Origin of the sequence: Chachezhania antarctica (assembly GCF_003646465.1) — a bacterium.
GTDB lineage: Bacteria > Pseudomonadota > Alphaproteobacteria > Rhodobacterales > Rhodobacteraceae > Chachezhania > Chachezhania antarctica.
This window is the reverse complement of record NZ_QZEX01000003.1, coordinates 285084-341041: the sequence shown is the minus strand read 5'-3', so window position 1 is coordinate 341041 and position 55958 is coordinate 285084. Positions and strand designations below refer to the sequence as shown.

General features: G+C 65.7%; 55 protein-coding genes (2 of these 55 cut by a window edge). 20 read left to right on the top strand and 35 right to left on the bottom strand.

Annotated features, from left to right (window positions below):
• On the top strand, positions 1-920 hold the final stretch of the coding sequence (locus D4754_RS08755; RefSeq protein ID WP_121062633.1) for a right-handed parallel beta-helix repeat-containing protein. The gene continues 2761 nt to the left of window position 1, outside the view; 920 of the gene's 3681 nt are visible here — the last part of the coding sequence; its start codon lies beyond the left edge, outside the window; it ends in the stop codon at positions 918-920.
• Positions 917-1681: a carboxypeptidase-like regulatory domain-containing protein gene (locus tag D4754_RS08750; RefSeq protein WP_121062632.1), complete on the top strand. Its 765-nt coding sequence runs from the start codon at positions 917-919 to the stop codon at positions 1679-1681. The genes D4754_RS08755 and D4754_RS08750 overlap by 4 nt, the downstream gene beginning before the upstream one ends.
• A 4-nt stretch (positions 1682-1685) precedes the next feature.
• Here the strand turns inward: D4754_RS08750 and D4754_RS08745 are convergent, their stop codons facing one another.
• Positions 1686-3302, bottom strand: coding sequence for a GMC family oxidoreductase (locus D4754_RS08745; RefSeq protein WP_121062631.1), 1617 nt, complete (start codon positions 3300-3302; stop codon positions 1686-1688).
• A gap of 199 nt (positions 3303-3501) precedes the next feature.
• Between D4754_RS08745 and D4754_RS08740 the strand changes: the two genes are divergently transcribed.
• Entirely contained in the window at positions 3502-4746 is a 1245-nt protein-coding gene (locus D4754_RS08740; protein WP_163025848.1) for an NAD(P)/FAD-dependent oxidoreductase, read from the top strand.
• Between the two features lie 4 nt (positions 4747-4750).
• Here D4754_RS08740 and D4754_RS08735 read toward each other — a convergent pair whose 3' ends face one another.
• The 7 genes from D4754_RS08735 to pdxR form a co-directional block, all read right to left on the bottom strand.
• Positions 4751-5107: a cupin domain-containing protein gene (locus D4754_RS08735; protein WP_121062629.1), complete on the bottom strand. Its 357-nt coding sequence runs from the start codon at positions 5105-5107 to the stop codon at positions 4751-4753.
• An 18-nt stretch (positions 5108-5125) separates the two neighbouring features.
• On the bottom strand, positions 5126-5950 hold the full coding sequence (locus tag D4754_RS08730) for an ABC transporter permease (RefSeq protein WP_121062717.1): 825 nt from the start codon (positions 5948-5950) through the stop codon (positions 5126-5128).
• Positions 5947-6837 (bottom strand): ABC transporter permease, encoded by an 891-nt coding sequence (locus D4754_RS08725; RefSeq protein WP_121062628.1) that lies wholly within the window; start codon positions 6835-6837, stop codon positions 5947-5949. Before D4754_RS08725 ends, D4754_RS08730 begins: the two co-directional genes overlap by 4 nt.
• Positions 6821-7903, bottom strand: coding sequence for an ABC transporter ATP-binding protein (locus tag D4754_RS08720; protein ID WP_121062627.1), 1083 nt, complete (start codon positions 7901-7903; stop codon positions 6821-6823). The genes D4754_RS08725 and D4754_RS08720 overlap by 17 nt, the downstream gene beginning before the upstream one ends.
• Positions 7904-7977: 74 nt before the next feature.
• The gene (locus D4754_RS08715) at positions 7978-9015 is read right to left on the bottom strand and encodes an ABC transporter substrate-binding protein (protein ID WP_121062626.1); all 1038 of its coding nucleotides are present in this window, start codon (positions 9013-9015) and stop codon (positions 7978-7980) included.
• Positions 9016-9114: 99 nt separating this feature from the next.
• Complete coding sequence (locus D4754_RS08710) at positions 9115-10431, bottom strand: NAD(P)/FAD-dependent oxidoreductase (RefSeq protein ID WP_121062625.1); 1317 nt, start codon at positions 10429-10431, stop codon at positions 9115-9117.
• A 130-nt stretch (positions 10432-10561) separates the two neighbouring features.
• A complete protein-coding gene (gene pdxR / locus D4754_RS08705) occupies positions 10562-12052 on the bottom strand; it encodes a MocR-like pyridoxine biosynthesis transcription factor PdxR (RefSeq protein ID WP_121062624.1) in 1491 nt (496 codons plus the stop codon).
• Between the two features lie 138 nt (positions 12053-12190).
• Between pdxR and D4754_RS08700 the strand changes: the two genes are divergently transcribed.
• The gene (locus tag D4754_RS08700; RefSeq protein WP_121062623.1) at positions 12191-13291 is read left to right on the top strand and encodes a mandelate racemase/muconate lactonizing enzyme family protein; all 1101 of its coding nucleotides are present in this window, start codon (positions 12191-12193) and stop codon (positions 13289-13291) included.
• Position 13292: 1 nt separating this feature from the next.
• On the opposite strand, the gene D4754_RS08695 is transcribed toward D4754_RS08700, so the two are convergent.
• Positions 13293-13865: a hypothetical protein gene (locus tag D4754_RS08695; protein ID WP_121062622.1), complete on the bottom strand. Its 573-nt coding sequence runs from the start codon at positions 13863-13865 to the stop codon at positions 13293-13295.
• Positions 13866-14050: 185 nt separating this feature from the next.
• On the opposite strand from D4754_RS08695, the gene D4754_RS08690 reads away from it, so the two are divergent.
• Positions 14051-14923, top strand: coding sequence for a formate/nitrite transporter family protein (locus D4754_RS08690; protein WP_121062621.1), 873 nt, complete (start codon positions 14051-14053; stop codon positions 14921-14923).
• A 2-nt stretch (positions 14924-14925) separates the two neighbouring features.
• Here D4754_RS08690 and D4754_RS08685 read toward each other — a convergent pair whose 3' ends face one another.
• The 8 genes from D4754_RS08685 to D4754_RS08650 all read right to left on the bottom strand — a co-directional run bounded on the left by D4754_RS08685 (position 14926) and on the right by D4754_RS08650 (position 20647).
• A complete protein-coding gene (locus tag D4754_RS08685; protein WP_163025847.1) occupies positions 14926-15141 on the bottom strand; it encodes a hypothetical protein in 216 nt (71 codons plus the stop codon).
• Positions 15142-15182: 41 nt separating this feature from the next.
• Positions 15183-15380 carry a hypothetical protein gene (locus D4754_RS08680; protein ID WP_121062619.1) on the bottom strand — a complete coding sequence of 66 codons (198 nt, stop codon included), beginning with the start codon at positions 15378-15380 and terminating at the stop codon, positions 15183-15185.
• A 324-nt stretch (positions 15381-15704) separates the two neighbouring features.
• The gene (locus D4754_RS08675; protein ID WP_121062618.1) at positions 15705-16301 is read right to left on the bottom strand and encodes a BON domain-containing protein; all 597 of its coding nucleotides are present in this window, start codon (positions 16299-16301) and stop codon (positions 15705-15707) included.
• Between the two features lie 319 nt (positions 16302-16620).
• Positions 16621-17112, bottom strand: a complete 492-nt coding sequence (locus D4754_RS08670; RefSeq protein WP_163025846.1) for a YciE/YciF ferroxidase family protein — start codon at positions 17110-17112, stop codon at positions 16621-16623.
• A gap of 232 nt (positions 17113-17344) precedes the next feature.
• Positions 17345-18307, bottom strand: coding sequence for a YihY/virulence factor BrkB family protein (locus D4754_RS08665; protein ID WP_240453807.1), 963 nt, complete (start codon positions 18305-18307; stop codon positions 17345-17347).
• Positions 18304-19620, bottom strand: a complete 1317-nt coding sequence (locus tag D4754_RS08660; RefSeq protein ID WP_121062616.1) for a DUF3618 domain-containing protein — start codon at positions 19618-19620, stop codon at positions 18304-18306. Before D4754_RS08660 ends, D4754_RS08665 begins: the two co-directional genes overlap by 4 nt.
• Positions 19617-20021 carry a phage holin family protein gene (locus tag D4754_RS08655; RefSeq protein ID WP_121062615.1) on the bottom strand — a complete coding sequence of 135 codons (405 nt, stop codon included), beginning with the start codon at positions 20019-20021 and terminating at the stop codon, positions 19617-19619. Before D4754_RS08655 ends, D4754_RS08660 begins: the two co-directional genes overlap by 4 nt.
• A complete protein-coding gene (locus D4754_RS08650; protein WP_121062614.1) occupies positions 20018-20647 on the bottom strand; it encodes a hypothetical protein in 630 nt (209 codons plus the stop codon). Before D4754_RS08650 ends, D4754_RS08655 begins: the two co-directional genes overlap by 4 nt.
• Positions 20648-21045: 398 nt before the next feature.
• Here D4754_RS08650 and D4754_RS08645 point away from each other — a divergent pair, with 398 nt between their 5' ends.
• Positions 21046-21669 carry an exopolysaccharide biosynthesis protein gene (locus D4754_RS08645; RefSeq protein WP_240453806.1) on the top strand — a complete coding sequence of 208 codons (624 nt, stop codon included), beginning with the start codon at positions 21046-21048 and terminating at the stop codon, positions 21667-21669.
• 14 nt (positions 21670-21683) lie between these two features.
• Here the strand turns inward: D4754_RS08645 and D4754_RS08640 are convergent, their stop codons facing one another.
• The 6 genes from D4754_RS08640 to D4754_RS08615 form a co-directional block, all read right to left on the bottom strand.
• Complete coding sequence (locus D4754_RS08640; RefSeq protein ID WP_121062612.1) at positions 21684-22568, bottom strand: aldose 1-epimerase family protein; 885 nt, start codon at positions 22566-22568, stop codon at positions 21684-21686.
• Between the two features lie 354 nt (positions 22569-22922).
• Positions 22923-23654 carry a helix-turn-helix transcriptional regulator gene (locus D4754_RS08635; RefSeq protein ID WP_121062611.1) on the bottom strand — a complete coding sequence of 244 codons (732 nt, stop codon included), beginning with the start codon at positions 23652-23654 and terminating at the stop codon, positions 22923-22925.
• Between the two features lie 171 nt (positions 23655-23825).
• Positions 23826-24599 carry an MOSC domain-containing protein gene (locus D4754_RS08630; RefSeq protein WP_121062610.1) on the bottom strand — a complete coding sequence of 258 codons (774 nt, stop codon included), beginning with the start codon at positions 24597-24599 and terminating at the stop codon, positions 23826-23828.
• Positions 24596-25969 (bottom strand): amidase family protein, encoded by a 1374-nt coding sequence (locus tag D4754_RS08625; RefSeq protein ID WP_121062609.1) that lies wholly within the window; start codon positions 25967-25969, stop codon positions 24596-24598. The genes D4754_RS08630 and D4754_RS08625 overlap by 4 nt, the downstream gene beginning before the upstream one ends.
• A gap of 26 nt (positions 25970-25995) precedes the next feature.
• Complete coding sequence (locus D4754_RS08620) at positions 25996-26865, bottom strand: NmrA family NAD(P)-binding protein (RefSeq protein ID WP_163025845.1); 870 nt, start codon at positions 26863-26865, stop codon at positions 25996-25998.
• A complete protein-coding gene (locus D4754_RS08615) occupies positions 26862-27914 on the bottom strand; it encodes an NAD(P)H-dependent flavin oxidoreductase (RefSeq protein ID WP_205589604.1) in 1053 nt (350 codons plus the stop codon). Before D4754_RS08615 ends, D4754_RS08620 begins: the two co-directional genes overlap by 4 nt.
• Positions 27915-28086: 172 nt before the next feature.
• Here D4754_RS08615 and D4754_RS08610 point away from each other — a divergent pair, with 172 nt between their 5' ends.
• From D4754_RS08610 to D4754_RS08580, 7 genes are read left to right on the top strand one after another with little or no spacing between them, the layout of a single operon-like run.
• Positions 28087-28914: an FAD binding domain-containing protein gene (locus tag D4754_RS08610; protein WP_121062606.1), complete on the top strand. Its 828-nt coding sequence runs from the start codon at positions 28087-28089 to the stop codon at positions 28912-28914.
• A complete protein-coding gene (locus D4754_RS08605) occupies positions 28911-31643 on the top strand; it encodes a molybdopterin-dependent oxidoreductase (RefSeq protein WP_121062715.1) in 2733 nt (910 codons plus the stop codon). Before D4754_RS08610 ends, D4754_RS08605 begins: the two co-directional genes overlap by 4 nt.
• A complete protein-coding gene (locus D4754_RS08600; protein WP_121062605.1) occupies positions 31640-33124 on the top strand; it encodes a 6-hydroxynicotinate reductase in 1485 nt (494 codons plus the stop codon). Before D4754_RS08605 ends, D4754_RS08600 begins: the two co-directional genes overlap by 4 nt.
• Positions 33124-33984 carry a UPF0280 family protein gene (locus D4754_RS08595; RefSeq protein ID WP_121062604.1) on the top strand — a complete coding sequence of 287 codons (861 nt, stop codon included), beginning with the start codon at positions 33124-33126 and terminating at the stop codon, positions 33982-33984. The genes D4754_RS08600 and D4754_RS08595 overlap by 1 nt, the downstream gene beginning before the upstream one ends.
• Entirely contained in the window at positions 33977-34558 is a 582-nt protein-coding gene (locus D4754_RS08590; RefSeq protein WP_121062603.1) for an amino acid synthesis family protein, read from the top strand. Before D4754_RS08595 ends, D4754_RS08590 begins: the two co-directional genes overlap by 8 nt.
• A complete protein-coding gene (locus D4754_RS08585) occupies positions 34555-35139 on the top strand; it encodes an amino acid synthesis family protein (protein ID WP_121062602.1) in 585 nt (194 codons plus the stop codon). The genes D4754_RS08590 and D4754_RS08585 overlap by 4 nt, the downstream gene beginning before the upstream one ends.
• A 53-nt stretch (positions 35140-35192) precedes the next feature.
• Positions 35193-35633: a MarR family winged helix-turn-helix transcriptional regulator gene (locus tag D4754_RS08580; RefSeq protein ID WP_121062714.1), complete on the top strand. Its 441-nt coding sequence runs from the start codon at positions 35193-35195 to the stop codon at positions 35631-35633.
• A 53-nt stretch (positions 35634-35686) separates the two neighbouring features.
• Here D4754_RS08580 and D4754_RS08575 read toward each other — a convergent pair whose 3' ends face one another.
• The 5 genes from D4754_RS08575 to ku all read right to left on the bottom strand — a co-directional run bounded on the left by D4754_RS08575 (position 35687) and on the right by ku (position 41647).
• The gene (locus D4754_RS08575) at positions 35687-36343 is read right to left on the bottom strand and encodes a hypothetical protein (protein WP_121062601.1); all 657 of its coding nucleotides are present in this window, start codon (positions 36341-36343) and stop codon (positions 35687-35689) included.
• Between the two features lie 82 nt (positions 36344-36425).
• Positions 36426-37379: a sensor histidine kinase gene (locus D4754_RS08570; protein WP_121062600.1), complete on the bottom strand. Its 954-nt coding sequence runs from the start codon at positions 37377-37379 to the stop codon at positions 36426-36428.
• A 125-nt stretch (positions 37380-37504) separates the two neighbouring features.
• Complete coding sequence (locus tag D4754_RS08565; RefSeq protein ID WP_121062599.1) at positions 37505-38245, bottom strand: Crp/Fnr family transcriptional regulator; 741 nt, start codon at positions 38243-38245, stop codon at positions 37505-37507.
• Between the two features lie 139 nt (positions 38246-38384).
• Positions 38385-40823 (bottom strand): DNA ligase D, encoded by a 2439-nt coding sequence (ligD, locus tag D4754_RS08560; protein WP_121062598.1) that lies wholly within the window; start codon positions 40821-40823, stop codon positions 38385-38387.
• Positions 40820-41647 (bottom strand): non-homologous end joining protein Ku, encoded by an 828-nt coding sequence (ku, locus tag D4754_RS08555; protein ID WP_121062597.1) that lies wholly within the window; start codon positions 41645-41647, stop codon positions 40820-40822. The genes ligD and ku overlap by 4 nt, the downstream gene beginning before the upstream one ends.
• A 163-nt stretch (positions 41648-41810) precedes the next feature.
• On the opposite strand from ku, the gene D4754_RS08550 reads away from it, so the two are divergent.
• The 4 genes from D4754_RS08550 to D4754_RS08535 all read left to right on the top strand — a co-directional run bounded on the left by D4754_RS08550 (position 41811) and on the right by D4754_RS08535 (position 44542).
• Positions 41811-42506 carry a CDP-alcohol phosphatidyltransferase family protein gene (locus D4754_RS08550; protein WP_121062596.1) on the top strand — a complete coding sequence of 232 codons (696 nt, stop codon included), beginning with the start codon at positions 41811-41813 and terminating at the stop codon, positions 42504-42506.
• Positions 42507-42645: 139 nt separating this feature from the next.
• Positions 42646-43392: an energy-coupling factor ABC transporter ATP-binding protein gene (locus D4754_RS08545; RefSeq protein ID WP_121062595.1), complete on the top strand. Its 747-nt coding sequence runs from the start codon at positions 42646-42648 to the stop codon at positions 43390-43392.
• The gene (locus D4754_RS08540) at positions 43389-43988 is read left to right on the top strand and encodes a CbiQ family ECF transporter T component (protein ID WP_163025844.1); all 600 of its coding nucleotides are present in this window, start codon (positions 43389-43391) and stop codon (positions 43986-43988) included. Before D4754_RS08545 ends, D4754_RS08540 begins: the two co-directional genes overlap by 4 nt.
• Positions 43989-44008: 20 nt before the next feature.
• Positions 44009-44542 carry a biotin transporter BioY gene (locus tag D4754_RS08535; RefSeq protein ID WP_121062593.1) on the top strand — a complete coding sequence of 178 codons (534 nt, stop codon included), beginning with the start codon at positions 44009-44011 and terminating at the stop codon, positions 44540-44542.
• Between the two features lie 45 nt (positions 44543-44587).
• Here the strand turns inward: D4754_RS08535 and D4754_RS08530 are convergent, their stop codons facing one another.
• The 6 genes from D4754_RS08530 to D4754_RS08505 are packed head-to-tail and all read right to left on the bottom strand — an operon-like array spanning position 44588 to position 51327.
• Complete coding sequence (locus D4754_RS08530) at positions 44588-45595, bottom strand: ABC transporter ATP-binding protein (protein ID WP_121062592.1); 1008 nt, start codon at positions 45593-45595, stop codon at positions 44588-44590.
• Positions 45592-46578: an ABC transporter ATP-binding protein gene (locus D4754_RS08525; protein ID WP_121062591.1), complete on the bottom strand. Its 987-nt coding sequence runs from the start codon at positions 46576-46578 to the stop codon at positions 45592-45594. Before D4754_RS08525 ends, D4754_RS08530 begins: the two co-directional genes overlap by 4 nt.
• Positions 46575-47441, bottom strand: a complete 867-nt coding sequence (locus D4754_RS08520) for an ABC transporter permease (protein ID WP_163025843.1) — start codon at positions 47439-47441, stop codon at positions 46575-46577. The genes D4754_RS08525 and D4754_RS08520 overlap by 4 nt, the downstream gene beginning before the upstream one ends.
• Positions 47441-48454 carry an ABC transporter permease gene (locus tag D4754_RS08515; protein ID WP_121062590.1) on the bottom strand — a complete coding sequence of 338 codons (1014 nt, stop codon included), beginning with the start codon at positions 48452-48454 and terminating at the stop codon, positions 47441-47443. The genes D4754_RS08520 and D4754_RS08515 overlap by 1 nt, the downstream gene beginning before the upstream one ends.
• A gap of 5 nt (positions 48455-48459) precedes the next feature.
• Entirely contained in the window at positions 48460-50025 is a 1566-nt protein-coding gene (locus tag D4754_RS08510) for an ABC transporter substrate-binding protein (RefSeq protein WP_121062589.1), read from the bottom strand.
• Positions 50026-50058: 33 nt separating this feature from the next.
• Positions 50059-51327: an aminotransferase class III-fold pyridoxal phosphate-dependent enzyme gene (locus D4754_RS08505; protein WP_121062588.1), complete on the bottom strand. Its 1269-nt coding sequence runs from the start codon at positions 51325-51327 to the stop codon at positions 50059-50061.
• 360 nt (positions 51328-51687) lie between these two features.
• On the opposite strand from D4754_RS08505, the gene D4754_RS08500 reads away from it, so the two are divergent.
• Positions 51688-52350 (top strand): TetR/AcrR family transcriptional regulator, encoded by a 663-nt coding sequence (locus D4754_RS08500; protein WP_121062587.1) that lies wholly within the window; start codon positions 51688-51690, stop codon positions 52348-52350.
• Between the two features lie 138 nt (positions 52351-52488).
• Positions 52489-54216: an NAD(P)/FAD-dependent oxidoreductase gene (locus tag D4754_RS08495; RefSeq protein WP_121062586.1), complete on the top strand. Its 1728-nt coding sequence runs from the start codon at positions 52489-52491 to the stop codon at positions 54214-54216.
• Here D4754_RS08495 and D4754_RS08490 read toward each other — a convergent pair.
• Positions 54213-54800, bottom strand: coding sequence for a helix-turn-helix domain-containing protein (locus tag D4754_RS08490; RefSeq protein WP_121062585.1), 588 nt, complete (start codon positions 54798-54800; stop codon positions 54213-54215). The two genes, D4754_RS08495 and D4754_RS08490, sit on opposite strands and share 4 nt — an antisense overlap.
• Positions 54801-54964: 164 nt before the next feature.
• Between D4754_RS08490 and D4754_RS08485 the strand changes: the two genes are divergently transcribed.
• Positions 54965-55958, top strand: the 5' portion of a protein-coding gene (locus D4754_RS08485; protein WP_121062712.1) for an NAD(P)/FAD-dependent oxidoreductase. Its footprint extends 149 nt past the window's final position; only the first 994 of its 1143 coding nucleotides appear in the window; its start codon is at positions 54965-54967; the stop codon falls past the right edge of the window.

Below are 55958 nucleotides of genomic sequence, written 5' to 3'. Positions count from 1 at the left end.
CGCTGGTGGTGCATGGCAATTCCGTCCGCGCGCCGCAGGGACGGGCCCTGCTGGCCTTCGGCATCGGGCCGATGCAGGCCACCGACAACCGGCTGGTCACGCAATCGGGCGCGTCGAACGGCTGGATCCTGGCCCTGTTCAACATGCGCCGGCTTGGGCAATTCTCACTGGGCGGTCTGCTGGTGAATTCGCTTTTCGTGGCCGTGGCCGAAGGGCAGCGGCCCAACAGTTCGGCCGGGCACCTGATCCTGTCGATCATGGGCGGCGACGTGGTGGCGATGGCGAACATGGGTGTCTCGAACGAGATCTACCTGCAGAACACCGGCCTGTCCGACACGCTGATCGGCGGCGATCAGGAGCTGGGTTTCGACACGCCCGGCGACCTGAAGGTCGGCGGTGACATCATGCTGAACGACAACCAGATCCGGCTGGACGGGATGGATGGGCAGTCATCGGCTGGGATTTCGGCCGTGGCGCTGGCCTCGCTCGACAGCGTGATGGTGAACGACAACCAGATCAGCCTCGATCTGGATGCCGACTTCATGGGCGTGAACCTTCTGGCCATCGGGTGGAGCGTGCATGCGTCGTCGAACCGGCTGAAGGAACCCCTGGCGAACTGCTTCGTCTCGGCACTGACATGGGGGCTGATGAACACCACCGCGATGAACCAGGCGTCGCATTGCGTGCTGGCCTTCGGTCCCGCGGCGACGTTGATGGACGCCGGCAATACCGAGCTGATCGAGACGATCTGGGGCGCAATGACGGGCAGCGATAACCGCGGCGAGTTGTGTGCACAGATGCGCGAAGGCCTGACAGGCGGCCTGACGAACGACCTGATGGCCGTACAGGGTTACACATCCATGCTGGGACAATTTTCCGGCCGCCCGGACGGGCTGGCCAAGACGGGAGTGGGACGATGACCGAGGAAAAGCCGACGAAGGACAAGAAGCCCGAGGCCACGGCCGAGGCGACGATGGCCGAGACCGTCCAGAAGCTGTTCAAGACCAAGCTGTCGCCGATGGATTTCGCCCGGGGCATGTCGCAGATGCCCGAACTGGGCGCGGTTTTACGCCACGCAGGGCTACAGGACGCGCGAACGATGGCGTCCGTACGGCTGACATCGGCACGGATGGAAGCGGTGCGGGCCAAGGCAGTTGGCGATCCCAAGGCCGAAGCCCGGGCCGAACGGGCGAAGGCCCATGCCGAGTTCCTTGCCGCCGCCGCCAAGCGGGAAGAAGACCGTTCGAAACCGGTGGAGGCGATGCTGGGCGAGTTGAAGGCGCTGGCCGGGCAGTTCCGGCTGGCCGGCAAGGTGGTGGACACGTCGGGCCGCCCGGTGGCGCATGCGACGGTGGAAATCGCGGGCGCGAAATCGGGCAATAGTTTCAAGGCCGAAACCGACGAAAACGGCGTCTATGACATCCGGGTGCCCGTGGGCAAGGAAAAGGCCAAGGCCGACGAGGGCGAGGACTTCCTTGAAAAGGTGCTGGCCGAGGACGGCAAGAAGGACACCGACCTGAAGGGCAAGATCGTCGCGGGCGCGGTCAAGCTGCGTAACGTGACCCTGCCGGTCACGAGGGCGTTCAACATCGACCATGCCGCACCTATCGCGACGACGCGACCGTCGTCGAAGCAAAGGCTAGAGCGCCGGCGGTCATCGAAAGCGAAAACGGGCAAGTGACGCCCTAACGCGTGTCCGCTAGGATCAGGTCGGCGGCCTTTTCGCCGACCATGATCGCGGGCGCGTTGGTGTTGCCTGAGGTCAGCGTCGGGAAGATCGATGCATCGGCAACGCGCAGGCCCTGAAGCCCGTGCACGTTCAGATTTGCATCGACCACGTCGGTCGCGGGGTCGGGCCCCATCCGGCAGGTGGAGACCGGGTGGAACACGGTCGTCGCGCGGGCACGGAAATCGGCGATCATGTCCTCGTCCGATGTCACGTGGCTGCCGGGGAGAAGCTCGGTCTCGACCATCTTCGCCATCGCCGGGGCCAGCGCGATCTGCCGCGACAGGCGCGCGGCGTCCAGCATGTCCTGCACGTCGAACTCGGTGGCAAGGTAGTTCGGGTGGATCTCGACCGGGTCCATCGGATCCGGAGAGCGGATCTGAAGGTGCCCGCGGCTGGTGGGCCGCGTGGGCTGCGCGCCGACAAGGAAACCGGGGAACGGGTCCGGGTTCATCAGCGGCCGCTTGCCCGGCGGCGCCTTGGTATAGCTGACGGGCGAAAAGAACAGCTGGATGTTGGGCCGAGACAGCCCCGGCCGCGACCGGACGAACCCGCCGGCCTGGTTCACGCCCAGCGACAGCGGGCCGCGTCGCGTCAGCACGTAGCGCATCCCGTGCCACAGCTTGCCGTACCACGGGTACAGTTGCTGGTTCAGCGTCGGCACCCTGGACCGGTACAGGTAGTCTATCCCCAGATGGTCCTGCAGGTTCCGCCCCACGCCCGGCAGATCGTGCAGCACCTCGACCCCCTTGTCGCGCAGCAGCCCCCCCGGGCCCACGCCGGACACTTGCAGAAGCTGGGGCGAGTTCACCGCGCCCGCCGAAAGGATGACCTCGCGCCGGGCCGTGGCCTGTTTCAGTTGCCCGTTCTGGCGGTATTCGATCCCGATCGCGCGGGTGCCTTGAAACAGGATCCGCGTCGCGTGGGCGTGCTTTTCGACCGACAGGTTGGCGCGCCGCCGGGCCGGACGCAGGTAGGCCCGCGCCGCCGACATGCGCATGCCGCCCTTCACCGTGTTCTGGTAGGTGCCCACACCTTCCTGCGCGGGGCCGTTGAAATCGGCGTTGCGGGTGTACTGCAATTCCTCCCCCGCCTTGACGAAATCCTGGCAGAGCGGATGCAGATCGCGGTCCAGCGTCGTGACATGCAGCGGCCCGTCGCCACCGCGGAAATCGTCGCCGCCGCGGTCGTTCGTCTCGGACTTCTTGAAATAGGGCAGGACGTCGTCCCATCCCCAGCCGGGGTTGCCCATTTCCTTCCAGTCCTCGAAATCCTCGGGCTGGCCGCGGATGTAGACCATCGCGTTGATCGCGCTCGACCCGCCCAGAACCTTGCCGCGGGGCCAGTAGGAGGGTCGGCCGTTCAGGGACTCCACGGGCTCGGTCTGGTACATCCAGTTGACGCTGGGCCGGTAGAAGGTCTTGCCGTAACCAATGGGCATCCAGATCCAGAAGTTCATGTCGCTGCCGCCCGCTTCCAGCAGCAGGACGGAGTGCTTGCCATTCTCGGTCAGCCGGTTTGCCAGCACGCAGCCCGCCGATCCCGCGCCGACGATGATATAGTCGTATTCCGCCATTCGAGATCCTTGATACTGCCCGCATTGTCCGGATCCGCGCGACCCTAGGCGCGGACAGGTGCGTCCGGCAGATCCATTTCCAATTCGCGTCCACACCAATTCGCGGTCCGGCCGGTCCGATGCGATGGGCCAGATTGGCCCTGCCATCCGATTGAAAACAAGCCTATCCTCGCGTGAGGCAGGTGAACGGGACATGGACATGACCGAAAGAACCATCGTGATCGTGGGGGCGGGGATCACCGGCGTTTCGGCCGCCGAATGGCTGCGCCGGGACGGCTGGAAAACCGTGCTTGTCGATCCGATCCATCCGGGCGATCCGGGGCAGACATCGTTCGGGAATGCGGGGCTGATCGCGCGGACCTCGGTCGTGCCGGTGGCGTCCCCGTCGCTGGTGCGCAAGGCGCCGATGATGGTCTTCGATCCGGATTCGCCCCTGTACCTGCGCTGGCGCTACCTGCCGCGGCTTCTACCCTGGCTGATCCCGTTCCTGCGCAACGCCAACCCGAAACGCATGCACGAGATCGCGGGCCCGCTGGCCGAGATGACGTTCGATTCCACCGAACAGCACATGGCGCTTGCCCGCGGCACGAAGGCCCAAGCGTTCATCACGCGCGGCGATTACATCTCGCTCTACCGTTCGCGCTCCTATTGGGAACAGGACACGCTGACGGCCGAGATCCAGAAGCGTTTCGACATGGTGCCCGCGCCGCTCACCCGCGCGGAGCTGGCGGAGCGCGATCGGAACCTTGGCCCCGATTACACCTTCGGGACGATCTACAGTGATTTCGGCTGGCTCAGCTCCCCCGCCGGATACGTCCGCGCGTTGTTCGATCACTACCGGGGGCAGGGCGGCGATTTCCGTCAGGCCAGCGTGGTGGACGTCACGCCAGGCGAGGCGCCAACGGTCACGCTGGAGGGCGGAGAGATCCTGACCGCCGACAAGGTCGTCCTGTCCGCCGGCGCATGGTCCCGGCGCTTCGCCAAGTCGCTGGGCATGACGATCCGGCTGGAGGCCGAGCGCGGCTATCACGTGAGCATGGCAAACCCCAGCTTCACCGCGCCCCATCCCTACATGGTGACGGATGCCAAGTTCGTTCTGACGCCGATGCAGGGCGCCCTGCGCGCGGCGGGCGTGGTGGAGTTCGCGGGCCTTGACGGGCCGGAACACCCCGAGCCGCCGAAGTTCATCGCGAAGGCGGTGAAACGCGTCTATCCGGGCCTGGAATTCGAAAGCTCCACCAGTTGGATGGGCCGGCGCCCCACCACGCCCGACAGCCTGCCAGCGATTGGCGAAGCCGCTGCCGCGCCGAACGTGCTGCATGCCTATGGCGGCCAGCATGTGGGGCTGACGATCGGCCCAAAGGTGGGCCGTCTGATCGCCGATCTGGCCGGGCGCAGGACGCCCAATATCGATCTTGCGCCCTACCGGCCCGACAGGTTCTGAACGCTCAGCCCGCGTCGATCAGGAACAGCTTGCGCATGTGTTCGTGGATCACCCATTCCCCGGACCAGCCCTTGGGCAGCACCAGCAGATCACCGGGCCCGATCTCGCGCGCACCCGAACCGTCGGCATTGGTGACCGACGCCCGGCCAGACAGGATATGGCAGTATTCCCCCGCCGCCGTCCGGTCGGCGGTGAAATGGCCCGGCGTGCATTCCCAGACGCCGATCTTCATGTGACCGTCCGGGGCCTGCCACAGCATGGCCGAGGCCTCCTCCTGCTCGTCGGTCAGGGTCGTGGGCTTGGACGCGAAGGGGCCCAGCGGTGTGTCGGCAAGGGCGGTGAAGGCTGAAAGGTCGGTCATGTCAGGTCTTTCCGGGGATTACTTGGGCTTGCGGTCCTGCCCCAGCGTCTGGGCCAGCACCATCATGAACGTGGTGACAAGGATCATGATCGTGGAAATCGACGCGATGGTCGGGTCGATCTGATCGCGCAGCGCGTTGAACATGTTGCGCGTCAGCGTCGGGTTGTCCCCGCCCGAGATGAACATGGCCACCACGACCTCGTCGAAGGACGTGAGGAACGACAGGAGGCCCGCCGTGATCACCCCGAACTTGATCTGCGGCAGCGTGACGGTCAGGAACGCCTTCCACCGCGGCGCACCAAGGGACCGGGCGGCGTTCTCCTGGCTCATGTCGTAGCTTTTCAGCGCCGATCCGGTGACGATCACCACCAGCGGCAGCGCCAGAACCGTATGGGCCAGCACCAGCCCGGTGACGGTGTAAAGCAGTTGCAGCTGCACATAGGCATAGAACGCGCCGATGGCGACCAGCACCAGCGGCACCATCATCGGCGTCAGCATCAGCACGAAGGCGGCGCGCACGAAGGCGACGTTCGATGCGTGGAGCCCGTAGGCCGCCAGCACGCCCACAGGCGTCGCCACCAGCATCGTCAGCACCGCGACCTTCAGCGACGTCACCGTCGCGCGCATCCATTCGGGCGAGCCGAAGTAATGCCCGTACCAGCGGGTCGACCATGTCTCGGGCGGGAATTCCAGGTACTGGCTGTCCGAAAACGACATCGGGATGACGATCAGCGTGGGCAGGACCAGCAGGATCATCACGACGCCCGCAAGGATATAAAGCCACAGCCGCTGCCCGTGGGTGACCTGCGTTTCCGTCGCGGGGCGCTTCAGCCAGTTCATCAGTGGCCCCCTCCGGCGATGTTTTCCAGCTTCAGGAAGCGCGACGCGATCCACAGGATGATCATCGTCATCACCAGAAGGACGACGCCAAGGGCCGATGCCGCGCCCCAGTTCACGAACAGCTCGATGTTCGACACGATCTTCATCGACACCATGATCACCTTGCCGCCGCCCAGCACCGCCGGCGTCACGAAGAAGCCAAGACACAGGATGAAGACCATCAGCGCCCCGGCGCTCAGCCCCGGCATCGTGAGCGGGAAGAACACGTCCCAGAACGCGCGGCGGGGATGGGCGCCAAGGTTCGACGCCGCCTTCATCAGGTCACGGTTGATCGCGCGCATGGACCCGTAGACCGGCAGGATCAGGAACGGCAGCATGATATGGACCATGCCGATCAGCGTGCCGGTCATGTTGTGGACCATCTTGATAGGTTCCTCCCACAGCCCCAACGAGATCGCCCAATTGTTGACCAGCCCCTGCTTCTGCAGCAGCACCAGCCACGCATAGGTGCGCACCAGAAGCGAGGTCCAGAACGGCAGCAGCACCGTGATCAGCGCGATATTGGCCAGCCGGTCCGGCAGTTGCGACATGAAATAGGCCAGCGGATAGCCGATCATGATGCACAGGCCCGTCGTCAGGAAGCTGACCTGAAACGTGGTGCCGAAGATCCTGCGATAGGATTTCCGGTCGATCATTCGTTCGTAGTTCTCCAGCGAGAAACTGCCATCCGCGCCCATGAACGACACGTAGAACAGCCATCCCACCGGCACGACGAGGATGACAAGGATCAGCAGCATCGCGGGCGAGGCCAGCCCGAAGAGCGACAGCCGCTCGATCAGCCCGTCGCGGCGCAGGCCGGCGGCGTTCAGGGGTTCACTCTGCGCTTGCATCGATCACCACCGTGTCTTCGGGGGCAAGGCCCAGCGTCACGGCCTGGCCTTCTTCGGGCAGCGCCGCCGTGCCGCGCATGGCCCCGCGGAGCGCTATCTGGCTGCCGTCGTTCAGGCGGGCATGGAGCAGGTAGCTGTCGCCCTGGTAGACGACATCGGTCGCCGTGGCGTCGAAGGTATTGAACCCTTCGGACGGGCCATCGCGAAGGACGATGCGTTCGGGGCGGATCATCAGTTGCAGCTTGGGCGCGTCGGGCACCGCGTGGTGGCCCAGCTTCAGGGGCACCCCGTTCCATGCCAGCGTGTCGCCCGACCGCGTCACGTCAAGGAAGGTGGACTCGCCGATGAAATCGGCCACGAAACGGTTTGCGGGGCGTTCGTAAAGATCGCGCGGCGTGGCCAGCTGCATGATGCGGCCGTGGTTCACGACGGCGATCCTGTCCGACATCGTCAGCGCCTCGCGCTGGTCGTGGGTCACGTAGACGGTCGTCATGCCCAGCTGTTCGTGGAGGTGGCGCAGTTCGATCTGCATCTGGTCGCGCAGCTTCTTGTCGAGCGCGGAGAGCGGCTCGTCCATCAGCAGGATCCGCGGTTCGAACACGATGGCGCGGGCCACGGCCACGCGCTGGCGCTGGCCGCCCGAAAGCTGGTCGATCCGCCGTTCGCCGAAGCCGCCCAGCTGCACAGTGTCCAGCGCCCTGGCCACACGCTCGGCGATCTCGGCCTTCGGGCGTTTGCGCAGCTTCAGCGGATAGCCCACGTTGCCTTCGACCGTCATGTGCGGGAACAGGGCGTAGCTTTGGAAGGTCATGCCCAGATCGCGCAGGTGCGGCGGCGTGCGGATCACCTCGGTATCGCCGAACTTCAGGCTGCCGCAATCGGGCCGGGTGAAACCCGCCAGCACCATCAGCAGCGTCGTCTTGCCGGATCCGGACGGGCCAAGCAGCGTCAGGAACTCCCCGCTTTCGACATCGATCGAGACATCGTCCAGCGCGTACACCGGCCCATACGTCTTGGTCACATTGCGCACGGTGATCGGCAGCGCGTCGGTGTTCGGCTGGTTCAATTCAGGGGCCCCCGGCTAAATCATGACCGGCGGGCACGGGGGCCCGCCGGGGTGTTTCGCGTCTGCGCGCAAACCTACTCGGTCAGCATTTCCTGGTACATCTCGGCCGCAACGGTTTCCCATTCGGCGTACCATTCCAGCGAAATCGGCAGTTGCAGCGCCGCGTTTTCGGGCGACGACGGCAGGGTTGCCGCCACTTCGGCCGTGATCACACCGGTGTCGTAGGCGGCCTTGTTGGTCGGGCCGTAGGTGATGTATTTCGGCAGGTCGTCCTGGTATTCGGCCTTCGAGATTTCGGCCAGGAACGCCATCGCCGTGTCCTTGTTCGGCGCGCCCTTCGGGATCGCGAAGCAATCGTAGTCCAGCAGCGCCTGGTTGTAGGAATAGGTCACCTTGGCGCCGTCCTTCGCCGCATTGTCGAACCGCCCGTTCCAGCCGGTGGTCATATCGACCTCGCCGTCCTTCATCAGCTGCGCGTGCTGCGCGCCCGAGGACCAGAAGACGTCAATGTTGGGCCGCAGCTCGCGGATCTTGTCCAGCGCGCGTTCGATCCCTTCTTCCGAGGACAGGACCTCGTAGACGTCCTCCGGCGGGACGCCATCGGCCATCAGGGCAGGCTCCAGCGCGCCGGCGACCGAACCGCGATAGGCGCGGCTGCCGGGGAATTTCTCGACATCCCAGAAATCGGCCCAGCTTTGCGGGCCGTCTTCGCCGTAGGTGTCGGTGTTCCACGCATAGACCGTCGAAAACACGTCGCCGCCCACGCAATAGGTGGATTTCAGCGTGGGGTAGAAGTCGCTGACGTCGATCACGTCGTAATCGAGCGGTTCCAGCAGCCCTTCGGCCCCCGCCCGCGCGGCCGAGCCCGAGCCAGACGCGACGATGTCCAGCGTTACCTGCCCGGTCGACACCTGCAGCCGCACGTCGGACATGCCGCCATAGGTTTCCTGCTTCACCGCAATGCCGGTGTTTTCGGCGGCCGGTTCGAACAGGGCCTTGCTCTGCGCGTCCTGGTACGATCCGCCCCACGAGGCGACGGTCACCTCGCCCTCGGCCATCGCGGTGGAGGCCAGCAGCGTGGCCATTACTGTCAGTGTCGCTGTGCGTTTCATGTCAGTCTCTCCTGTCGGTTGGTGTCCGCGACGGGCGCGGACTGGCCGATATGGTTTGACCTCGCCGGGGCTCGGCCTGCCCCGCGAAGCATTTCGGGATCACGCGCCGGCGGCCGCCGCACGGCATTGCCGTGCGTCCAGCCAGCGGTAGTAGCCGACCGCCGCGGGAAGAAACCACGGCTTGCCGGTGTAAAGCGGTCGTGTCGGGTTCGGCAGATCGTCGAACGCGGTCTTGCCCTCGGCCAGGCCCAGCACCTTCTGGCCTGTGCGCATGCCCAGATAGCCCGCCATCGACACGCCCGAACCGCAGTAGCCCATCGCGTAATGGATACCGTCATGGGTGCCGGTATGGGCCAGTTCGTCGAAGGTATAGGCAACAGTGCCGTTCCAGCTGTGGCTGATGGCGGAACCTTCCAGTTCCGGGAAGATCCGGACCATCGACTGGTGGAGGAGCTTTGCGCTCGACACCGTGTCGGTTTCGCCCGTGGTGACGCGGCCGCCGAAAAGGATCCGGCGGCGGTCGGGGGTGGTGCGGTAATAGTAGACGACCTTGCAGGTATCGCTGGCGATGCGGTCGGTGGGGAACAGGCGGTCGATGGTCGCTTCCGGAAGTTCCTCGGTCACGATGATGTAGCTGCCGATGGGGATCACCCGCCGCTGCATCCACGGCACGATCCCATCGGAATAACCATTGGTGGCCACCACCACGTCCCGCGCCTGAACCTTGCCCTTGGCGGTGGTGACGGTGAAGCCCTGCGACGTCTTCTCGACCCCCGTCACCTTGCAGTTCCCGATGACGGTCGCGCCCGCGTCCAGCGCCCGGATCAGCATCGCGCGATGCATCTTGCCGGGGTGGACGGAGCAGTGCCTGGGATAGACCAGACCGCCGAAATAGGTGTCTGTCCCCAGTTCCTTGTGCTGTTCCGCACGTGGCACGACGATGCTTTCCAGCGCCTCGTCGCGGCGCATCTGTTCGGCGTCGCGGACAAGGGTTTCGTAATGCTCCGGCGTATGGGCCGCATGAAACCGGCCGCAGCGGCGGAAATCGGCATCCAGCCCTTCGCTTTCGATCAGGTCGCCCAGCCATTCCAGCGCATCGACGCCCGTCTGGCGGATCGCGCGGGCCTTCTGTTCGCCGAACTTGGCCGTGAGCTTCGGCAGAGACGGCTTTACACTGGTGCTGACTTGCCCGCCATTCCTTGTAGAACATCCAAAGCCCGGATCACCGGCATCGAGCACAAGCGTCTCGCGCCCGCCTGCCGCCGTGACCTGCGCGGCGTTCAGCCCGGTGTAGCCCGAGCCGATCACCAGCACATCAGTCCGGTCCGGCAGGGTGCCACCGGTCGCGGGGGCGGGCCCCGTCTGATCCAGCCAATAGGGCTGGTGCCGGATGTCTGTCGTCTGAACCTTCGCCATCAAGACCCTTCACCGCGTTGCCATGTGCACGCCATCAGGCGCATCCCTTCTGTCCGCCGGACAACGGGGCGCCCCATCGGAAGGCTAGGGCAGGATTGGTCCGGTGCTGATATCCAATGTGACAAAACCATCAGTCCAATTTCTGCGCGATCTCGGGCAGGCCCCGCAGCACGGCGATACCGTGGCGAATATCCTCGGGCGAGGCGCAGCCAAAGCCCAGAACCAGCCCGGCCTGTCCAAGCGGCGTGAGCGAATACCGCGCCAGCGGCGCCAGCGTCACGCCCCGCTCGGCCGCTTGTGCGACCACCGTCGCCTCGTCAATGCCGGGGGCAAGGACGGCGGGCGTGTGGAAGCCGCCCGAGGTCTCCTGTACCTCCACCGCGCCTTTCAGCGCCTGTGCTTCCTGCATCAGCACATCGTAGCGCGCCTTGTACAGGCGGCGCATCAGCCGGATATGCGTGGCGAAATGGCCTTCGTCCATGAAATCGGCGGCGATGGCCTGTGTCATGGTCGGGGGGCCGCTGCCCCAGTCGGCGAACAACCGGTCGAAGGCGTCGATCATGCGCGGCGGCACCACCGCGAAGCCCAGCCGCAGGGACGGAAACAACGATTTGGAGAACGTGCCGACATAGATCACCCGTTCATTCGCATCGATGCTGGACAGGGCGGGTTGCGGGGCGTTGCCGAAGTAGAATTCTCCGTCGTAATCGTCTTCGACCACCACGGCCTGCGCGTCTTCGGCTGCCTTCAGAAGCTCGAACCGGCGGCTGAGGGACATGACATGCCCCAGGGGCTGCTGATGCGACGGTGTGACGAAGGCAAGCCGGAAATGGGGTGCCTTTTCAAGGCCGTCCTGCACGACCAGCCCTTCGCCATCGACGGCAACGGGCACCAGCTCTGCCCCCTCTGCCAGCAGCGCGTTTCGCGCGCCGGACGCGCCGGGGTTCTCCATCCAGACCCTGTCGCCGGGGTTCAGCAGCAACTGCCCGATCAGCGAAAACGCATGTTGCGCGCCGGTCGTGACAAACACCTGGTCGGGATGGCAATTCATCCCCTTCAGCGCGCTCAGATGCGTGGCAATAGCGCGGCGTAGCGGCGCATAGCCCTTGGGTTCGCCATAGCCCATCGTCACACCCCGGTCGGCCCGCATCAGCCGGGCCGAGATCCGCGACCAGTGCGCCATCGGGAAGGCTTCGAGAGCGGGCAAGGCCGTCACGAACGCGCCGCCCCGGTGCGGCAGCCACGACCGGCGGGCAAAGGCGCTGTCCGCGTGGTTGATGGCATAGGACACACGCGGCTGCGCGCCCGAAGGTGCACGCGCGGCATCGGTCACCGGGGGCGGGCGTTCGCGATCCAGCGTGTCGCTGACGAAGGTGCCGGAGCCGACCTTCGACACCAGCATCCCTTCCGACACCAGCCGGTCGATGGCATCGATCACCGTGGTGCGCGACACGCCGGTTTCCTTGGCCAGCGTCCGCGTGGCCGGCAGGCGCTCCCCCGCGCGCAATCCGCCCGAAAGGATCACGTCCCGCAGGGCAAGGTACAGCTGGACGCTGATGCTCTTGCTCGCGCGCCGGTCCAGCCGGATCGATGACAGCAATGCGCCGGCCGAATGCTTCACGTTTGTCCGATTCCCATGTCGTTGGCCGGACCATAGCCGAGGATTGGACCAGAGCCATTCCCGAAATGGATATATTCATCAGTCCATTTTCTGTAGAGCCTGCACCGGCGGAACGAGAACGGGCAGCGGACGAGGGCCATGAAACTCAAGACGATCGAGACCTTTTCGAACGAATTTGTCTGTTTTGTACGGATAACGGCAGAAGACGGCACACAGGGCTGGGGCCAGGTCGCGCCCTATTTTGCCGATATCACCGCGCAGGTTCTGCACCGCCAGGTCGCACCGCATGTGCTGGGGATGGATTGCCGCAACATCGACGCCATGCTGGATCTGGTTCGCGACCGTGAACACAAGTTCCCCGGCGCCTACCTGCGCCGGGCGATGGGCGGGGTGGATACCGCGCTCTGGGACTGGCGCGGCAAGTGCGAAGGGCTGCCTGTCTGTTCCCTGATCGGCGGCAGCCCGGGGACGGTCCGGGCCTATGCGTCGTCGATGAAGCGGGACATCACGCCGAAGGACGAGGCCGACCGCTTCCTGCGCCTGCGCGATGCCCATGGCTTCGATGCGTTCAAGTTCCGCATCGGCGCGGAAGTGGGCCGCGACCAGGACGAATGGCCCGGCCGGACCGAGGAGATCGTGCCGACGATCCGCAAGGCGCTTGGCGATGACGCCGCGCTGCTGGTCGATGCCAATTCCTGCTATTCCCCGGCCAAGGCGATCGAGGTGGGGCATATGCTGCAGGACAACGGCGTCTCACATTACGAGGAGCCGTGCCCCTACTGGGAGTTCGCGCAGACGAAAGAGGTCACCGACGTGCTGGACATCGACATCACGGGCGGCGAGCAGGACTGCATGCTGGCCAACTGGAAGGGTATGATCGACGGGCGGATCGTCGACGTGCTGCAGCCCGACATTTGCTATCTTGGCGGCATCTCGCGAACGCTGCGGGTGGCGCGGATGGCGGAAACCGCGGGCATGCCTGTCACGCCCCATGCGGCGAACCTGTCACTGGTCACGCTGTTCACGATGCACTTGCTGCGGGCGATTCCGAATGCCGGCAAGTACCTGGAATTCTCGATCGAGGGCGAGGATTACTACCCGTGGCAGACGGGCCTGTTCACCAGCGACCCCTACGGGATCGAGGACGGCCTTGCCACGGTCACCGACGCCCCCGGCTGGGGGGTCGAGGTCGCGCCCGAATGGCTCGCGAAGTCCGACTACCGGGTCACCACAGTGTAGGTCATGGCAGGGAGGCCGCGATCCAGCGCGGGTAGCTGACATTCCGCAACCCGTCGAGGCCTAGTGCCGCGTGCCAGTCCTCCAAAGCCGCCATGTCGGTGCCTTCGATGGCGACGGTCCACGTGTCCGGGCTGAAATCGGCGTCGATGCGCGCGATCTCGGCCGTGATGGTATCGGCTTCGAACTGAACCCTGTCCTTGCGCACGGTCCGCGCGATGTGGCCTGCGTTCGTGAAGGCGGCCAGAAGATCTTCGGCGTCGCAGGTTTGCCCGGGCTCCAGCGCGGGGAAACCCGGCGCCGCGCCGAAACAGCGTGTCAGGGCCGCACCCCTTGCGGGCAGGTCCATCAGGCCCATCGGTTCCCAGCGTTCGAAACGGCCGACCTTCTGCGCGCAGTGCTTCAGATCCAGCGCCGATCCGTTCCGCAGCTTGAATGCCCAGTCCGGCCGACCGTCGGACAGATAGACGTCTTCCCGGCTGTCGCGTGACGTGGCCGTCATCCGGTCGCGTATCGCCGCGCGCGGGCGGATCAGGCCGTCACCGAACGCGCGGAATTCCAGGCGGGCTTCGGTCATGTCATGCTACTGTCTGAAAGGTCATTGTCAGGGTCCCGTGGGCCTGCGTTGTTTGGTAACAGGAACTCAATGCGCTTTCAGCCGTTGGAGTTCCGGGACATTCGTGCCCTGGCCCATTTTCTTCAGGCGGAGCAGACGGCACCGCATTTCATTTACTCCTACGGCACAGACCGGACATTCGACCCATGGAAGACACTCACAAGGAAAACCACGTCGACAACCACGACGAGGCGCTGACCAGCCAGGAACAGGACGCGCTGGAAGACCAGGCGCCGATCCGCGCCGTCGCGATCTTCGAGGCCATCCGCCGCGAGGGTCGGACGGAACTCTACCGTCCCTTGGGCGCGCTGGCGATGTCGGGGCTGGTGGCGGGGATGGCGATGGGCTTTTCGGTGCTGCTGCAATCGCTGCTCCGGTCGCACCTGCCCGATACCGAATGGCGCCCGCTGATCGACAGCTTCGGCTACTGCTTCGGTTTCCTGCTGGTCATCCTCGGCCAGTTGCAGCTGTTCACCGAGAACACGATCAAGGCCGTCTGCCCGGTGCTGGATCATCCGTCGCTGACGGTGTTCCTGCGGCTGGGGCGGCTGTGGTCGATCGTGCTGGTCACCAACGTGGTCGGGGCCGCGTGCTTTGGCGCGGCGCTGTGGCTGTCGAAGGATGTCCAACCAGAAATCTGGCAGACCGCCTACGAGCTTTCTCAGAAGGCGGTCTCCTATGGCTTCACCGAAACCCTGCTGCGCGGGATCGGGGCCGGGTGGCTTGTGGCCGCGCTTGTCTGGATGCGCCCGACGACAGGGTCGGTCCAGCCGATGATTATCGTGCTGATCACCTATGTCATCGCGCTGGCCGGCTTCACCCATGTCGTCGCCGGAACGACCGAGGCCGCCTTCCTTGTCCTGGAAGGCGACAGGACGGTGGGAGAGGCGGTCTTCGGCTATATCGTTCCGGCGATGCTGGGCAACCTGCTGGGCGGGTCGCTGATCTTCACCATGCTCGTCTGGGTCCAGATCCGGAACGAACTGAGGATGGATGCCGACGACCACCTGAAGGAGTGACCCTAGACGGGGATCCTGCCCGGCGGCAGTTCGGGCGGGGTATCCGGCGGGGTCTCGTTGGGCTCCTCCGGCCGGGGCGGATAGTCCGGCAGGTCGGGCGTTTCCTCGGGGTTGCCCGGCGGGATCGGCGGGGGCGTGTTGTCGGGCATCGGGTCCTCGGGCGGGGTGCGCGGCGGCACGCCGGCCTGCATCGGGACGTCTTGGGGTCGGGCTGTCATGGCAGCTCCCTTTCGTTGAAATTGGATGATGAGCGGATGGTTCAGTACGTTGCGGGCGGATCGCTGGCCGGGAAGCTTTCGTCGCTCATCTCGTCGACGCGATCCCAGTTGCGGGGTGGGTCGCGCATCTGGTCGGGGCCGGCTTCGCGGACGCCGGGCGTTGAAAGCCCGTGGCGCATCTTGCGGCCGGCGAAGATCAGGCCAAGCACGGCAGCGCCCATCAACAGCTTCGAGAACATTCCAGTCTCCTTTGCAAAACGGGTCCCGGCGCGCTCGGACGCCGCGGTGTGCGCGGCGGCGGGTCTGCGGGGCGGTTGATCCCTGCCCGGCAAATCGCCGGGCAGGGTGCGTTCAATGGTCCACGGCAGGGACAGACCCATGCCCGGCGGGCCCGACGCGTTGGGCATGGCGGCGGAGGGTGCCGCAACCACACCTGGTTCGGGCAGCCCCCTAAACATCATGGCAATGACCTGCCAACCGGGGGGCCATGACGGCCGGAATGGCCGTCATCGGAGCAGGGCACCGGCCCGGCCAGGCGCAGGGGGCCCGGGCGGCCGTTCCGTTCAGACCGCACCGAAGGTGTCGCCGGACTGCTTGACGCGCAGGTTGTTCTGCACGTGCTGCACGCCCATCACGTCTTCGGCGCAGTCCTCGGCGCGGCGCTTCTGCCGGCGGGAGCCCACGATGCCGTCCAGCGTCACCTCGCGCTCGGTGACCGCGACCTGAACATCGGTCGCGTCGACCACCGCATCCTCGGTCAGGTAGTCGTTGACGTCTTCGAGGATGCGTTCGTCCGACCGGCGATAGTCCTTCGGCCCACGGCCGCGGTGGTCCTGCTCGCGCCGCTCTTCAGCATCATCGTCGCCGAACCACGATGCGACCTCGTCGCTCGCCCGGTCGAAGAAGGTCCGATCGCCGGGGCGGGACGGCTGCCACATCGCTCGGTCATAGAACGGCGGGCCGTAGGGGCCGGGGTGATAGGCCGAAAACGGAAAGCCGCCCACGCCCCAGCCGGGGCCGGCCATCGCGTAAGGATCGCGCCGCGGACGGCCGTAGTAGGGACCGGCGTTCGCGTCTTCACGGAACGGCGTTTCACGCGGGTCGTTGCGCCAGTTGCGGATGGGGTCATTCATGTCGTTGTCGGTATAGTCGCGTGCCATGTCTTGTTCCCTTTCCTGTTCGTGAACGGGATCGACGTGCGGGGCCTGCCCGGCCGCGCCCTTTGTATCCTGCCCGCATTGGCGGGCCTTCGGAGCGTGCGGGCATTGCTACCGTCCGCTCGACCCCTTTGATTGTAAGGATTCAACCAGTATCCCGGGGCAATTGTTCCTGCCGGCGGGCGGATTTGATGGGCTCTGGCCGTCGCTTTTCCGAAAGTGTTCCGGGCGTTTCGGGCCGCGGAAGGACACGGCGGCCGCGCCTTGGGAGGCGGGCCGCCATGTCGTGGTTTCCATGCATCGAGGCCTTGGCCGCACACGGTCATGCGGACCGGTTCTTGCGTTCTTCCGCGGCCTTGGTCAGCATTTCCTGTGCGTCGCAGACCTCGGTCCAGGCTTCGTCCAGAAGCGTGGTACAGGTCTCGCGGCCCAGTTCGTTCGACCATTCCAGCAGCGTCGTGTAGCGGGCCAGTTCATAGCCCACGATCATCCGGGCCACGGCCGTCAGAGCGGTTTCGACGGTTTCTTCGCCCATCGTGCTGGTCATCACGGCCCTGGCCTCTTCCAGAAGCGCGTCGATGGCCTGTGCGCCGGCATCGTCGGGGCTGGCATCAATGTCCGCGAAGATCTTCTCAAGCCGCGAAATCCGGGTCTCTACTTCGGTCAGGTAGGACCGAAGTCCTTGCCGCAAGGGGCCTGTCCCCGTCTTGTCGATGAGATCGGGCAGGCGCTCGATGATCCGGGTCTCGGCCGTGTGGATCGATCGCAGCCAATAGAGGAACAGCTCTTCCTGCGTTTTTGCGTCCTTTGCCATGAAAGTCATCCTTTGCTCCTTTCATGCTCCTGTTCGGGGTGTCCGGGATCCGGCGTCGGTTTCGGACCCGGCGGCCCGTCGATTGACGGTCGGCCGGGCCTGAACGGCGCGGAACGTGGGACGTCGGGAACGCGGAGCGTTCTGACAGGACAACAATCACGGGGGCGGGGTTGTTCCGGCCCGGGCTGTCGAAACGCGCGGGCCAAGGGGCGGTCGGCGCGAAGCCGCCGGGTCAGAGCGGTTTGGGATCGCCCGGCATCTGGTCGGCCTTCACGGCACCGCGTGCGCCCATCGGCATGGGATCGCCGGTGGTCGTGTCCTTCTGCGTCTGGGCCTCGGCCTCGGCGTTCAGCTCGGCCCCCAGAAGGATCAGGATGGCCGAGATCCACAGCCACATCAGCAGGATGATCACCCCGGCCAGTGCGCCGAACGTCTCCTGGTAGCTGCCGAAATTCTGGACGTAGTAGGCGAACCCGGCAGAGGCGGCGAGCCACAGGACGGTGGCCAGAACCGCGCCGGGGGTCAGCCAGTTCCACCTGGCGGGCTTCCGGTTGGGCGCGAAATGGTAGACCACGCCAAGCCCGACCATCGCCATGATGACCAGCGCGACCCAGCGGGCGAGCCCGATGACGAATTCCACGACCGGGCCGAGCGAGATGAATTGCATGATCGACGGCAGGATGATCGTTGCCCCCAGCCCGGCGATCAGCCCCACGATCAGGAACAGTGTCAGCGCCAGACGCAGCAGCGTCAGGTGGATGAAGCCCCGGCTTTCCTTTTCGTCGTAAACGACGTTCAGGCCTTCGATCAGGCTGCCCACGCCCTTGGACGACGACCATATTGCAAGGCCCAGCCCCATCAGGGCCGCGAGGCCCAGCCCGCTGCTCTGGCTGCCGGCCACGGCCGAGGCCTGTCCGATGATGATCTCGGCGGCAGCAGAGGGCACCACGGCCGAGACCGTTTCGATCTGCTGGGTGACCTGCGACGGCTCGAACACCCGGCCGGCCAGTGCCATCAGCGCGGTGATGGCGGGAAACAGGGCCAGCAGACCGTAAAAAGCCACGCCCGCTGCGATCAGCGTGACGTGGTCCCTTTGCATTTCCTGCCAGACGCGGCGGAAAATACCGATCCACCCGCGCCAGGGAATCTGGCGCGGGCGGGTGGCATCATGTCCGGGATGGCTTTCAGCCGTCACGACGTCGATGGTTGGCCGAGCTTCTGCTTCTCGGCTTCCTTCTTCGTATCATCAGCCACGCGATTCACACCGCTGCGGACCTCATCGGCGACATGTTCGGCGGCGGACTTGTCGCCCGGCGCCTGGTCGTCGATCTTGGCACGCTCCTCGTCCAGGACTTCCTGGGCCGAGGCGGCGGCGCGGTCGGCGACCTGCTTGGCCTTGCCCCATTCGGCTTCCAGCATCCGTTCCGCACGGTCATAGTAGCGGTCCGATTGCTTGCCCATCAGATCGTCTTCCTGCCGGGTGCGGGGCAGGGTGCCTGCCAGGATCGCACCGGCCGCGATGGCCAGACCGCCGACCACGAGGGGGTTGTCCTCGTAGAACTTCGTCGCCGTATCGGCGCCGGAGCGGGCCCGGCGTGCCGCGGCGCGGCGGGCCTTCACGGCCGACCAGCGGGCGGCGATGACGCGTTCACGCGCGTCGTCGGCCAGGCTTTCCGTGCCGCGCGCCAGACGGCGGCGGATGCGGCGGGCACGGTGGGCAGCGGAATCCCGCATCGTCGCGGCGCTGCTCTTCACGTTGTGCCCCACGGCCGACGCCCGACCCGACACCGTATCGGCGGTGTCGCGGGCCTGTTCGCCGACGCTTGCAGCGGCGTCCGAGATCCGGTCGCCCATGCCAGGGGTGTCATCTTCATCGTCGATGTCGTCCTCGAAGCCGGCCCAGTAGTCGTCGTCATCAGCATAAAGCCAATCGTCCTGGACGTCACGCCGATAAAGGCCGCGGCCATCGGTCAGGACACCGTCGCCCGCGCGATCCGCCATCGAGGCGGAAGGCCGTTCCGGATCCGAATACGTGCGGTTGATGCCGCCGCCATGCGACGCCGACGGGTGCGTCCGACGGACAGAGGACACGTATCCCTCCTCGTCGTCATATCCGGCCTCGTAGCCAGCGCCGGATCCGACGCGCTCACGGGCATAGTCGCGGGCCTGGCCCACCCGGGTGCGGGCGGCTGCCGCGACACCGCTGCCGGTCGACGCGATGGCGTTGCCGGTCGACGCGATGGCGTGCTTGTCCTGTTGCCAGGACCGGCCGCTCATCAGCCACACAAGGCCGACGCCGGTCAGGGCCAGCGCGACAGGGTTACGTTTCACCGATTGCGTGATGGCGTTGCCGATATCCTGCCCGTGATCGGACAGGCCGCGGCCAAGCTCGCGCAGGATGTTGTCGGCGGAAAAACGGTCCTGCAATTCATCGACGGTGTGGCCCAGCTGGGCGCGTTCCTTTTCGATGCTGCGTTCGATTTCGTCGGGGGTGCGGGTGTCGGTCATTTCGACATACCTCCTTGCACGGCGCGCGCGTCGCGCTTGATGTTTTCTGCGGTCCGGGACGGGGCGAGGCTGGACAGTTTCAGATCGTTGCCACCTTTCGAGAACAGGATGGCGGCGATCACGCCCAGCACGACGCCCACGATCAGTGCGGCCCAGCCGGGCTCGATGCCGACTTCGGTCAGACCACTGACCACGGCAGCGGCGAGAACGTTCAGCGCAACAAGCGCGATGACGACGGCGCCGACAAGCATGCCGATGGCGGCTGTTGCCTTCCGCAGGTTCTGGTCGACCTCGGCGCGGGCCAGGTCGACCTCGCTGCGGATCAGGGTCGAGATGTGCCGGATTGCCTCGCTCAGAAGCGTTCCGGTGCTTTCGGTCGATGTGCGGTCAGTGGCGGTCATTTGATCTCTCCCGGTTTGCCGTGGGGCACGCCGGCGCCCGTGGCGGGGGCAGTGCCTGCTGTTGCAGGGCTTGACGTTGCGGGCGAAGGCGCCGCCGGCGGGGTATGGGGCTGGCGGCCGACAACTGCGGCCTCCAGCTCGTCATCGCCTTCGTCGCTGTCCCACATGTGGTTCAGGTCGACCGAGCCTTCGCGGTGACGCTCCGAAGCGCGTGCGATCCGGGTTCCGGCAAAGCCCAGAAGGGCTGCGCCGCCCAGGAAGGCCAGCGGGTTACGGCGCGCAAAATCCGACACGTCGCCGGCCACTTCGCCCAGGTCCTTGTCGCGCACGGTATCCGACATATCGGCCAGCGCGTCGGCCATCTGACCGAACGTGCGTTCCTGCGGGGAGCCGTCGCGAAGTTCCTCGGCGGCGCGGCGCAGCGCGTCACCCATGTTCGAAATCTCGTCGGCGACACCGGCCTTGGCCTGCTCGCCGCGCTTGCCGACTTCTTCGACCGCGCGATCCCGAATGCTTTCCGCCGTGTCCTGAGCGTCACGTTTCAGGTCTTGTGTCAGGCCTTGGGCTGCGTCGCCCGCGGTCTGCGTGCTGTCTCTCGATTCGGTGGGCGTTGTTGACTGTGTCATTTGCTCACGTCCTTTCTCGAAAATGGGGGTTGGTCAGGCGATGATGTTCAGCAGAGCGACGACGATCACCAGCAATCCGACCAGGTATATGATGCTGTGCATTTTCAATCTCCTCCGCGGGATGTGATTTGACTTGAACCGCGGTTCGTTATGATGAGTGGACGCGCAGACAGCCCTTCCTGTTCCGGTCCGACGAATATATTTTTCAAACAGGCACGGGCACGGTCGACTTTCCCGGACGGGCAAAACCGGTGCCGACCGGGTGAAAATGCCTGTGATCGCAGGGGCGCGACCTCGTCCGGCACATGGCTGCGCGTCCCGATCGCACTGCGTGGCGGAACCGGACGCGGCGCCGGGCGTTATCCCCTCGAATCAATCAAACGGAAGAAACCGACGACGTGACACACGCGCTCCAGCCCGCCGATGATGAGGATCTTCGTGATCCGACGCCGGTCACAGATATCGTCGACGCGCTGAAGAAAGCCGCCGAAGACGAAGACGACCTGACCCTGCACGAGATTTTCGACGCGGTGGGACAGAATTCCTTCTCTGCCACCCTGCTGGTTCCGGCGCTTCTCGTCGTGACGCCGCTCAGCGGCATTCCCTTGTTTTCGTCGATCTGCGGGCTGACGATCGCCTTTATTTCGGCGCAGATGCTGATCCGTCGGGATCATCTGTGGATGCCGGAATTCCTCATGCGAAAGGAAGTGGACGCCAACAAGACGCGAAAGGCGCTTCGGCGTATCGACGGGCTGGCCGCCTGGCTCGACCGCCGCACGCGTCCGCGGCTTCGATTCCTCGTCACGGCACCCCTGTTCACATGGTTGCAGGTCCTGTGCCTGCTGTGCGGGCTCGCCATGCCGATGCTCGAGATCGTGCCCTTCTCGTCCTCGGTCCTCGGGCTGGCGGTCGCCATGCTGGCGACGGCGATGCTTGTCCGCGATGGCCTTTTTGCACTGTTCGGATTGGTCGCCATCCTCATCGTCGCGACGATACCGTTCATGGCGGCCAACCTGCTTTAGGGTCGCCCCAAGCACTATTGTCCGTCGGGCATCATTTCGACCGTCACCGAGTATCCGAAGGCCATGCCGGCGCCGGGCGCCAGAACGTTGCTGTTCGGCCGGAGGGCGATCTGCGGGCCGTCGCCTTCGCAGGAGGCGGTGCCGTGCCACGGCTCGATGCACAGGAACGGCGCGCGCAGCGGTTTCCACAGGGCGAGGTCGGGCAGATTGTGGAACCTGAACGACAATCCGGGCCCGCCATCCGGACCATAATGCAGCGCGTCAGACCCATCGGGGAACACAAGGGCGCCGTCCTTGAACAGGTCGTCCCGGATCTCCAGGCGTCCGTCGACAAAGGGACCCGCCATGGGCGTGGGCGTCAGCAGACCGTCGTTCAGCAGGCGCCTGTCGGGGGACCCGCCGGCCGCGAGGGTGACGTGGTGACTTTCGCCCCCGGCACGTGGCAGTGGCCATCGGAATGCCGGATGAAAGCCGAAGCCGAAGGGCATCTGGCCCTGGCCCAGATTCTCGACGCGCGCCTCGCAATGGACTGTGTTTCCGTTCAGCCGGTGGATGACATGCAGGGCGTAGTCGAACGGGTAAACCGCCCGGGTTTCTTCCGACGCGCGCAGCAGGTGATGGCACCGTGTGGCGGTTTCCCCGACAAGTTCGAACGCGCTGCGACGGGCGAAGCCGTGCTGCGCCATGGGCGCGCTGACCTCGCCCGCGGCCACGACATCGCCGGGCGCGCGGCCGACGATGGGAAACAGAACCGGCGCCCGACCCGTCCAGAACGCCGCGTCGCCGTTCCACAGGTAGTCGTCTCCTGCCGCATTGCGCAGGTACTGCATTTCAGCGCCTAGGGGCGCCACAGAAAGGCTGAGCGCGTCATTGCTCAACAGGCTGTTCGAAGCGGCCATGCGGTCTTTCCCGGATGAAACGGTGGCAGATGCCGGGACAGCGGCCCCCGGTCGGTGGCCAAGGTTTAGAGCATCGCGCCGCGTTCGCAAATGACAGTTCACGCCTGTGCTTGGGGGTACCCGCTCATGGCAAAACTGCGCGCGGCGTGCGGTTTGCCCGTCAGCGCGACCGCGTCCCCTCTTCTCGGAACGGGAAGGCAGGTGCGACTGCACGCGCCGGAGCCGATTCGGAGAATAGGCCAGGCGGGAATCATGCCTAAAGGGAACATAACGTTTCAGAACAAAGGTTAAGACGGCGCAGTTCATCCAAAACCGCGACAGTCCGATGCCGGTAGTCGACCGCAAGGTATCCCGTCAGTTGTCGCGCAGTTGTGCTGCGTAGAGCGCGGCCAGTTCGGAGCGGTTGGCGCAGCCCTCCTTGGCCATGGCGCGGCCAAGATGGGTGCGCACGGTGCCGTGGCTGATCTCCAGCAGGCGGGCGATGTCGCGGTCGGTGCAGCCGCGGGCCACAAGGCGCACCACGTCCGCCTCGCGCGGGGTCAGCGTACTGCCCTCTCCTGTCCGGCGGCGCAGTGCGGTTTTCAGGAACGGTTCCAGCGCCGACAGCAGGCCCAGTTCCCGGGCACCGAATTCGGGCGCGCGATGGCCGCGCCACAGCCGGAAGTCGCCCAGATCGCAGCCATCGTCGACAAGGAACAGGTTGATGCCGTGGCTCAGCCCGTCGCGGGCAAGGAAGTCGGTGTAGAACTCGGTCCGGTGGAGGTCTTCATAGGGCATGACCTCCTCGATCAGCGCGGGGCGGGCCAGCGCGCGCAACCTGTCGGTGATCGGGTCGCGGTACTGGAACCATGCCTCGTATCTGGCGATGTTGTCGGGATCCATGTTCAGCACGGTGGCATTGCCATAGCGCCCGGCCTTCTGCGACCAGACATACGAGGCCCCGTAATCGGCCCGCAAAAGCCGTGCGAGATCTCCCAGGATCTGCCCGCGAATGTCCTCCCACGGCTCTGCCCGGTTCAGCCGCGTGACGATGTCGCCGAACAGGCGCATGTCGGAAAGGCTGACATCGCGGATCGCGTGGTCCATGGCCCGGGCCGTCCTTCTGTGCCGTTTTTCGGACGGCCAGAGTTTACGCCCGGGGCGCGCATCGCAAAGGGACGGGCGCGCAGCACGTCCCGGGGCAGCGGGGCTCGCGGCCCAATTGCGTGATTTTTGCGCTAGTTCCGGCCCGACGCGGAGGATTGCGGCACGGTGAGATCAGAGGGAGATTTCGGTGCCACGGGAGAGGGTGCCACCGGAGACGACCTCTCCGTAGATGCCCATGTCGGGGTGGTCGTAGATCTCCTGCAGCAGCTTCGGCACCCGCAGGTCGCGTTCGGCGGAGACGGGGTTGACTTCGGTCGCCGGGCAGCGGCGGGTGCGCAGGCAGAGGCGCAGGCGCACATCGCCCAGCGTGATCTCGCGGTCGACAAGGTCGAGTTCGGAAAACGCGGGCCAGCCGTCGAAGTAGATGTTGCCGCGAAAGCGCATCGGATCGACAGGCGCGCCCGCGCGCGTCTCCAGATCGCGGACCGAGGCGAGGTTGATCAGCGAAACGGCGTTCATCATCTCGGGCGAGACGACCGAGATATCGGTGAACCGGTTGTCGCCGCCCCGCGCAAGGATCGGACGTTCCTCGGCCGGCAGGTCGAGGAAGGCCATCAGGGCCTCCACGGCCGCCTCGGCCCCGTCGTCGGTGCCCAGATCGGCCGACAGCAGGCTGGTGCCGTTGTGGTGCAGGGTCAGCTGGCCGGTGGCCGGGTCGTAGTGGCTGCGCAGCCCGGCCAGGGCCGCCGTTGTCATCACCACGTGAAAGCGGTTCTTGGGCAGGGGGCGGAAGGTGTCGGGATCGTACCCGGCGCCGGGGCGGGCGAAGCCGAAGACGCGATCATGCGGGAAGCCTTGCCCCGGTGTCAGGCTGACGCTGTCCAGCGGCTGGGCCGACAGGCCCTTGACCGGGTAGTGATAAAGGGCGGTGATCTGGCCGTTCATTGCGGCATCTCCTGAAGCGGCGCGAGCGCGGTTTCGATCTGCAGGGCGAGAGATAGCAGGCCACGGTCCTGCCCGGAACCGCCTTCAAGCATAAGCCCGAACGGCAGGCCCGCGGCATCCCGCCCCGCCGGCAGGGACAGCGACGGCGTGCACAGCATCGAGGCGCGGCAGGTGTTGCGGCTGACGGTGGGAAAGGTCGGCAGGTCGATGCCGTCGGCGTGCAGCGTCGCGTCCTCCCCGATCAGGGGCGGCGGCACGGGGACGGTGGCCGAAAGCAGCCCGTCGAGTGCGTGATGTTGCATCAACGCCGCGTAATCGGCGCAGAGGTGCGGGAGCTGGTCCGCCAAGGCCGCGCGCCAGGCCGCATCGGTCTGGGCGGCGAGCTCCGGCAGCGCGGCGAAGATGCCCGCCACGTCGGGGCTGCTGACCGCGACGGCAAGGGTGGCATAGTCAGTGCCCGCGCGCTGTGCCGCGTGATCCTTGAACGATGCGTAGCCTTCGCAGAAGGCCACCGGATCGCCGGCCTGCCGGGTGCCGTCGTCAATGGCTGCGGTGTCCACGGGAACCAGCGTGATGCCCGCGGCCCCCAGCCTGTCGAGCGCGCGTTGCATCGCCGCGTCGGTCTGAGCCGACAGGCCCGACAGCGCATCGCTTGCCACGCCAAGGCGCAGGGGGCGGTCGAGCAGCGGGGGCAACGCGTCTTCCCCGGTGATCAGCGCGTCGAGCAGGGCGATATCAGCCACGCAGGCGGCCATCGGTCCGATGGTGTCGCGGGTGGGCGAGATCGTGAGCACCCCGCCATCGGGATAGCGCCCTGTCGACGGCCGGAACCCGCAGATACCGCAGAACGCCGCCGGGATCCGGGTGGAGCCGCCGGTATCCGTCCCCAGCGCCGCCGGGATCAGCCCCAGCGCGATGGCGGTGGCGTTCCCGCCCGACGATCCCCCAGCCACCCGCGCCGGATCGGCCGGATTGCGCACCGGCCCGTAAAGCGCGTTGTTCGATGTCACGCCGAAGGCGAATTCGTGCAGGTTGGTCTTCAGCACCAGCGCGGCTCCGGCGGCGCGCAGACGGGCGACGGGCGGCGCGTCGGCGTCGGGCCTATGCCCCTGAAGCGCGGGGCTGCCGCCGGTGGTGTCAAAGCCGGCAAGGTCGATATTGTCCTTCACCGCGATGGGCAGCCCTGCAAGGGGCCCGCTGGCAGGTGCCGCCAGCAGCTCCGCGATGCGGGCCGGATCGGCCTGCGTGGTGGTATTGTAGTCGGCGATCCGTGTCAGCCGGTCGGCGATATGTGCCGCGATCGCGCCGCCGCCGCCGCTCTGTTGCAGTTCGCGGAAGGCAGCCAGGGGCATGGGCGTTGCTGGGGGCATGGGGTCTTTCCGGATCGTCAGGCGTTTCAGGAGGCGTCCGGCGCGAAATCGGCGTGGCGGGCGGCAAGGAAGTCGGACAAGGTCGCGGGCGGTCGGCCCAGCAGGGCCGGGCCGTCGCGGCTCACCGGCTCCTGCGCGCCGCGTTCGATGGCCCGGAACAGGTCCACGACCAGCTGCGCTTTCCAGAACGGCAGGCCGGCCGCGAGGGGCAGGACAAGCCGCGCAAGGAGCGCGGGCACGGTTCTGAACCCGACGCGCTGGCCCGTTGCCGCGCCGATCATGCCGGCAATGTCAGGGAAGGACAGCGCCGCCGGTCCGGTCAGGGTGACAGGCGAGCGCGGTTCGGCCCGATGGGCGAGCAGGGCGAGCGCTTCGGCCACGTCGGAAGCGGCGACCATGGCGACGCGGCCCGATTTCACCGGCAGCATCATGGGCTTGCCGCGCCGGATGTCACCGGCAAACAGCAGCAGGCTGTCCTGGTAGAATGTCGGCCGCAACACCGCATGGGGCAGGCCGGAGACCACCAGCGCCCGTTCCGCCACCGCGTGATGCCGCCCGAAGCTGACCGGCGGCGAAAGTCCCGCGGACTGTGCCGAAAGCTTGGCGACAAAGCCGACCTTCGCCGCGGCCAGTTCCGCGATAATGGCGGTTTCCACCTCACCCTGGTCGCGCATGTCGGGGGTGATCAGCACCACCCGATCGATGCCCGTCTCCAGCGCGGCGCGCACGGCGCTGCGGTCGGAAAGGGCGCCCGTCAGGGCCCTGGCCCCCGGCGCCACCGCCGCGCCGCGTGTCAGAACCGACACCGCGTGGCCCATCGCCAGAAGACGCCCGGTGACCCGCGCGCCAATCTGCCCGCTGCCACCGATGACAAGCGTTCGGATCGGGCCTGTCATGCGATGCGCCATCCCTTGCCGCCTGCAAGGATCTCCTCGGCTTCCGCCGCCATGCCGGTCACGATGTCCGCGGCCGGTTCGACGCTGGAAATCATGCCGAGCCCCTGACCCGCCAGAAGCGGCAGTTCCTCGTAATCTCCGGTGGCGCCCTGCATGGGGACGAGGTTGCCGAAACGGCGGAGTTCCACTTCCATCCCGGCAAGGGGCATCCGGCCCACCACAGGTTCGGCGCTGTTATCGGCCGGGGCGTCGTCTTCGCGACCATCGAACTCGGCCACCACGCGGTTGCGCAGCAGGCGCATCGGGTTGAAATGCAGGTGATGCCGCCCGAACAGCGACGACAGCACGGTATCGGTGCCATCGGCGGCGCAAAGCCGGGCCTTGTAATCCTCGTGCGCGCTGGATTCCGCGCTGGCCACAAGGCGCGAACCGACCCAGACACCCGCCGCCCCAAGACACAAGGCCGCCGCCAGCGCCCGCCCGTCGGTGACCCCGCCCGAGGCCAGCACCGGCGTGCCCGGCACGGCATCGACGATCTGCGGCAGCAGGACGAAGCTGGGCAGGCTGCCAAGGTTGTGCCCGCCGGCCTCCGTCCCCTGCGCCACGATCACGTCGACCTCGTCAGCCGCCGCCAGCTTCGCCGCCTCTACGGAGCCGACCTGTTCGATCACCTTGATCCCGGCGGCGTGCAGTTGCGCGATCCACTCCGGCTTAGGATGGCCCCAGTGGAAGCTCGCCGCGGCCACCGGCGTTTCGGCGGCGCAGAGCGCTTCGATATGGCTGTCCTCGGCGTAGATGGTGATGAAATTCACGTGGAACGGCCGGTCCGTGCCGGCGCGGATGCCTGCGATCAGGCCCTCCATGACCGGCACCGGCATGGGGCCGATGGCGACAGAGCCCATGGCGCCAGCGTTCGACACGGCGATGGCGAGGTCCGGCGTCATGCCGGCGAAGGCCATCCCGGCCTGAACGATGGGTGCGGACAGGCCGAGGAGGTGGGTCAGCGGGGTCTCGATCATCTGCGTCCGTTCCTGTGGGGCTGTGTCCATCGGTGTGTCCCGGGCAGCCTAGAGCGGCCCCTGCCGCTTTGGTATCGGCAGAAATGTTGACGGCCACAGGGACCGCGGGGAAGACTGATCGATGCTGCCGGGCAGACATTGTTGTTGACTTGAAGCCGCCCGCGAATATCATTTGCATGCAAACAATAGGAAGGCGACTGCATTGGCCTATCTGTCCCCGACCGAACTGACGGACGCCCTTGCCGCGCTCAGGGACGGGCAGGCGAAAGTCATCGCCGGCGGGACGGACGTGTTTCCGGCCATGGCGCGCGGCAAGGGGCCGGCCGCTTTCCTCGATGTCACGCGGATCGCGGGGCTGACCTCCATCACCTCCGATGACGGCGGAACGCGTATCGGCGCGGCTGTCTCGTGGAGCGCGATTGTTGCCGCCGACCTGCCGCCTGCCTTCGACGCGTTGAAGGAAGCGGCGCGCGAGGTTGGCAGCATCCAGATTCAGAACGCCGGCACGATTGCCGGAAACATCTGCAACGCATCCCCCGCCGCCGACGGGGTTCCGGCGCTGCTGGCGCTGGACGCCAGGGTGGAGATCGCGAGCGCGGACCGTGGCGTGCGGGTGCTGCCGCTGGCCGATTTCCTGCTGGGCGTGCGCAAGACTGCGCTGGAAGCGGACGAACTCGTCACCGCTGTATTGGTGCCGCCGCAGCCGGACGGCATGGGCTCGGCCTTCGCAAAGCTGGGCAGCCGTCGGTATCTCGTGATCTCGATCACCATGACGGCGGCCAATATCTTGCTGGACAGGGAAGGTGCGATTGCCGAGGCCCGGATCGCGGTCGGGGCGTGCTCGGCGGTGGCTCGTCGTCTGCCGGATCTGGAACGGGCGCTGATCGGCCAGCGGCCCGACGCGGCAGATGTTCTGGCCGAACATCTGGGCCCGCTTTCCCCCATCGACGATGTGCGCGGCTCCGCGGCCTATCGGCTGGACGTTGTGCAGGAACAATGCAGGCGCGCAATTCAGAGGGCCGGACGATGAACAAGCAGTTCACCACGGCGACGACCTTCCACCTGAACGGGGCGGAGGTTTCGGCCCACCCCCGTCCGGGCCAGCGCCTGTCGGCGCTTCTGCGCGAAGGGCTGGGCACGCGCGACGTGAAGATCGGCTGCGATGCGGGCGATTGCGGGGCGTGTACCGTGCTGATCGACGGCGCCCCGGTCTGCGCCTGCCTGACGCCGGCGCATCAGGCAGCGGGGCGAAAGGTGGAAACGCTCTCGGGGATGACGGCCTCGGACCCCGACGCGCTGCGCCTGATGCAGAGCTTTCAGGACCACGGCGCCGCGCAATGCGGGATCTGCACCCCGGGCATGATGGTGTCTGCCGTGGCCCTTCTGCGCGCCGAACCCGCGCCGGACGAGGCGCAGGTGAAGGATGCGCTTGCCGGCGTGCTGTGCCGCTGCACAGGTTACCGCAAGATCATCGACGCGGTGCTGGGCGCGCCCGCGCTGGCCGACACGTTTGGTGGCGCGGTGGGCACATCGCCCGCGCGCCTGGACGGTGGCCCGAAGGTTTCCGGGACCGAACTTTTCGGCGATGACATCGCCCCCGCCGGGTGCCTTGAGGTGCTGGTCATCCGCTCGCCATTTCCCCGCGCAGGCTTCACATTCGGCGATCTGGAGGGCTTCGCGCAGACCCAAGGCCTCGACGCCGTGCTGACCGCCGCCGACATCCCCGGCCGGAACGTGTTCGGCGTGATACCCCAGTTCGTCGATCAACCTGTCTTTGCCGAAACGGAAACGCGGTTCCGCGGCGAAGCGGTGGCCGCCATCGTCGCCAGCCCGGAGGTTATCGCGCGCTTCGATCCCGAAACCTTCCCCGTAACCTGGACGGAACTGCCGGCAGCGACCGACGTGGCCACGGCGCTCGGCCCCGATGCGACGCAACTGCACGACGGCCGCGCAGGCAACGTGATGTGCGGTGGCTTTGTCACCTGCGGCGATCCGGAGGCCGCCCTGGCCCGCGCGCACGTGACCGTCGAGGGCCGGTACCAGAGCGGTTTCGTCGAACACGCCTATATCGAGCCCGAGGCCGGTTTCGCGGAGATCGTCAACGGCCGGGTCGAGGTGCACGCCTGCACGCAGGCCCCGGTGATGGACCGCGAAGCGCTGGAGATCATCCTTGGCATGGACCGCTCGCAGATCCGTATCGTGCCAACGGCGACGGGGGGCGGGTTCGGCGCGAAGCTGGATATCTCGGTCCAGCCCTACCTTGCGCTGGCGGCGTTGAAGACGGGCCAGCCGGTGCGGATCTGCTATTCCCGCACGGAATCGATGCAAAGCACCACCAAGCGCCACCCATCGGACATCACGCTGACCATCGGCGCAAGTTCCGACGGCAAACTGTGCGGGTTCCGGTTCGATGGCGATTTCGACACCGGCGCCTATGCCAGTTGGGGGCCCACAGTGGCGAACCGCGTGCCGGTCCATGCCTCGGGGCCCTATGCCATCGCCGACTACCGCGCGCAGTCGCGGGGGATTCACACCAACAACCCGCCCGCGGGCGCCTTCCGAGGCTTCGGCGTCCCGCAATCGGCGATCGCGCAGGAATGCCTGTTCGACGATCTGGCCGAGAAGCTGGGCATGGATGCGCTCGACTTCCGCATCCTGAACGCGCTGGAGAACGGCGTGCCCACGGTCTGCGGGCAGGTCTTCGAACAGGGTGTGGGCATCAAGGCCTGTTTGGAAGCGCTGCGCCCGTCCTGGGATGAAGAGCGCGCGGCGGCTGAAGAATTCAACGCAGCGAACGACACGCTGAAACGCGGCGTCGGGATCGCTTCGGGCTGGTACGGGTGCGGGAACACCTCGCTGCCCAATCCGTCGACCATCAAGGCGGGCATCCGCACCGATGGGTCCGTGCTGCTGCACCAGGGCGCGATGGACATCGGGCAGGGGGCCAACACGGTCATCGCCCAGATCTTCGCCGAAGCGCTGGGGCTGCCGCTGGCAACCGTCTCCCTGATCGGGCCGGACACGGATGTGACGCCGGACGCCGGCAAGACCTCGGCCTCGCGCCAGACCTTCGTGTCGGGCAATGCCGCGCGGCTGACCGGGCTGGCGCTGCGGGCGACAATCCTTGAACGGCTGAATGTCTCGCCCGAGGCCGAACTGTCGCTGGACGGTGCCACTCTGGTGGCCACCGACGCGGCCGGGCGCCATGAACTGCCGCTGGACGGGCTTGAGGCCGATGCCGAAGGCTATGTCCTGCGGGCCGAAGAGACCTACGATCCGCCGACCGTCCCGCTCGACGCGAACGGGCAGGGGGTGCCCTATGCCCAGTTCGGCTACGCCGCGCATCTGGCGGTGGTGGAGGTCGATACGGCCCTTGGAACCGTGACGCCGGTCAAATTCGTGGCGGCGCACGACGTGGGCCGGGCCATCAACCCGATGCTGATCGAAGGCCAGGTGCATGGCGGTATCGCGCAAGGCCTGGGCATGGCGCTGATGGAAGAGTATCTGCCGGGCCGCACCGAGAACCTGCACGATTACCTGATCCCCACCATCGGGGACATCCCGCCCATCGAGACGCTGATCATCGAGGAACCGGATGCGCATGGCCCGTACGGGGCCAAGGGCCTGGGCGAGCACGTGCTGATCCCGACCACGCCGGCGCTTCTGAACGCGATCAGACACGCCACCGGAGCGCGGATAACCAAAGTGCCTGCTACCCCGTCACGGGTCCGCGCGGCCCTGCTGAAGGGAGCGGAATGATGGACGGCGCGAAACCCGAGAAAATCCGCTGCGATGCCTGCCCGGTGATGTGCTACATCGCCGAGGGCAAGGCCGGTGCCTGCGACCGCTATGCCAATCACGCGGGCGAACTGGTGCGGCTGGACCCTTTGACGATCATCCATTCCGGCGATCAGAAGCTGGTGCCCTTCCTGCAAGGCGGCGATGAGTGGGACGGCGATATCATCAAGGGCGAACGCCCCTTCGTGACGGCTGTGGGTGCGGGGACGACCTACCCGGATTACAAGCCCGCCCCCTTCATCGTCAGCCAGGAGATCGACGGCATCGACATGGTGACCGTCGTGACCGAAGGGATCTTCAGCTATTGCGGCGTGAAGGTGAAGATCGACACCGACCGCCACCTGGGCGACGAACGCGACGTGATCCGCGTGGATGGTGAACCGGTGGGGCATGTCACGACCTCCGAATACGGCTCGAAAATGCTGTCCCTGGGCGGGGTCGAACATCTGACCGGCGGGTCCAAGAAGGAAGGCCGCGTGACCTGCGACGCGCTGATGCAGCTGTGCAACCGCGAGGCGGTGACGATGCAGATCGGCGACGGCGACCACGTGGTCGAGGTCGTGGTGCAGGCGGGCAAGGCGCCGATCATCGACGGCGTCGAAGAGAAGCTGATGCGCGTCGGCTGCGGATCCGCGGCCATCGGTATGTTCGCCAAGCAGTGGCTGGGCCACGCGGACGAGGTGGTGGTGGTCGACGATCACATCACCGGCGTCCTGTCGGAACATGAGGCGGGCAAGCAGCTGGACGTGCCTCCGACCGGCATCAAGCTGCTGGGCCGCCGGTCTACTCCGGGCCGCTATTTCCAGGTCGCCAATCCCGGCACTGGCTGGGGCGGCACGGATATCGAGGACCCTTTGACGATCCTTGGCCCCTTCAAGCCCAAGGTGGCGTGGGAAGGGCTGCGGATGCTCATGGTCTCCACCACGGGCGAGCAATACGGGTACTATGAACTCGACTCAGACCTGGTGCCGCAGAAGAAGCCCATGCCCGACGCGTTGATGCGCACGGCGGAGCTGATTGCCGAGAATTGCGAGCCGTCGGTGTGTTCAGTGCTGTTCATGGGCGGGGCAGGGGGCAGCCTGCGGGCTGGCGTCACGGAAAACCCGGTGCGGCTGACACGGTCCGTCAGGGATGCGCTGACCCATGTGTCCTGCGGCGGGGCCGAGGCTTACGTCTGGCCCGGCGGCGGGATCACCTTCATGGTCGACGTGCTGGACATGCCGACGCAAAGCTTTGGCTACGTGCCCACGCCCGCGCTGGTCGCGCCCATCGAATTCACCCTGCGGGTCAGCGATTACAAGGCTCTGGGCGGCTACGCGGACCAGATCAAACCCGTGGCGAGCGTGCGGCAGGTCGACGCCCGCTGGCTGGCGCCCAACCCCAATGCAGGCGATCCGATGGCGCATCAGAACTATCGCTGGTCGAAGGACCGGACCAGCTGATGGGCCCGTCTGCGGCAATCTTGCCCGATGGCCAGCGCCTGCATTTGCAGCATGGCCCCATCGACCTTGTGATCGGTGCCGATGGTGCCCGGGGCCCGGCCTTTGCCGCGGCGAAGGACAGGTTTCACGGGCTGTTGCAGACCCTCGTGGATGAACTGCCCGACCTGCGCGCGCCCCTGACATCCGACAGCCGCCTCCCGGCCGGGCCAGTGGCGCGGCGGATGCATGCCGCGGCGATGCCGGTATATGATCTGGGCTACCTGACCCGTATGGCGGCCGTCGCAGGCGCCGTCGCGGATGAAATCCTGGCGGCCATGGTCGATGCGGCTCCTCTGCGCCGGGCTTACGTGAACAACGGCGGCGATATCGCGCTGCACCTGGCTGAAGGCGAACGCTATGCCAGTGCGGTGGCGGGGCATCGCGGGCAGATGTTGGGGCAGATTTCGGTCAGTTGGGACGATCCGGTGCGCGGCATCGCCACCAGCGGACGCCACGGGCGCAGCCTGTCGATGGGCATCGCCGACAGCGTGACGGTGCTGGCGCGGAACGCCGCCGGGGCCGATGTGGCCGCAACGCTGGTCGCCAATGCCGTCGATCTGCCGGGCCATCCGGCGATCACCCGCGGCCCTGCCGATACCGTTGCCCCGGACAGCGATCTGGGCAATCTTCCCGTCGTCACCGATTGCGCGGCTTTGACCCCGGGCGACCGCGACGCGGCTTTGCGCTCTGGTCTGGGCCGGGCGGAACAGCTGGTCCGGCGCGGATCCATTGCGGCGGCGGCACTGTTCCTGCAAGGGCAAGCGGTGATGACCGAAGGGCCTTGTATCGCCCTTAAACAAAAGGAATTCGACCATGCCTGACCTGAAGCTCCGCAAGACCGCCTATTCGGTCGAGGAAATCTTTCACGAAGGCGGCCCGACCCCGGCCAAGAGCCTGCGCCGCGCATCGGCCCTGGCGGTGATCGAAAACCCCTTTGCCGGCCGGTACGAACCCGACATCCAGTGGTTCATGGAAGATCTGAAGCCGCTGGGCCTGCAGATGGCCACGAAGCTGGTCGAGCTTCTGGGCGGCGCCGATCAGGTCGAAGGCTATGGCAAGGGCGCGATGGTGGGCGAGAACGGGGAAATCGAGCACGGCGCGCTGTGGCACGCCCCCGGCGGCTACGCGATGCGTGAATTGCTGAGCGATTCCAAGGCCATCGTGCCATCGACCAAGAAGGTGACGGGCATGGGCGGGCGGCTGGACGTGCCGATCACGCATATCAACGCGTCTTACGTGCGTGGCCATTTCGACGCGATGGAAGTGGGCCTGAACGACGCCCCCCGCGCCAACGAGATGGTGCTGGTGCTGGTCATGAGCACGGGCGCGCGCATCCACAACCGCGCGGGCGGTCTGGACGCGGCCGACATCAAGGGCGAGGACGGCCTGCGATGAAGGCGGCGATCCGCAAGATCGTCGTCCATATCGAGGAAACCCACCGCGAGGCCGGGCAGGCGATCCAGCTCGCCACCCGCAAGGCGGTGGCGGTAGCCGTGATCCGAAACCCGTTCGCCGGGATCTATGCCGAGGACCTGACGGACCTGACCGATATCGGCGCAGAACTGGGCGCGCGTCTGGGCCGCAAATGCGTCGAGGCGCTGGGGATCGCGCCCGAAGCTGCGCAAAGCTACGGCAAATCAGCCATGGTCGGCGCAAACGGGGAACTGGAACACGCCGCAGCCATCCTCCATCCGAAACTGGGCGCGCCGCTGCGCAAGGAAGTCGACAAGGGCGCGGCCCTGGTCCCGTCATCGAAGAAGATGGGCAGCCCGGGTCAGGTTCTGGACGTGCCGCTGGGCCACAAGGACGCGGCCTATGTCCGCAGTCATTTCGACGCCATCGAGGTGCAACTGAACGACGCCCCCCGTGCGGACGAGATCATGGTCGCCGTGGCCGTCACCGACAGTGGTCGTCCACTGCCCCGCGTGGGCGGGCTGACCCATGACGATGCCGAAGGCCATGACGGGTTGCGCTGAACCGCGCGGAAACGCGGCTTGTCTGTCCCGGTCACATGGGGATACATTTCGGCATGGAAGAAACCCAAGATCTCGTGCAGCGTGATGCTGATTATGTGCTGGACGATCAGATCGGGTACGTGCTGCGCTTGGCCTCGCAACGCCATGCCGTCATCTTCCAGAACCACGTGTCGGACCTGACGGCCACGCAGTTTTCCACTCTGATCCGGATATCCGAACACGGCCAGGTGTCGCAGAACCATCTGGGCCGGCTAGCGGCCATGGACGTGGCGACGATCAAGGGCGTGGTCGACCGGCTGAAGGCCAAGGGGCTGGTGCGGTCGCTGCCCGATCCGAATGACAAGCGCCGGTCGAGCATCACGCTGACCGAAGACGGGCAGGCCATGATCACCCAGTTGAAGCGCGACGGCGCGGTGATCAGCGCCGATACGCTCGCGCCGCTGAAACCGGCAGAGCAGAAGACGCTTCTGGCGCTGCTGAAACGCATTACCTGAGATCTGCCCATAAGCGTGACGGACCCCGAGCCGCAGAATTGGTGCGCCGGACGCTAAAGCGCTGAAATGATCTCCTTGCTGAATTGTGCGGCGTCACTGCGCCGGGTCTGAAGCGCCGAAAGAACTTTCCTGATCCTGCGTTGATCCCTGCGCGACCGGATCTGCCGCGCCTCTACTGCGCGCGGCGCCACGTGGACGGTATCGCCATCGTGGTCGAACCCGAAATCCCGGACCGCCGCCACCAGACGTTGGGCCTGGTTCGTCGTGGCCACGGCCACCAGTTTCAGGTCGTCGCAATCGTTGACCCGGAAGCCCGATCCGTCCAGCGCCCGGCCCGCCACGTCGCGAAAGCTGCCGATGTCGACGAACCCGCCGCTGGCGATAGGTCCCTGGCCCGTCAGTTCGGACGGCAGGTCGACCTGGTCCTGTCGCAGTTCGCTGCGATCCACAACGCTGGCAAAGACCGGACCGTCCGGCGTGTCGAAACAGGCGAGCACGTCCAGAAGATAGGCCGGCTGCGCCCCCATGTTGCTGACCAGACAGCGCGCGGTGATGTCGTCGGCCCCGCCGCGGGTGATCAAAAGGCTCGACCGTCGCTGCTGCCGGAAGTCCTTGAGGAAGATGTTCAGATACACCAGCCACACAAGGATGACCACGACGCTGGTCGCCAGCTGGAATAACCCGATATTGCTCTTGATCACATCCAGCATGGCGGATTCCTGATGTCCCGAGATTGTGTCGTCAGGACAAAAGAACCGGCCGGGGCGGATTTCGTTCCAGTCCCGCCCCGGATCAGCGGGGATCTGGTACGTGCAGGGGCAGCAGCATGTCGATGATCAGCCAGCCATCGACGTAATCCCGTGTCTTCACGGCCTTCAGCTGCTGCGCCGAGGCGTGGATCAACCGCGAGCCGAAGCCGCGTTTCAGCTGGTCATTGTAAGCCTCGACTTTCTCGCGCCAGACCAGTCGCAGGCCGTCCGGCTCATAGGCCCATCGCACCGCGATTTCCCCGTCGCATTGCTGCAATGCGCCGTACTTGATCGAGTTCGTGATCCATTCATGGAAGATCAGCACCAGCGGCGTCAGCTTGTTGACCGGGATTTGCACATCGTCGCCGTCGAACGTGATGGGTTGGACGCCCCGGGCAGGCTCCAGGATGTTTTCCAGCAGATCGTGAAGCGAAACGGGCTTGGTCGAGTCCGTCTTGATCATCAGCGAATGGGCCCGGTCCAGGGCTTCGACCCGGCCGCGCAGCTTTTCCACCAGTTCGGGCTGGGACCCGCTTTCGCGATTGGCGTTCGAGATCATCGCCGACACCAGGGCGAACAGGTTCTTGATGCGGTGGCTCATCTCTTCCAGATGCAGATCGCGTTCGGCCAGAAGCTCCTGCTCGGCCGTGACATCCAGCGTCACGCCAAGGATCCTTGCCTGTCCGTTGCGCTCTACCATGCGTCCGATGCCACGCAGCCAGCGGTGGCCTGCCTCGGGGCGGCGCACGCGGAACACATGTTCGAACTCCTGCCCGTCCTCGATGATCGCGCCCAGTCGCTTGGCCATCTCGGCGCGGTCGTCCCTGTGGATCAACGGCAGGATACGGTCGATGCTCCGGGCCTGTTCTTTCGAGCACCCCAGAAGTTTCCGGCACTGGTCGTCCAGAACTGTCGCCTTGCTGGCCGGGTCGTATTCCCATCGGCCAAGACCGGCGGCGCTTACGGCAAGGTCAAGGCTTTCCTGATCGAGCAACATCGAACGCCTTCCATCGCATCAGTACCACTGAACAGCCTGAAGTTGCCCCGCGGGCAACTCATGCACGCAGGAGTCTACCTCACATACTAATCACATGTTAGTTTTATTGCGCCACAGTCAAGCAATCAAATGAGTTTCAGTGGGCCTTCGCCATAAAGATAGGCGGCATCGAAGGCACCGACGCGTTTGAGTTCATCGAAATCAAGGATCGTGACCTGCCCGCGCGAGATGTCGACAACGCCGGTTTCGCGCAGCTTGCGGACGACCCGGTTCATGTGGATCGACGTCGTGCCGCAGGAATCGGCCAGCTCCTGCTGGGTCAGCGGCAGGGCAAAGCCGGATTCGCCCGCCAGATCGACAAAGGTCAGCCGCTGCCACAGTTCGGCCATCAGATGCGCAAGGCGGCCGTGGGCGCTCAGATGCTCCATCTTCATGATCCACTCGCGATGCATCGCAGCGTCCAGAAGGGTGGAATACCACAGCATCTTGGACAGGTTCGGCTCTGTCTCCAGCACCCGGGTCAGGGCATCGTGGGTGACATAGCCGACCCGCACCGCGCCCATCGACACCACGTCATGGTCCAGCCGTTTCAGCGTGAACGCGTGCAGATCGACGAAATCGCCCGGAACGTGCAGCGCCACGATGTGCCGCTTGCCGCCTTCGTGGATCACCCGCGCCACCGTGCCTTCGATCAGGATCGTGCTGCGGTCCTGAACGTCGCCGCGCTTCAGGATGGTATGGGGCGACGTGAACTGCTGAACCTCGTCCACAAGGCTTTCCAGCAAGGACCGTTCGCGCACGTCCAATGCATCGCGCGACCTGCCCTGCAGGAAGCGACGCGTTCGCGGATAGCTGTCTTCTGTCATGAACCCGCCAAATCCGAGCCTTTGCCATTCTGGACTGCTCGGCCACAAACCCTAACATATGTTAATTCTTGCGCCAGATGCGGAATGGGCCCGACACCGGGATCGAGCCCGAGAATGACACGGACGGCAGGTATCCGCCTTATCTCCGTGACCATCGGTCAAGCGCGTCGACGACCGTATCTCCGATGCCATGGGCCTTGACCTCTGCCAGGGGACAATCGCGCGACAGGCGGTCGTCCATGTCACCGGGCCCGAACCCGTCGGGCCGGTCGAGGTCCGCCAGTTCGTCCCACGTCACCGGAACGGCCACCGCGGCGCCCGGGCGGGCGCGCAGGGAATAGGGGGCCACAGCCGTCGCGCCACGTTCGTTGCGCAGCCAGTCGATGAAGATCCGGCCCTTGCGCTTGGATTTCGACATCGTCGCGGTGTAGCGATCAGGATCCCGGTCGGCCATGATCGCGGCGAAGGTGCGGGAGAAGTATTTCACCGTCTCCCATTCCGAGATCCGCCTGAGCGGGACGATCACGTGAACGCCCTTGCCGCCCGTGACCATGGGGACAGCGTTCAGGCCGCACGCTTCCAGCCCTTCACGGACCTCCTGCGCGGCCTGTTTGACGGCGTCGAAATCCAGCCCTTCGTCGGGGTCGAGGTCGAAGACCATGCGGTCGGGCCGTTCGATCCTGTCGCGCCGCGATCCCCAGATGTGGAACTCCAGCGTGCCCATCTGCGCGGCACCGATCAGGCCTTCAGCGGTCGAGACATACATGTACTCCTCGGTCCCGCCGTCCTTTTCCTCGATCGGCAGGCTTTTCACCGCATCGGGGAAACCCTTGCCGGCGTGTTTCTGGAAGAAGCAGTCGTCCGCGATCCCATCCGGGCACCGCAGCAGCGACAGCGGCCGGTCGGCGAGATGCGAAAGCATCCGGTCCGACACCTTTTCGTAGTGCCGCGCCACATCGCCCTTCGTCAGTCTCGCGTCCGGATAAACTATGCGGCCCGTGCTCGACACCCGCACACCGCCGATCTGTTCGTCGCCGCCATCGGTCTCGGCTTCTGCCTTTGCACTCACCTCTCCGGCCTCCTTGTCCTCGCGCAGGCCCTTGTAGACGCCGTGGCGTATGCGGCCTTCGCTGGTGAATTCGGTGTACTCGACCTCGGCCACAAGGTGCGGCGTGACCCATTTCGCGCCCTTCGTCTCGGACGGCAGCGCGCCATCGAAGGGCGCGGTCTTGCGCGCGAACCGGTTCATGGTCTTGGCAAGACGGTTCAGGTCGTCTTCGTCGAACCCGGTGCCCACGCGGCCACGATAGGTGAACGTGTCGCCTTCGTAACTGCCCAGCAGGAGCGAGGAGAACGCGCGCCCTTTCTTGTCGGAAGGCGACCAGCCGGCGATCACGAACTCGGCCCGCCGTATGCATTTCGACTTGATCCAGCTTCGGCTGCGCGACCCGCGATAGGTTGCGTCGCGCCGTTTCGAGACGATCCCTTCCCCGTCCGCATCGCACATCGCGGCCAGCGCTTCGGCGCCGTCGCCTTCGATGATCGGGCTCAACCGCATCGCCCCGCGGGGCGGCTGGCCGTCGAACAGGGATTCCAACGCCTCGCGCCGTTCCTTCAGGGGCTTGTCCGTCAGGTCCTTGCCATTCAGATGCAGGCAATCGAAAGCGTAGTAGGTCAGCGGGTCCCCGGCCTTCAAGGCGGTTTGCAGGGTGGAAAAATCGCCGCCCCCGCCGCCTGCGATCACTTCCCCGTCGATCAGGGCCGCGTCGCAGTCCAAAGCGGCGACGGAGTCGCAGAGCGCGCCGAACCGGTCGGACCAGTCCTTGCCGTTGCGCGTGTAAAGCCGCACGCCGCCCTTGCCCACGGCGATCAGGCAGCGGTAGCCGTCGAATTTTGCCTCGTGCTGCCAACCGTCCCCCTTGGGCGGGGCGTCCTTCAGCGTGGCCAGTTGAACCTTCTGGAAGCGGGGGAGCTTTTTGGTGTGTTTCACGGGCGTCGCCGCGGGCTTGTCCGACGCGATGGCCCGCATGGCCCGGCCGGTCAAGACGCTGGTGCGGTGCTTGTTGATCAGCGCGTCGGCGCTGCGGCCCGCGAAATCGTCGCGTTCCTTGATCAGCAGCCAGTTTTTGCGCTTTTCACCCGATTTCCGGCGCATCCGAACCAAGGCCCAGCCGCCCTTCATCCGCGCGCCGTGCAGGCGGAAATGCAGCTTGCCTTCTTTCAGCCCTTCGGCCGGATCGTGGAGCGGTTCCCACCAGCCGGTGTCCCACAGCATCACCGTGCCACCGCCGTACTGGTCCTTGGGGATCGTGCCTTCGAAATCGCCATAGGCCACGGGATGGTCTTCCGTCCGCACCGCCAGGCGTTTTTCGGACGGGTCCGCAGACGGCCCCTTCGTCACGGCCCAGGACAGGAGAGCGCCCTGCCATTCCAGCCGGAAATCGTAGTGCAGGCGGGTGGCGTCGTGCTTTTGCACGGTGAACCCCAACTTGTCGCCCCCGGCCTCCACCAGTTCGGCGCGGGGCTCGGGTGTCACGTCGAAATCGCGCTTCTTGCGGTATTCCTCCAGCGTGGTCACGATGCTTTCCTCCGCGATCCCCCGGATTTGCCCTTGGTGCCCTTCACGCTCTTCTTCAACGCGTCCATCAGGTCGACCACGTTCTCGCCCTCGGGCCGGCCGTCATCCTTGCCGGTCTTGGCGCGCGGGGTCTTCTTCGACTTCATCTTCCGGTCGATCAGGTCCTTCAGCGCGGCGGCGTAGTGATCCTCGAACGCCGAAGCATCGAAGGGCGCCGATTTCTTCTCGATCAGCTCGGTCGCGACATCCAGCAGGTCATCGTCGGACGCTTCGTCCTCGATCCCGGAAAACAGAGGGTCGGCATCGCGGATGTCGTCCTCGTAGTGCAGCGTCTCCATCAGCAGACCGTCGCCGCAGGGGCGGATGGCGCAGAGGTACTCCTTGCCGCGCATCGTCAGCTGCCCCAGCCCGGCCTTGCCCGTCTTCCGAAGCGCATCGCGGACGACGCGGTAGGCGTCTTCGGCCAGATCGTCCGTGGGAACGACGTAATAGGGCCGGTCGAACCAGATCGGCGCGATCTCGTTCGTGTCGACGAACTGCACCAGCTCGAACGTCTTCTTCGTTTCCAGCCTGATGGCGTCGATCTCGTCCTTTTCCAGAAGAAGGTATTCGTCGTCGCCGGTCTCGTAGCCTTTCAGGATCTCGTCGCTTTCGACGGGGCCCACGCCCTGCACCACCTTCTGGTAATGCACGCGCTTGCCCGACGGTTCGTGGATCTGCCGGAACGAAACCCTGGCGCCCGAATTCCGGGCCGAATGGATTTCGATGGGAATGGAGACCAGCGATAGCCTCAACTGCCCTTTCCAGATCGCTCGCGATGCCATCGGTTCCCCCTGTGCGCGGGTTTCGCGCCGGGCGCGTGACGCGCCGGCCTTGTGACAGGGAACGCCGGGACGGGGCGAAGGGTTCCCTTGCGGCAACAGATTGCCCTTCGGGCACGTCGCGCGGACGCTTGCATCTCCCTGCGGGAAAAGGCAGGTTCGCCGGATGCGCTTCCGAGCCTATTCCGTACACCTCTTCACTGCCGCCGGTGCGTCGCTGGCCATGCTGGCATTGCTGGAAGCAGCCCAGCAGGACTGGGCGATGATGGCGATCTGGCTTGCCGTCGCGTTCATCGTCGATGGCATCGACGGCCCGCTGGCGCGGAAATACGACGTGAAGACGAACGCCCCGGTCATCGACGGGACGCTTCTGGACCTGATCATCGACTTCCTGACCTACGTGATGATCCCGGCCTACGCGCTTTACGGTTCCGGCCTGCTTCCCGGCTGGACCGGCTGGTTCGTGGTGCTGTTCATCCCGTTCACGTCGTCGCTCTACTTCTCCGACACACGCATGAAGACGGCCGATTCCTCGTTCCGGGGCTTTCCCGGATGCTGGAACATGGTGACGCTGGCGCTTCTGGTGATCGAGCCTGCATGGCAGATCATCCTTGGGCTGGTCCTTTTGCTGTCGCTCGCGCAGTTCCTGACGCTGAAATTCGTCCACCCGGTGCGGACAAAGCGCTGGCGGGCGATTTCGCTGCCGGTCGCAATGGTGTGGACGGCCTCGATCGGTGTTGCCGCCTGGACGGATTTCGCGCCGATGCCGGCGTTGACCATCGTGGTGGCGTTGACCTCGATCTACCTGCTGGTGGCCGGCGTGGCACAACAGGTGATCTACGACCGCGGCCACGTACGCTGAGCGGCGCAGACTGCGTCAGCCTCCCGACATTGAAACCCGGCACGTTCCGCTCTATCCGGGCGGGTGTCGACGGGATCAGTAACGGGCTTTCAGTCATGGGCGTGCCTTTTTTGCGGCAATTCATCGTGCAGGCCGCGCTGTGAGCCGCGGCGAGACGTTTCTTGCGGCGGAGGTGACGCCGGCCCGGATCCGGTTCGAGGACGTCTCGCTGACGCTTGAAGACCGGGTGGTTTTCGATGGCCTGAGCGTCGAGATGGACGTGTCGCGCACCGGGCTGGTTGGGCGGAACGGGGCCGGCAAATCGCAATTCCTTCGGCTGGTCTCGGGCCTTGTGACACCCGACAGCGGGACAGTGACCGTGAACGGCTTCGACCCCGCGAAGAACCGCAAGCGCGCCACGCGGGAGATCGGGTTCGTGTTCCAGAACCCCGAACATGGGCTGCTGTTCCCCACGGTGATCGAGGAACTGACCTTCGGCCTGAAGGCCCACGGCATGGGCAAGCGCGAGGCGGATGCCCGCGCGCGAGAGATCCTGCAGAATTTCGGCGTGCCCGGCTGGGATGAACGGCTGGTCCACTCCCTGTCCCAGGGTCAGAAACATTTGCTGTGCCTGATGGTGGCCACCGCGCCGGAACCCGGTTTGCTTTTGCTGGACGAGGCTTTCGCCGGGCTCGACCTGCCGACGGAAACGAGCTTGCATCGTATGCTGGCCCGATTGCCCGTGGCCCAGATCGCGGCGAACCACGATCTGGCTTCGCTGGCGCGGAACGACCGGCTGGTATGGCTGGATGCGGGAGCGGTCCGGGCCGAAGGTGCGCCGGACGAGATCCTGACCGCCTACCGGGCCGAGATGGAGGGGCGGATCCTGTCGCCCGACGCGCTTTGATCGGCGCGCTTTCCGCGCGGCACACGCGGTATCACGACTGGCACGCCGGGTGGAAACTGGTGGGCCTGTGCGTCTTCTGCACGGTGATCGGCTTCGCCCAATGGGTGGTCGCGGGTTGGACCGGACTGATCCTTGTCTTGGGGGCCGCGCGACTGGAAGGCGGCTGGTTCCTGCGGATGATCCTTGGCGACTTAAAGTCCGCTGCCCTGATCGCCGCCCTGATCGCCGCCTTTCAGTTGGCCCTTGGCAGCCCGATGAAAGGGCTCGAGATCGCGGGCGGGCTCCTGGCCTGCATTGCGGCGGCGATGATGATGACGCGCACGACGTCTCCGGCGGAATTGTTGGATACGGTCGACGGATGGCTTGAAACACTCGGCATGAATGAACGGCCCCGGCGCAAGCTGGCCCTTGCGGTTGCGCTGACTTTGCGCTTTGTCCCGGCCCTGTCGGAGCGCGCCCAGCGGCTGACGGAGGCACATCGCGCCCGGTCGCCCAAGCGGGCGGGGTGGCGGATCCTGCCGCCGCTGGCCATCGGCGCCCTGGACGAGGCGGACCGCGCGGCCGAAGCACTGCGGGCGCGCGCCGACCTGAACTGACCTTGAGGGAGAGGAACCCTATGGAACGAGATCTGACCCGCATCGCGCTTTTCGCGGCCCTGATTGCCGTTCTGGGGCTGATGCCCCGGCTGACGCTGGCCTCCGGCATCCCGCTCACGGCGCAGAGCATGGGGATCATGCTGGCCGGCACCATCCTTGGCGCGCGGAACGGCGCGCTGGCGGTGCTGCTGTTCCTTGGGCTGGTGGCCCTTGGCCTGCCGCTTCTAGCGGGCGGGCGCGGGGGGCTTGGCGTTTTTGCCGGGCCGACGCTGGGCTACCTGATCGGTTTCCCGCTGGGGGCTTTCGTCACCGGCCTGATCGCGTCGCGGTTCGAACACCGGATGGCCTTCGTGCCGTCGCTGACAGGCGCCTTTGTCGGCGGGATCATCGTGGTGACGGTCTGCGGGATCGTCGGCATGGCGGTGATGATGGGCGTCTCGCTGGCGCAGGCGACCACCTTCGCGCTGCCGTTCCTGCCTGGGGACGTGATCAAGGCCGTGCTGACCGCCGGGATCACCGCCGCGCTGTGGAAGGCCCGCCCCGCGTTGGCCTGACGGACCGCTACCAAAAGGACGGCGCGGGGTGCAGATGTCGTTCCGTCAGCTTTCGATCGGTCCCGGATGATGACAGGCGACTAGTGCGCCGGGCGTGCCGCTCTCGGCCAGTTTCGGCGTTTCCATCGAGCACAGCGGCGTGGCCTTCGGGCAGCGCGTATGGAACCGGCAGCCCGGGGGCGGGTCCATCGGCGACGGCAGATCGCCCTTCGGTACGATGCGCTTGCGGGCCCGTTCCTCGCGCGGGTCGGCGCGGGGAATCGCGGACAGGAGCGTTTGCGTATAGGGGTGCTGCGGCGCGGAATAAAGCGCTTCGACCGGCGCCAGTTCGACGATCCGGCCCAGGTACATCACCGCCACACGGTGCGAGATATGGCGAACCACGCCGAGGTCATGCGCGATGAAGAGATAGGCGCAGCCGAACTCTCCCTGCAGCTCCTCAAGCAAATTCAGGACGCCCGCCTGGATCGAGACGTCGAGCGCGGAGACGGGTTCGTCCAGCACGATGAGTTTCGGGTTCAGCGACAACGCACGGGCGATGCCGATCCGCTGGCGCTGACCGCCGGACAGCTCGTGGGGATAGCGCCCGGCGGTGTCGGCGGGCAGGCGGACCATGTCGATCAGGTCGGCAATCTTCATCTGCAGTTCGGCCCGCGGCAATGCCGCGAGGCGTAGCCCTTCGGCGAGGATCTGCTGAACCGTCATCCGCGGATGCAGCGACGCCATCGGGTCCTGGAACACGATCTGCATCTCGCGCCGCAGCTGTTGCAGGGCAGGCTTGTCCGCGGCGGTCACGTCCTTGCCCGCTAGCGTCACCTGACCCGAGGTCGGCTCGATCAGCCGCAGGATGGACCGGCCCAGCGTGGATTTCCCGCAGCCGGATTCGCCCACCAACCCGAAGGTTTCGCCCGCCGCGATGTCGAACGAGATGTCGGAGACCGCCTGCACCGCGCCCACGTCGCGGCCCAGAAGGCCGCCGCGCATGGGGAATTCCTTGATCAGGTTGCGGACGGTCAGGACCGTTTCGCCTTGTGGTGTGCCCATATCCTTCATTCCGCCACCTTCGCGTCGCGCGTCACCAGCGGCAAATGGCAGGCGCAATCGGTTTCGCCCACGCTTTCCAGTTCCGGGGTCTGCATCCGGCAGATCTCTTCGACCTGGGAGCAGCGGGGATGGAAGGAACAGCCCGAGGGCCGGTTGAAGATCGACGGCGGCGTGCCGTCTATCTGCTGCAGCTTGCCGGTGCCGTCCAGCGACGGCACGGCGCCGATCAGGCCGGCGGAATAGGGGTGGGCGGTGTGGTAGAACACATCGTCGGTCGTGCCGCGTTCGACGATCCGGCCGCCATACATCACGGCGATCTTGTCGGCGATGCCCGCGACGACGCCCAGATCGTGGGTGATCAGAACCATGCCGATGCCCAGATCCTTCCGCAGATCGCGCAGCAGGTCGAGGATCTGCGCCTGAACCGTGACGTCCAGCGCCGTGGTGGGTTCGTCCGCGATCAGCAGTTCGGGCCGGTTGGCCAGCGCCATGGCGATCATCGCCCGCTGCCGCATGCCGCCGGAGAATTCGTGCGGGTATTGCCGGATGCGCTTGGCGGGCTGGGGGATGGCGACGAGTTCGAAGAGCCGTTCCGCCTCCTTCAGCGCGTCGCGCTTGGACATGGAGCGGTCGTGGAGCGTGATCGCCTCGGCGATCTGATCCCCGATCCGAAGGACGGAGTTGAAGGCCGACAGCGGGTCTTGGAACACGCAGCCGATGGATTTTCCGCGTAGCTGGCGGATGCGGGCGGGGGGCATGCCGATCAGCTCCTGCCCCTTGAACCGTGCGCTGCCGCTGACACGGGCGCCGCGGGGCAGGAGTTGCAGCAGCGCCATCATCGCGATGGACTTGCCCGATCCGCTTTCGCCGACGATGCCCAGCACCTCGCCCGGATCCAGCGACAGGTCGACACCGCAGAGCGCCTCGGCCCAGATCCCGTCGTCGTTGCGGAACTCGATCCGCAGGTCTTTCGTCTTCAGCAGCGGGCTCATTGCGATCTCCGGTCAAAGAGATCGCGGAGGCCGTCGCCCAGGAAGGATGTCGCCAGCACCACCGTCAGGATCGCCATGCCGGGGCCGAAGGCAATCCACCAGTCGTAGAAGCGCGTCGCCCCTTCGGAAATCATGCTGCCCCATTCGGGGGAGGGCGGTTTCGCGCCCAGCCCGATGAAGGACAGGGAAGCGGCCAGCAGAACGACCTGCCCGAAATCCATCGTCGCGTTGATCAGCGTCGGCGTCCAGCAAAGCGGCAGGACATGGACCCGCAGCACACGGAGCGGGCTGGCGCCGCCGGCAATGGCGGCCTCGACGTGCTCGCGTTCCTTCACCTCCAGCACCTGCGCGCGCATCAGGCGGGCGTAGATCGGCCACCAGACGATGACCATGGCGATGGAGGCATTCGTAAGGCCGGGCCCAAGCATCGCGGCGACGGCCATGGCCAGCAGGATCGGTGGGAAGGCGACGGTCACATCGACCAGACGCATGATGATCCCGTCCGTCCAGCCCCCGAAGAAGCCGGAGATCGCGCCCAGAAGGGACCCGATGGCCACCGCGCAGGCGACGACGAGGATGGCGATGGGGATCGACCAGACCGCGCCATGCATGGTGCGGGAAAACACGTCGCGCCCCAGCGCATCGGTGCCCAGCCAGTGCTCGGCCGACGGCGGCTGCAGGCGCCGCCCGACCATGTCGAGCGGTTCGGCCATGGGCCAGAACTGCACCGTCAGCACGGTGAAGATCCAGAACAGAAGGATCGCCGCGCCGATGATGGCGGTCACCGGCAGCTTGCGGAACGTGCGCCGAAAGCCGCCGGACCGGCGGGCAGGGGCGGCGACGGGGGCAGAGATATCGGCCATCAGTGCACCTTGATCCGCGGGTTGGCCCAGGCATAGGCGATATCGGTCACGAGGTTCGCCAGGAGGAAGGCCACGGCGCCGACGATGGTGACGCCCCCGATCGCCGGGTAATCCAGCGAGGCCGCGGCGCGCACGGCGTAGGAGCCGATGCCGGGCCATGAAAAGATCGCCTCGGTCAGCACCGCGCCGGTTATCAGGTAGGCGAAGGTGAAGCCCAGGATCGTCAAGAGCGGGATCATCGCGTTGGGCAGCGCGTGGCGGATCAGGACGATGCGTTCCGGCGCACCCTTGGCGCGGGCGGTGCGGGCGTAGTCGAGCGACAGCCCTTCGACCAGCGAAGACCGAACCAGCCGGGTGATGATGCCTGTCACGGCCCAGCCCAGCACGAAGGCGGGGAGTGCCAGATGCGACAGGACCTGCAGGAACAGCGGGAAGTTCCCGGCAAGAAGCGCGTCGATCGTATAGAACCCGGTCACATCCGGGGGCGGCTGCACGCGGGGCGGCAGGCGGCCGGTGCCGGGGACGATGCGCAATTGCACCGACAGGACGTAGAGCAGGATCAGTCCTGACCAGAAGACGGGCAGGGACGAGCCCAGAAGGGCGAAGATCCGCGCGACACTATCCACAATCGTCCCGCGGAACCGCGCCGACAGAAGCCCCAGCGCCAGCCCCATGAAGGTGCCGATGATCATCGCGGCGATCACAAGTTCAAGCGTGGCGGGCAGGCGTTCGGCGATGTCCAGAGCAACCGGGCGGCGGGTGGAAAACGAGGTGCCCATGTCGCCCTGCAGCAGGTTGCCAAGGTAGCGGACGTAGCGGATGGGCAGCGGCTGATCGAGCCCCCATTCCGCCTTCACCGCGGCGACGATCTCGGGGTTCGACATCATCCGTTCGGGGACAAGGGCGGCCAGCGGGTCGCCCTTGGTCATTTGCGATAGCAGGAAGGAAACGCTCGCCACACCCAGCAGCAGGAAGGGGATCGAGATCAACCGTCTGAGGATATAGGCGAGCAAGGCATTTACTTCCGCGTGATTTCCGACAGCGGCAGGTTGCAGCAGGCCGAGTATCGCACGCCTTCGATATCATCGCGATAGGCGAGCACGAGGTTCGGTGACACGAGCGGGATGATGATCGCATCGTCCATCATCTCCTGCCCCAGTTCGGCATAGACGGCATCGGCTTCTTCGCCCGAGGCGGCCAGCGCCTTGGCGTAAAGTTCCGCCTCTTTCGGGTTCACCACCAGTTCAGGCTTGTCGCGACCGGCGCGGCCAGCCCAGGGGTAGCCTTCGATCATCGAGAAATAGGCGACATACTGGCCCGAGCCATAGTAATCTGGCGCGTAGTAGATCGCCGTGACCGGCCATTCGCCCGAACCCAGCTCATCCCGCCAGACGGCCCATGTCAGCGGCTTCAGTTCCAGCTCGACCCCGACGTTCGAAAAATCCTGCTGGACCTTCTGCATCATGATGTTGAAGTCGACACCGTAAGCGTTGTCGTTCGGATAGCCCGCGACCATCTTCAAGTCGGACACGCCGGCATCGGCCAGCATCTGCTTGGCCTTTTCCACGTCCTGCGACCGGGGCGTCAGATCCGCGGTGCCGGGGAAGCCGTTAGGGATGGGCGCGGCCTGCTTCACGCCGTTGCCCCCGACCGTGAAGTCGATCATGCCCTCGTAGTCGATGGCCAGCGCCAGCGCCTGGCGGACTTCCTTCGTCAGCACTTCGTCAACGGCGGGGATGAAACCGACATAGGTGAAGTTGTAGGACGGGATGACCTCCGTCACGATCTCGGGCGACCGGATCGAATTGGCGGTGTCCGGGTCGATCTGCATGGCGATGTCGACCTGGCCGGTTTCCAGTGCCTGCGCCTGGCTGACCGCGTCCTTGATTTCCGTCACGACGACTTCGTTGAAGCCCGGGGCCTCGCCCCAGTAAGCGTCGTTCTTGGCCAGCCGCAGTTCCGCGTCGGGCGAGAAGCTTTCCAGCGTGAACGGCCCGGAGCCGGCCGAGTTGCTCAGGAACCAGGATTCGGCGTTGTCCTCGGCCGTGTCGGTGGCGCCTGCGGCCATCGCGGCTTCAGCGTTGATGATACCAGTATAGGGCGCCGACACCTTGTTCAGGAACTCCGAATTCGGCGCCTCGACCGTGAACTTGATGGTCTTGGCGTCCACGGCTTCGGCGCTGACGAGGCCCTCCATCAGGAACGAGGGCGAGGCCTGCACGTTCTTCAGGCGATTGAAGGTCCACGCCACGTCGGAGGCTTCAACCGGGCTGCCATCGGCGAAGGTCGCGTCCTTCAGCTTGAACGTGAACTCGGTGAAGTCGTCGTTCACCTCCCAGCTTTCGGCCAAGTTGGGCACGAGGCTCTGGTTGTCGGGCGCGAGCGTCACCAGCGTTTCATAGACCGCCGTCAGGTAGAACTGGCAGGTGTCGCAGAACGCGCGCGACGGATCGAGCGAGTTCACCGCCAGTGTCCGCGCGATCACCAGCGTGTCGCTGTCCTGCGCCGATGCGGGCTGGCCCACAAGGGCGGTCGAGGCGACAAAGGCCGCGGCCAGCCCCGTCTTCAACTTGAAATGTTTCATTTTCTTTTTCCCTGTTGGCGCTGTTGGGGCCGGTTACGCGTCCATGAGGGCGGCAAGTACCGCCGACGGTTTCAGGGACGCCCGGCTTTCCTTTATTGCCTCGAACGCGGCGCCGGTCGCGTCGAGCGTTTCCGTCAGGTCGTTGTCCGTCATGGCGGCATTCATGAACATGTTGTGGTAGGGGGACAGGTAGACGCCCCGCTTCATCGCCGCCTGGCAGAACCCGTAGCCGATCCGGAAATCCGGATCGTCGTCGAACAGCATGATGGGCAGGGTCGCGGGGCCGGTGATCCGCAGGCCGAAGCCGAAATCGGCCGCCTGGCGCACCAGCCCGTCACGGAAGGCCGTGCCCATTTTCTGCATGTGTTCAAGGTAATCCGTCTCGCGGATGATCCGCAGCGTTTCGAGCGCCGCGGCCATCGGTGCGGCGGAAAACCAGAACGAGCCGGTCACGAAGATCTGGGACGCGGCCGCCTTGGCCCGGTTGTTGCCCACCAGAGACGAGATCGGCTGCCCGTTGCCAAGGATCTTGCCCCAGCACGACAGGTCGGGCCGCACGCCGATGGTTTCCCACGAACAATCCCGCGCAACGCGGAACCCCGCGCGAACGTCATCGACGATCAGCAGCGCGTCATGTTCATCGGCCAGCCTGCGCGCGGTGCGGGCATATTCGGCATCGGGCAGGGTCTGGTCGGTGAAGGTGTCGTGCCGGAAAGGCGCGGCGAAGATGCCGGCCAGGTCATCACCGGCTTCCTTGACGGCATCGGCCAGCGCCTGCGTGTCGTTGTAGTCGAAATAGATCAGGTGCGCGCGGTCTTCGGCCACCACGCCCGCCGGCCGCGGCGTGTTCCATGGCATCGAGCCGTGATAGGCATTCTTGGCGATCAGCACCTTGCGCTTGCCGCGATAGGCCCGGGCGATCATCAGCGCCATCATCGTGGTGTCGGCGCCGTTCTTGCAGAACATCGCCCAGTCGGCATGGCTGATCATGCCCACTAGCGTTTCCGCCAGATCCACCATCACCGGCCCGGGCCCGGTGCAGGTATCGACAAGCGCCTGCTGGCGGGCGACAGCCTCCATCACTTCCGGGCGGCCATAGCCCAGCAGGTTGGGCCCGTAGGCGCACATGTAGTCGATGTAGACATTGCCATCGGCATCGGTGATCCGGGTGCCTTCGGCCCTGGTGAAGAACTGCGGGAAGTCGTCGGGCATGAGGATCGTCGACTGGTGGCCATACATGCCGCCGGGGATTACTTCCGCCGCCCGTTCACGCAGGGCCTTGTCCTTCGCATTGCTCCACATGGCGCACCTTTCCCGGATGAGTTTCATTCAACGCTAGGAAGGAAGAAACAACTTGGCAAGAAAAGTTTCGACTAACTTCCCGCGGTGATGATCGGACGATCGGTTCTGCACAAGGACTCGGCGTCATGCCCATTTTCCTGAAAACATGGGGCGGAATGCGCTGCTTCCTGATGACGCAGCGTGAGAGGCTGTGCGATGGTCCGATCATAAAGTGGTCAAAAAATCGACTAAATCACGGGCCGGTTGATCATGCACTGCGCCGGAAATGTCTTGCGGTCCCCTGTGCGCCGGGTCGGAAGCCGTTGATTTACCTTGTGCTTGCGGATTACGTGGCACGGTTCAATCTTGCCGGGCAGACGGATGGAAAAGAAGGTCGAAATCGACGGAAAGCCGCGCAAGCTGCGCAAACGCGGGCAGCAGCGGCTGGAGGCGTTGCTGGATGCCACGGCGGACTTGCTGGAGGCGCGGCAGGACGAGAACATCAGCCTTGCCGATATTTCTTCGGAATCGGGGATTCCACTGGCATCCGTCTATCATTTCTTTCCCAACCGCAACGCGGCCTTCGTGATGCTGGCGGAACGCTTCAACCGTCAGATGGCCGACCGGGTCGAGAAACAGATCCAGCCCGCGCCGCGGAAATGGCAGGACCTGATCGCCTACCGGCAGCAGCAGGGCGCGCTCTTCCTGAACGCCAATCCGGCGGCGCAGCGACTGTTCCTTGGTGCCGGCGTCAGTGTCGAGGTCCGCAATACCGACCTGAACGGCAATGCGGGGCTGGCCAAGGCCTATGTCGGGCTCTTCACGCACTACTTCGAGATCGAGCCGTCGGCCTTTCTTGAAGACCGTCTGGCCACCTCCATCGCGATCATGGATGGCGTCTGGGCGCTGTCCTACAGCCGACACCGCTGCATCACCGACGCGTTCCTGGCCGATTCAACCCAGGCCTCGGTCGCCTACCTGCGCAGCTACCTGCCCGAATTTCTGACACCAAGAGCGCAGGCTGGTCCGGCGGGCGCCGATTAGCCGAATATCTTCGCGTTAAAGTGCGCCGATCTGCACGATTGGCAGAAAAAACCTTGATTTAGTCAGAAACAATTTGGCTAAATCGACCGTGACGGCCCGCCGGTCGCGCACCAGATCCGATTTCGGGAGGAACCTGCCATGTCCATCGCCGTCTGGGTAGACGACCTGAACCAAGCGCTGGCCACGGGCGATGCATCCCGGATCGCGGCGCTTTTCCACGACGATGGCCTCTGGCGCGATTTCGTGACCACGGGCTGGACCCTTCAGACCGTCGAGGGCGCGGACCGGATCGGCGCGTTCGCGGCGCATGCCGGGGACACGGGGTTTTCCGTCGCCGTTGCGGGCGATCCCGATGCGGAGGAGGGATTCATCGCCGTCGAAACGGAACAGGGACGGGGCCGCGGCTATGTCCGCCTGCGCGACGGCAAGTGCGCCACCTTCTTCGCGACGCTGGAGGAACTGAAGGGGTTCGAGGAACCTTTGCGCCATCGCCGGCCCATCGGGCTCTACGATGATGGCGATCCGCGCAACTGGCAGGAGCGGCTGGCCGACAAGGCGGAACGCTGGGGCGAGACTGAACAGCCCTATGTCCTGATCGTCGGCGGCGGGCAGGGTGGGCTGGCCCTTGGCGCGCGGTTGGAAATGCTGGGCGTGCCCTACCTGATCGTCGACAAGCACCCATCGGTGGGGGACCAGTGGCGGTCGCGCTACAAGTCGCTGACGCTACATGATCCGGTCTGGTACGATCACATGCCTTACATGCCGTTTCCGGATTTCTGGCCGGTCTTCACGCCGAAGGACCGGATGGGCGACTGGCTGGAAGCGTACGCCCACGCGCTGGAGCTGTGCGTCTGGACCGGCACGGAATGCACCGGCGCGCATCACGATGGCAATGGCTGGGTCGTGGACCTGCTGCGCAACGGCGCGCCGGTTCAGATGCGGCCGACCCATCTTGTCATGGCCGTCGGCAACGCGGGCTTCCCCCAGCTGCCCGAGATCGAAGGCCGCGCGGACTTTACCGGCGAACAGCTGCATTCCAGCGCCTTCACCACCGGCGAAGGCATGGCGGGCAAGAAGGTCGTGATCGTGGGCGCCAACAATTCGGCCCATGACATCGCCGCCAACCTTGTCGAAAACGGGGCAGCGCCGGTGATGATCCAGCGGTCGTCGACCCTGATCGTCCGGCAGGAGACGATGACCGAAGTGCTGCTGAAACAGGTCTATTCGCAGGAGGCGGTCGACAGCGGCATCACGACCGAGCTGGCCGACCTTCTGAACGCGTCCGTGCCCCTGCGGATGCAGGAGGCGAACAGCAAACGCACGTGGGACCGTATCCGCGAGGAGGAGGCGCCGTTCTATGACCGCCTGTCCGCGTCGGGCTTCCGGATCGACTTCGGCGAGGACGGCACCGGGTTGATGAAGTACCAGCGGTCGGCCTCGGGCTACTACATCGACGTCGGCGCGTGCGAGATGATCGTGGATGGTCGCATCGGCATCCGGGCAGGTGCCAACATCGCGCGGCTTGTTCCCGAAGGGGTAGTGCTGGACTCGGGCGAGGTGCTGGAGGCCGACAAGATCGTCTATGCCACCGGCTTCGGGTCAATGGAGCAATGGGTTGCCAAGTTGATCGGCCCGGAGACGGCCGCGCGGATCGGGCGGTGCTGGGGCTATGGCTCGGACACCAAGGGCGATCCCGGCCCGTGGGAGGGCGAATTGCGCAACATGTGGAAGCCCACGGCGCACGAGGGCCTGTGGTTCATGGGCGGCAACCTGGCCCAGGCCCGGTTCTATTCGCGGATACTGGGCCTGCAGTTGAAAGCGCGGCTCGAAGGCCTGCCGGTGACCGTCCGGCACGGAAAGGTCTAAGGGCCTTCGGTCTGGTATTCGGTGCAGATGCACAGAACTTCGGCATCCGCATCACCGGCGCTGATATAGGCATGGCCCATCGCGCTGTCGAGGTAAACGCTGTCGCCCTTCTTCAGCAGGACGGGTTCGTAGAATTCGCTGTGCACTTCTACTTCTCCTTCCAGCACGTACAGGAATTCCTCGCCCCCGTGACTTACAAGGTCGCCGAACTGGGTCGCGCTGCGGGCCTTCACACGGGCGTGGATCGGCATGATGAACTTGTTCTTTACGTCCGGGCACAGGTACAGGTAGTCGTAGTTGGGCGTGCTGATCAGCGCGCCCTCGCCCTTGAATGCGGGCGAAAACCGGCTGTTGGGCGCGGAAACGCGATCGCCATCGGCCCCGGATACAAGGTCGCCGATCGACACCGACAGGCCGTCGCACAGCTTCAGGATCACGTCGAGCGTCGGCGACAGCGCCCCGTTCTCGATCTTCGAGATCGAGGACACCGACACGCCCGACCGCCCCGAAAGCTCGACCAATGTCAGCCCGTCGGCCTTCCGCAGCTGCTTCACCCGCCTGCCGATTTCGCTTTTCGTGGACATGCCGACCGAATGCCTCTTTTAGGTTCGCCCCTATTTTCCACAAACCCGAAGGTTCGCCTAGCAGAATCGAAAGAAAATTTTCACATCTGAAAATTTTTCTTGTCATCAAATTCCTAATCCGTTTCGGTGGGCACAACGTTTGACGTCGAAGGGAAATGCAGACGATGCCGGATGCGCACCAAACTGCGGATATCATCGTGATCGGGGCCGGGATTGCCGGGGCATCGGTCGCGGCGGAACTGGCGGCGCATGCGTCGGTTATCCTGCTCGAACGGGAAAGCCAGCCGGGCTATCACTCGACGGGCCGGTCGGCGGCGGTGTTCGCGCCCTGCTATGGGCCGACGCCGATCCGCGATCTGACCCGCGCCTCGCGGGCGTTCTACGAATCCCCGCCCGAAGGGTTCACCGCCGCACCGATGTTCGGCCCCCGCCCGATTCTGATGATCGCGCGGGAGGACCAGATGGGCGCGCTGGAGGCGCTGACAGAGACCGTGTCGAAGGAGACCGAGGTCGAGGTGCTGACCGGCGACGCGCTGCAAAGCTTCCAGCCGCTGCTGCGCGCAGGCTATGCCAGTGCCGGAATGCATGACCGCCAGGGGCAGGATATCGACGTGCACGCGCTGCATCACGGCTACCTGCGCATGTTCAAGGCGCGCGACCGGCCGGCCGTGACGGGGGCCGAAGTCACGGGCCTGACCCGCAATGGCGATGTCTGGCAGGTCGAAACGACCAAGGGCGTATTTGAGGCGCCAATCGTGGTGAATGCCGCCGGCGCCTGGGCAGGCGAGATCGGCGCGCTGGCGGGGGCAGAGGACATAGGCCTTACCCCCAAGCGGCGCACGGCGATCACGGTGCCGGATCATCCCGGTTTCGAAACCGGGCATCTGCCGATCACGGTGGATGTGGACGAAGAGTTCTATCTCAAGCCCGATGCCGGGCGGTTGCTGATCTCACCCGCCGATGAAACGCCCGTTGCCCCGTGCGACGTGCAGCCCGAGGAGCTGGACATCGCGATCTGTATCGACCGGATCATGACCGCCTTCGATCTGGATGTGCGCCGGATCGACAGCAAATGGGCCGGGCTGCGCAGTTTCGTGGCCGACAAGACGCCGGTCGTGGGTTTTTCCGACACGGCGCCGGGCTTTTTCTGGCTGGCGG

Excerpts from the sequence above, each read along its gene's own strand:
- D4754_RS08750 (WP_121062632.1), top strand. The coding sequence starts at position 917 with ATGACCGAGGAAAAGCCGACGAAGGACAAGAAGCCCGAGGCCACGGCC.
- D4754_RS08745 (WP_121062631.1), bottom strand. The coding sequence starts at position 3,302 with ATGGCGGAATACGACTATATCATCGTCGGCGCGGGATCGGCGGGCTGC.
- D4754_RS08740 (WP_163025848.1), top strand. The coding sequence starts at position 3,502 with ATGACCGAAAGAACCATCGTGATCGTGGGGGCGGGGATCACCGGCGTT.
- D4754_RS08735 (WP_121062629.1), bottom strand. The coding sequence starts at position 5,107 with ATGACCGACCTTTCAGCCTTCACCGCCCTTGCCGACACACCGCTGGGC.
- D4754_RS08725 (WP_121062628.1), bottom strand. The coding sequence starts at position 6,837 with ATGCAAGCGCAGAGTGAACCCCTGAACGCCGCCGGCCTGCGCCGCGAC.
- D4754_RS08715 (WP_121062626.1), bottom strand. The coding sequence starts at position 9,015 with ATGAAACGCACAGCGACACTGACAGTAATGGCCACGCTGCTGGCCTCC.
- D4754_RS08710 (WP_121062625.1), bottom strand. The coding sequence starts at position 10,431 with ATGGCGAAGGTTCAGACGACAGACATCCGGCACCAGCCCTATTGGCTG.
- D4754_RS08700 (WP_121062623.1), top strand. The coding sequence starts at position 12,191 with ATGAAACTCAAGACGATCGAGACCTTTTCGAACGAATTTGTCTGTTTT.
- D4754_RS08695 (WP_121062622.1), bottom strand. The coding sequence starts at position 13,865 with ATGACCGAAGCCCGCCTGGAATTCCGCGCGTTCGGTGACGGCCTGATC.
- D4754_RS08690 (WP_121062621.1), top strand. The coding sequence starts at position 14,051 with ATGGAAGACACTCACAAGGAAAACCACGTCGACAACCACGACGAGGCG.
- D4754_RS08685 (WP_163025847.1), bottom strand. The coding sequence starts at position 15,141 with ATGACAGCCCGACCCCAAGACGTCCCGATGCAGGCCGGCGTGCCGCCG.
- D4754_RS08680 (WP_121062619.1), bottom strand. The coding sequence starts at position 15,380 with ATGTTCTCGAAGCTGTTGATGGGCGCTGCCGTGCTTGGCCTGATCTTC.
- D4754_RS08675 (WP_121062618.1), bottom strand. The coding sequence starts at position 16,301 with ATGGCACGCGACTATACCGACAACGACATGAATGACCCCATCCGCAAC.
- D4754_RS08670 (WP_163025846.1), bottom strand. The coding sequence starts at position 17,112 with ATGGCAAAGGACGCAAAAACGCAGGAAGAGCTGTTCCTCTATTGGCTG.
- D4754_RS08660 (WP_121062616.1), bottom strand. The coding sequence starts at position 19,620 with ATGACCGACACCCGCACCCCCGACGAAATCGAACGCAGCATCGAAAAG.
- D4754_RS08655 (WP_121062615.1), bottom strand. The coding sequence starts at position 20,021 with ATGACCGCCACTGACCGCACATCGACCGAAAGCACCGGAACGCTTCTG.
- D4754_RS08650 (WP_121062614.1), bottom strand. The coding sequence starts at position 20,647 with ATGACACAGTCAACAACGCCCACCGAATCGAGAGACAGCACGCAGACC.
- D4754_RS08640 (WP_121062612.1), bottom strand. The coding sequence starts at position 22,568 with ATGGCCGCTTCGAACAGCCTGTTGAGCAATGACGCGCTCAGCCTTTCT.
- D4754_RS08635 (WP_121062611.1), bottom strand. The coding sequence starts at position 23,654 with ATGGACCACGCGATCCGCGATGTCAGCCTTTCCGACATGCGCCTGTTC.
- D4754_RS08630 (WP_121062610.1), bottom strand. The coding sequence starts at position 24,599 with ATGAACGGCCAGATCACCGCCCTTTATCACTACCCGGTCAAGGGCCTG.
- D4754_RS08625 (WP_121062609.1), bottom strand. The coding sequence starts at position 25,969 with ATGCCCCCAGCAACGCCCATGCCCCTGGCTGCCTTCCGCGAACTGCAA.
- D4754_RS08620 (WP_163025845.1), bottom strand. The coding sequence starts at position 26,865 with ATGACAGGCCCGATCCGAACGCTTGTCATCGGTGGCAGCGGGCAGATT.
- D4754_RS08615 (WP_205589604.1), bottom strand. The coding sequence starts at position 27,914 with ATGGACACAGCCCCACAGGAACGGACGCAGATGATCGAGACCCCGCTG.
- D4754_RS08605 (WP_121062715.1), top strand. The coding sequence starts at position 28,911 with ATGAACAAGCAGTTCACCACGGCGACGACCTTCCACCTGAACGGGGCG.
- D4754_RS08600 (WP_121062605.1), top strand. The coding sequence starts at position 31,640 with ATGATGGACGGCGCGAAACCCGAGAAAATCCGCTGCGATGCCTGCCCG.
- D4754_RS08595 (WP_121062604.1), top strand. The coding sequence starts at position 33,124 with ATGGGCCCGTCTGCGGCAATCTTGCCCGATGGCCAGCGCCTGCATTTG.
- D4754_RS08590 (WP_121062603.1), top strand. The coding sequence starts at position 33,977 with ATGCCTGACCTGAAGCTCCGCAAGACCGCCTATTCGGTCGAGGAAATC.
- D4754_RS08585 (WP_121062602.1), top strand. The coding sequence starts at position 34,555 with ATGAAGGCGGCGATCCGCAAGATCGTCGTCCATATCGAGGAAACCCAC.
- D4754_RS08580 (WP_121062714.1), top strand. The coding sequence starts at position 35,193 with ATGGAAGAAACCCAAGATCTCGTGCAGCGTGATGCTGATTATGTGCTG.
- D4754_RS08575 (WP_121062601.1), bottom strand. The coding sequence starts at position 36,343 with ATGCTGGATGTGATCAAGAGCAATATCGGGTTATTCCAGCTGGCGACC.
- D4754_RS08570 (WP_121062600.1), bottom strand. The coding sequence starts at position 37,379 with ATGTTGCTCGATCAGGAAAGCCTTGACCTTGCCGTAAGCGCCGCCGGT.
- D4754_RS08565 (WP_121062599.1), bottom strand. The coding sequence starts at position 38,245 with ATGACAGAAGACAGCTATCCGCGAACGCGTCGCTTCCTGCAGGGCAGG.
- ku (WP_121062597.1), bottom strand. The coding sequence starts at position 41,647 with ATGGCATCGCGAGCGATCTGGAAAGGGCAGTTGAGGCTATCGCTGGTC.
- D4754_RS08550 (WP_121062596.1), top strand. The coding sequence starts at position 41,811 with ATGCGCTTCCGAGCCTATTCCGTACACCTCTTCACTGCCGCCGGTGCG.
- D4754_RS08535 (WP_121062593.1), top strand. The coding sequence starts at position 44,009 with ATGGAACGAGATCTGACCCGCATCGCGCTTTTCGCGGCCCTGATTGCC.
- D4754_RS08530 (WP_121062592.1), bottom strand. The coding sequence starts at position 45,595 with ATGAAGGATATGGGCACACCACAAGGCGAAACGGTCCTGACCGTCCGC.
- D4754_RS08525 (WP_121062591.1), bottom strand. The coding sequence starts at position 46,578 with ATGAGCCCGCTGCTGAAGACGAAAGACCTGCGGATCGAGTTCCGCAAC.
- D4754_RS08520 (WP_163025843.1), bottom strand. The coding sequence starts at position 47,441 with ATGGCCGATATCTCTGCCCCCGTCGCCGCCCCTGCCCGCCGGTCCGGC.
- D4754_RS08510 (WP_121062589.1), bottom strand. The coding sequence starts at position 50,025 with ATGAAACATTTCAAGTTGAAGACGGGGCTGGCCGCGGCCTTTGTCGCC.
- D4754_RS08505 (WP_121062588.1), bottom strand. The coding sequence starts at position 51,327 with ATGTGGAGCAATGCGAAGGACAAGGCCCTGCGTGAACGGGCGGCGGAA.
- D4754_RS08500 (WP_121062587.1), top strand. The coding sequence starts at position 51,688 with ATGGAAAAGAAGGTCGAAATCGACGGAAAGCCGCGCAAGCTGCGCAAA.
- D4754_RS08495 (WP_121062586.1), top strand. The coding sequence starts at position 52,489 with ATGTCCATCGCCGTCTGGGTAGACGACCTGAACCAAGCGCTGGCCACG.
- D4754_RS08490 (WP_121062585.1), bottom strand. The coding sequence starts at position 54,800 with ATGTCCACGAAAAGCGAAATCGGCAGGCGGGTGAAGCAGCTGCGGAAG.